Raw genomic sequence first — 57,671 nt, 5'->3', positions numbered from 1 at the left:
CGTCTTCGTTATACGGAGAAAGTACTCTGGAAGCATGGTAAGCATAATCTTGCGGGTTAACTTGATAAAATCCATTGTTGTCCGATACGGAACCGGACATCTTAAATGTCGTATGCAACCAAGGAGCGATATCGCTCGTGATTTTCAACATGGCCGTGTACCGTTCACTATCGGAACCAATAGCTGCCCCTTTACTATTGTTATAACCCAACGAAACATAATACCGTCCATGTTCTCCTCCTCCGGCAATACTTAAACTGTAATCCTGATACAGGGAATTACGGAACAGAATATCAAACCAATCGGTATTACGAGTTTCCAGTACTTTAGCCTGTTTTTCAAATTCCCGAGGAGTAATTTTCTTATCATACAGATCCATCACCAATCCTTCATAGCCCATCCGCCGGGGTACATTATAATACTCTAACCCGTCAGCAAGGATTTCCTGGGATAACCGTACTCTTTCTTGTGAATTCATTAAATTTAACCGACGATAAGAAGGCCTTTGATTTACAGAATAGTTCGCGTTGAAATTAACGGATGGCTTTCCGCTTTTTCCCGCCTTCGTGGTAATAGCGATCACACCATTGGCTGCCTGAACACCATAAATAGCGGTAGCCGAAGCGTCCTTCAACACGTTTATACTTTCAATATCCTGCGGATTCAATCCGGCAATCCCGTTTCCGATCAAATATTCGGCATCAGGACCGTTGATATCGGACACGTTAAAAGGCAAAGCACTTTCCTGAATAACACCGTCGACAACCCAAATCGGAGCCTTCGTTCCGTTGATTGTCGAAGTACCGCGTATACGGATCTTCGGCGTTGCACTCGGCTCTCCCGAAGTCAAGGTCACCGACATTCCCGCAACCTTCCCCTGCAACATCTGGTCGATCGTCATAGCACCGGCAACCACCACATCTTCAGCTTTCAACGTGACTATAGAACTGGCCAACTCCCGCTTACTGAACTTTTGATAACCTGTCGTGACGACCACCTCTTCCATTGTTTGAATATCTTCTTCCATCTTAATCAGATACTCTTCTTTATTTTTCTCCAATTTCACATACTGTGTCTTCATCCCGATAAAAGAAACGACGATGGTGTCCACTTTACCCGTAAATTCCAAGGTAAATAACCCCTTCGTATCCGTTGCCGTTCCCAAGGAGGTTCCTTTCAGACGGATGGTCACGCCGGGTAAGGGAAGTCCTTTCGTATCGACAACCTTCCCCTTGATAACCTCTTTGTTTTCGTCCGAGATCCAGCCTTTCTCCCCTTTACGCTGCAATACAACCACATCGTTAATGATTTTGTATTCCAAATTAAAAGAAGGCAAAACCTTATCCAACACGGCCTTTACTTCTTCGTTCGTAATATCGAGAGAAATCTTTTCTTTCCCTTTCACGACAACCGAATTATAAAGGAATTGCATACCTGTCTGACTCTTCACCGCCGAAATAAACTCCTCCAACGTCGCTTGTTCCAATTTCAAAGACACTTTAGTTTGGGAATATACCCCAGCAGAAAGATTCAAACTAAACAAGAACAGAAAGACAGCACTTAGTTTCATAGTCATCCAAGTCTTTTTTTTACACTTAATAAGGCATGTTAACCTTAACAATGGTACTTTTTCCATACTTTTGCAACATATTAGTTATTAATATACTCTAACACGGATAACAAATTTCCTACGTCTGGTATCCGTGTTTTTTATTGATACAGAATCACCGTATTTCCACTTATCCTATATTTCAACTCACCCGTACCTTCCAGTAATTGGAGAAAAGAATTTATCGTATCGTATCGTTTGAGGTTACCCGTAAAACGCACCTCTTTCAAGTGATGCGATTGATAAAAAACAGTCACATCATACCATCTCTGCAACGTTTTCATAATATCTTCCAATTTCTGATCTTTAAACACGTACAAACCGTCTTTCCACCCTACATACTCGTCTACATTCACTTTTCGACATGCCACCTCTCCCGTCGGAGAAGCCATTACCTGCTCGCCCGGTTCAATCGCGAGTGAATCCCCATATCCGATATAAGCCACTTTTCCGCGAACCAATGTCGTCATCATCTTCTCTTCCGGATAAGCAGTAATCCCGAATGCGGTACCCAAGACCCTCACATCTCCCAACTTGGAATGCACGATAAAAGGCCGTTTATCCTTCTTTATGTCAAAATAAGCCTCTCCTTCTATATATATTTCCCGTTTACCCTCTCCGAAACGAACGGGGTATTTCAGTTTGCTTTCCGCATTAATCCAAATACAAGAACCATCTTCCAACGCCACGTAGCATTCCGCTCCCGCAGGTACGATCAATTCATCGTATTCGATTGCATCCGTAATCGTATCCAATGAAACATAAGTTAATTTCCCGGCTTCATACTGGATTTTCGTTCCTCCCCGCTCCTCTATTTTTCCCTCTTTATCCAACACGATCTCATTCGCCCGCTTCTCTCCCAATTTCAAATAGGCCTTAGCTATTCCCGGGCGGATAACCGTATTTTCAGCATACCGTAGTTGTTTTTCCTCCTGCCTATTTAACCATAGCCCTGTCCCGATTCCCAACAATATGAAGACAGTTGCAGCAACAGAACAGCGTAACAACCGTTTTCGCAACATTAATCTCTTTATCTGCCGTTGCTCGAATTTCCGGAAAGCTTTTTCTGGCGAATATAACCTATACTTTGCCAACTCCTCTTCTACATAAACATCGTCGGATATATCCGTAAATACCCGATATAAAAAAGGATTTTCCATCAACTTATCGAACTCTTCCCGTTCTTTTACAGTTAATTTTCCGGAAAACGCTTTCCGAAACAAAAAAACAATCCGTTGAAATTCATCGCCCATTTTCCTATATTCATTTTATATAGAAAATGCACGAACCGACTTTTGGTATGACAAAAAAGATGATTTTTTACTAATATTTTAGAAAAACGCCCGGTATTATCTTATACATAATAGGTTAGCAGAATAAAAAAAACGGAATCTTTCAATTTTTCCCGCAAAAATTTAAAACTCCTGTTTTTTTGAGTTTTCACCGTGTGTATCGTGATCCCCAACTGGTCAGCGATCTCCTGCCCGGAGAACCCCTTAATACTGAGTAACATAATTTTCCGTCTGTCTTCAGGCAACTCATTAATATAACGATACAATTGCCTGAGTAATTCCTCGCGTACCGTATCGGCAAAAACCTCCTCTGAAAATTCTTCCTGGCATTCCCGTAACATTTGCCGTAAATGCTGTTCTTTACACTTCAAACTTCGAATATGCATCATGGCCTGATTATAAACAGCCCGATACAGATAAAAGGTAAAATCGCCCACCTGTTCAAACTTTCTATCCGATCGCCAAACGTTACACAACACCTCCTGCACCAAATCTTCTGAAACAACTACATCTTTAATCAACCGGTTCGCATAGGCACATAAAGCCGCATAATAAGAGACATAGACACTTTTCCATGCCTTCACGTCTTTCTCATTAACACCTTGAAGAATCTGTTCCGGATTTATAGACATAACACATCATCACAGAGTAAAAACCATGATAAACAAAAGTAAATATTAAATCGGATTACTCCAAACCTTTGCTCGTATCCACCAAAAAATTCCGAACGGCCTCCTGCAGCTCCTTCGGAGTACAAGTATAATGATTAATCAGTACGGTAAAAGCCAGTTCCTGCCCGTTTCTTGTTTTCAAAAATCCGGAAAGGGTGCGCACACCGGTAAAGGAACCGGTTTTTGCTCGCAGGTTATTCCGCAAAACAGGATGATCGGCATAAATAACCAGTCCGCCATCCACTCCCCCTTCAGGCAAAGAAGCCCAGAAAGACTTTCCCAAATGCAGACGGCTCCATAACAAAAGATCGGTAAACACTTCCGCGGGAACAGCATTTTGCATAGAGAGCCCGGAAGCATCTTTTAAAATAATTCCGGCCGTATCAATCGCCATTCCCGCTAAACGCTCCTTTACCTCCTGTTCGAAACGGTCAGAACTGACCAACTTACCTAAAGCTTCCGCAAATAAATTTATGCTCCTCTTATTCGTGTAAAAAACAATCTCTTCTACGGTCGGAGAGATAAAAGTATGCAGAGGATGCACGGAATCTCCGGATACGGACGTATCGCTTATTGCTATTCCCTGTCGTCTCAACCGTCTCTTCAACTCATCACAAAAGGTTTCAGCAGGGCGATGCATGGCTCCCTTCACTTCAAAGGAAGAAGATTTCGCGGTGATACTTCCTTTTAACAATAGTTTCCCCGTGTAAGGACCGCCATAAATCCAAACCTCCTCTTTTTTCAGATCGGAAACCGTTACCCGATTTACAAATTCCACATTTATCGAAGGAACTACAGAAATAATTTTTGCCATTCCCGCAGTTCTTTCCGGTCTCAACGTAACAGTATATAAATTGTCCCGATAATTAAAAGAATGATAAAGCGCCCCGTAATAATTGGCTATATCTTCCCATAACCAAGACCCCGGAATTTCCACTCGAGCCTGTTCACGAATGACAACTGTCCCCTCTATCCGATGGATCCCCAATATCTTTATGGCTTGAATAAGCGTATCCATAAAACGTCGGGCAGGGAAGTAACGGGAATCCAAACAAGGATCTCCTCCCGCCTCAATCACAATATTTCCTTTCAGAATCCCATTCGCTAACTCTCCCGTATAGGTGACGGGGGTAGAAAAAGTATAGGCCGGACCCACCTTTTGCAAACTCAGAGCCGTACAGAACAACTTTGTAACAGAGGCAGGTATTAAGGCTGTTTCCGAACGATATGCACTTATGATTTTTTGATCGCCCACCCGCTTTACAGATATTCCGATAGCAGCATGCTTTAAACCGGGTGTAGAGAGTAATTTTTGCAATGCACTATCGACCTGAGCCGAAAGCGGAAAAACGATCAGCCCGCAAAATAATAAAGTATATAAAATCCGTTTCGGCATCCCAAAAATTCAAACTTCCATTGATTTCAAAATATTCTCTACCTCCTCCTCCGTCTCGTGCAACTTAGCTTTACAAAAAGCAATCAGTTGGGAAACCCGCTTCACCTTCTCTCCCAATTCATCTATATCTAATTTATTATCTTCCAACTTACTGACAATACTTTCAATCTCGGCCATAGCCATTTTATAGTTCAATTTCTCTTCCATACTCTTCTTTTTTATTTTTTATTTCGCTCGTTATTTTACCATGATACAATTCCGTCTCGATCACATCTCCCGCTTGTAAACCGGTAATGTCTCTTACTGATTTTCCATTTATCCGGGTAATCGAAAACCCGCGTTCCAATACATTTTTCGGATTCATATACCTCGTTTGGGCCTCTGCCATCTCCAAACGATGGTTTTGATAAGAAAAGCAATTGCTCACTCGTTGTTCCAACTGCCTACCGTAATTCTCCAGCAACATGGTCTGACGCCCTAAACTCAACCGCACCTTTCCTTCCGCACGTGTTTTCCATTGCTCGAATCCGCCCAGTTGATTCCGGATAAACAACTTTGAACGATGTTCTGCCTTTTGTAACTGAAATACCAGGCTATTTTTCCGGTTATCCAATAGAGCACGGGTAAACTGCCTGAAATTGGAGACCAATACGTATTGTTTATTTTTCTCCTCGGCCAACCGTCGATTTACATTCATCCTCCATCGTTCCCGCAAATCTTCTATTCCAGCTTCCCTTGCCTGAAACTGCTCAATCAAAAAGGCTGCTGCTGCTGTCGGAGTTTTCACGCTCTTAAAAACGACCCTATCTACAATTGTCTCATCCCGTTCGTGACCGATTCCGGCAATAACAGGTAGCGGAAACTGAGCCACGTTTGCCGCCAATTCGTAAGAATCAAAACTCCCCAAATCGGTTTGAGAACCTCCTCCCCGAATAATCACGACCACATCGAACAAAGAGTCGTATTCATATACCCGTTCCAAAGCCGCAATCACAGACGCTGTCGTATTTTCTCCCTGCATCACTGCCGGGAATAACTTTGTATGGAAAGCATAACCGAAAGGATTCCGATGCAACTGATCTACGAAATCTCCATATCCGGCGGCTGTCGGAGAAGATATAACGGCAATAACTTTAGGTAAGGGAGAGAGTTCCAATTCCCGGTTCATATGGATAACTCCTTCCTGTTCCAAGCGATCCAGTATCTCTTTTCGTTTCCGCTCCACATCTCCTATGGTAAAGGTAGGATCTATATCGCGAATGTTCAAAGAATAACCATAAACTTCATGAAACACGACCTCCACACGAACCAACACTTTCATTCCCCGTTGTAAAGATTTTCCCGTGGTCGTTTCAAAATAAGGTTTTAACAAGCGATACGTGAATGCCCAAATCGTCGCCCTGGCCGTGGCAATAATCGCATCATCCTCTTCCCGTTTCTCCACCAACTCGATGTAACAATGTCCCGAACGATTCTCTTTGATATCAGCAATTTCCGCCACAATCAATATCCCCTCGGTGAAACTCTCCTTCAAAGTCTGTTTCACCAAATTATTCAGCTGATATAGCCCTATAGGTTCCATCATCTCTTTATTCCAACTCTACCGTTTTATTCAATTCTTCGATGTAATCCAAAATTTCCATGCGACCGATCCCCTTTTCCGACGAAGTCAAAAAAGCCTTAGGCAGACTCTCCCATTGTTCGGACATGATTTTTCCGTATTCCTCTATGCAAGTTTTCTGACGGGTTACGTTTAATTTATCGGCCTTCGTAAATACCATAACAAAAGGAACCCCATTCTCTCCCAACCAAGCCATAAACTCCAAATCAATCTTTTGAGGTTCATGACGACTGTCGATCAAAACAAACAGACAAACCATATTTTCCCGTTTCAGAATATAGTTTTTAATCATAGGTTCAAATTTGTTCCGTACCGATTTTGCAGCTTTCGCGTAACCGTATCCCGGTAGATCGACCAAGTACCATTCATTATTAATCAGAAAATGATTGATCAACTGTGTTTTCCCGGGAGTACCGGAAGTTTTGGCCAACTTACTATGGTTTGTAAGCATATTGATTAAAGAAGATTTTCCCACATTAGATCGACCGATAAAAGCATATTCATGCTTATCAGGAACGGGGCATTTATCCACCTCCGTATTACTCATTACAAATTTTGCGTTATATACTTCCATAATCTTTTATTTTAGACTTTCAAAAATACAAAAAAAGAGCCGTCCATAAAATAAATTTCCAGCTCTCTCTTTTTCTATATAAAACAAAAACGCTTGTTTTTATTAATTTCCCGCAGAAGAACGTCTGAAATTCCTCGGTTTCTTCGGATTACTCCCCGGTTTCCCTCTCCGTTTCCCCTCTACTTCCTTCTCACGTTTTCCGCTATCCCTACGTTCAAAACGATCTCTTCCGGATCTTCCGCTACGGCCCCCCCGGCTTCCCCCTCTATCCCTATCACCACCTCTCCCACGGCTACTTTGACCGCGATTGGATATCGCTCTGATGGTTAAAGGAATTCCATTGAATATCGCCCTACTGAAATCCGATGCGAAATCCGCAGCACTCTCCTCGTCGATTTCAAACTTCGTATCCGTATCGTAAATCCGGATTCCTCCTACTTCCACTCCTCTACGACGCGAATGCTTATTAATCAAGGCCATCAGATCTTTAGGAGTTAATCCGTCTTCCCGACCAATATTCAACGAAAAAGCACTAAAGACTGTGTCACCGCCACGTCCCCGGCGTTCGCCTCTTCCTTCCCGTCCTCCGCGTTCACTACGCTCTTTTTCCGTCAAGTTAAGATCCTCCGTATTTTTATACTTCTTCAACAATTTACCGAACTCGAAAGAGACCAAATGCTGAATCAACTCCTCCTTCGTATAATCGGCAAATTTATCAAACACGGTCTGCTCGAAATTCTCCAGGTTATCCTGTTGCTCTGCCGCAAGTATCTGATCGGCATAATAGGCTAATTGAGCTTTACAAATCTGATCTCCCCCGGGAACCTGTTGATAAACGAACGTTTTCTTCAACATGTTTTCGATACGACGCAACTTACCCTTCTCCTTGGAGTGAATGATAGCAATAGAGATACCCTCTTTTCCCGCACGCCCCGTTCTACCGCTCCGGTGAGTATAACTTTCGACATCATCGGGCAAATTGTAATTAATAACATGGGTCAGACAATCCACGTCCAATCCCCTGGCAGCCACATCCGTAGCGACTAACACTTTCAGTCTTTTGGAACGAAAAGCGGACATCACGTTATCACGTTGAGCCTGGCTCAGGTCTCCGTGCAAAGCATCGCAATCGATCCCGTCCCGCTGTAAATGTTTGGCTATCTCACTTGCATCATTTTTAGTCCGCGTGAAAATAATGGCATACATATCAGGGGCACAGTCGATTACCCGACGTAATGTTTCATAACAATCCTTCGCCCTCACCATATAATAGTGATGCGATACCGTATCAGCTCCCTGGTTTTTCTTGCCTACGGCTATCTCTTTCGGATTGATCAAATAATTTTTAGCAATCCGTTCTACCTCCTTCGGCATTGTCGCCGAAAACAGATAAGTATTCTTATCCTTAGGAGTCTCCTCCAGAATAAAATTCAGGTCTTCCTGAAAGCCCATATTCAACATCTCGTCCGCCTCATCCAAAACTACGGCAACCACGGATTCGATATCTACAACCTTCCGTTTTAACAAGTCTACCAACCTTCCCGGTGTAGCCACGATAACATGAACGCCCCGTTCAATCTCTTTGATCTGCCTGCGGATATCCGTACCCCCGTAAACGCAAGCGATTCGAATATCCTTACGATATTTGGAGTAGTTTTTTAAATCATTTCCGATCTGCACACACAATTCTCGCGTAGGACTCAAAACCAGGACCTGGGTGTTTTTCCATTCCGGCTCGATTTTTTGCAATAAAGGCAATCCGAATGCTGCTGTTTTCCCCGTTCCAGTCTGGGCTAAAACTACTAAATCATTTTCTTCGCCCAAAATTACAGGGATCGTCTTCTCTTGTACAGGACTCGGTGTTTCAAAACCTAAATCTGCAACTCCCTTAAGAATTTCCCCGTCTAAACCTAATTCTCTAAATTTTTCCATTAATGTAATTAAATTAATTCCATGATGCCACTTGTAATCCTTTGTCCATAATCTCCAATCACAAACAACAAATTACGATTATTTTTCCGCATCATATTCTATCTATTTTTATTTGTCTCCGAGTATACGCCGGAGTCGTTTCCAATTCTTTTATCTTCTCTTGCGGCAGGTCCGGTTGCAAAATCACATCCGATTCCTTCAATATGACCTGCACGTAATCCTTCACGCCATCCTTTATTTTCTTTATCCGTTCCGGATCTTCTTCCGTTTCCGACATTGTTACGGGTATCCCTCCTTTGATAGGTGCGGTAAAGGTATTTTCCACATCAGTGGTAGAAAAACCGGTGGCAATTATCGTTACGGATATGGAATCTCCCAAAGATTCATCCGTACCGACCCCCCAAATGACAGCGGCATTATCTCCTACTTCCTTAATAATATAGGATGTTATCTCGCTCATCTCATCCATTGTAATTTCATCCGTACCGGAAGTAATATTCAACAAGATATTACTGGCTCCCAAAATATCACTCTTATTCAACAAAGGGCTGTTTAAAGCATCGACAATAACCCTTTTGGCCCGGTCTTCTCCCGAAGCATTTGCCGCCCCCATGATAGCGATACCGCTATCGGTCATAACAGTTCTCACATCGGCAAAATCCACGTTTATATACCCCGGCAAAGTGATGATTTCAGCTATACCCTTTACGGCCGTATTCAATACATCATTAGCCTTGGCAAAGGCTGTTGACAAGGTTTGCGAACCATAAATCCGCTGAATCTTTTCATTATCGATAATGATTAACGAATCCACATAGCCCTTCAGCCTCCGTACTCCTTCCCTTGCTTGCTCCAAACGTTTCGGGCCCTCAAAACGGGAAGGGATGGTAACGATCCCCACGGTAAGAATCCCCATCTCCTTGGCAACCTTGGCAATTACCGGAGCTGCTCCAGTTCCGGTTCCCCCCCCCATAGCTGCCGTAATGAACACCATTTTCGTGCTGTTTCGCAATAACTCTTCTATCTCCTTAAAACTTTCATTGGCAGCAGCCTCTCCCACTTCCGGACGGTTTCCAGCCCCACGGCCTTCCGTCAAAGCTCTGCCCAACTGAATCTTTATGGGAACCTGACTATGTTCCAATATCTGATAATCGGTATTACACAACACGAAATCTACATCGCAAATCCCTTGTTTATGCATGTATTCGACGGCATTACCGCCTCCGCCACCTACTCCGATTACCTTAATAATCGTAGGGGAAATTTCGTTCTGGTTAAAATTTATCAATCCATCTACCATGATCATCCGCTATTACAATTCAGTATCTCTACTCATATCTTCACTAAACATTGTTCCGAGTTTACGTTTAAACCAACTGTCCACATCGGGAACCTCGTTTATTCCCCGCTTCCGGTTTCGAGCCGGATGCTGTTTTTCACGAACTTCTTCCTCGAAATCTTTCTCCTCCTCTTTTTCTATAGCTTCCATCTCTTTTCGTTGTCGCTCCCGTTGCAAACGTCGAAGCCGATTCTCCTCCTGCTTCTGCTTACGCTGTCGCTCTTCTTCCTCCAACTTCTTCGGATCTACCACCTTCAACTCAAGGTCTTCTATCTCCTCTACCTTAAAAGAGATAGGCGAACGCTTCGTATCCACAGGAACACCATTAAAACCGGTAGCTATAACCGCCACACGTAATTCGTCTCCTAACGAATCATCCTTTCCGGCTCCCCAAATTACATTAACATCGTAACCGACCAACTCTTTCAGGTAATCGGTTATCAAAGTGATCTCATCCATCGTGATCTCCTTGTCCCCGTATAACATATTCAACAATATATTGGAGGCTCCCCGTATATCATTACTATTCAATAGAGGAGATTCCAAAGCCATTTTGACGGCATCCAATGCCCGATTCTCACCTTCCGCTTCCCCGGCCCCCATCAACGCCACCCCGCTATTTCTCATGACCACTTCCACATCAGCAAAATCGACATTAACAAAACCCTTTAGCGTGATGATTTCAGCTATGCTCTTGGCCGCAATAGTCAAAACATTATCAGCCATTTCAAAAGCTTTGGACAACTTCAAATCCCCATACATATCGCGTAATTTCTCATTACAGATAATCAGTAAGGCGTCCACGTATTCTACCAATTCATCCACCCCGGCCATAGCCTGTTCTACCCTCCTTTTTCCTTCAAAATTAAAAGGTATCGTAACGATTCCAATGGTCAATATCCCTAATTCTTTGGCCTGTCTGGCAATAATGGGAGCTGCTCCCGTTCCGGTACCTCCTCCCATGCCGGCTGTAATAAAAATCATCTTTGTATTACGCTCGAGAATCGTCTTTATGTAATCCAAGCTCTCCTCTGCCGACTGGCGTCCGCGTTCCGGCAAACTTCCGGCTCCCCGGCCTTCTGTCAACTCCTTTCCGATCTGTATCCGGTTCTTGACAGGACTAATCCGCAAGGCTTGTATATCCGTGTTACAAATAACAAATTCGACACCTCGAATTCCTTGTCTGCACATGTGATTCACGGCATTACTCCCGCCTCCTCCCACTCCGAACACCTTGATGATCGACTCCTCCTGTATCGGGGCATTTAACTCCAGCAAAGTACCTTCACTAAACATAACTGAAACCATTAATTCGTTAATCATTAAAAAGTTCTCCGAACCACCTCTTCATCCGACTTCCGGACTTTTTCTGTTCTTTCCGCTCGCATCGCAGCAAACCCAATGCCGTTAAATACTCCGGTGTCTTCAATAAAGCACCTTTTTCCGACGACACATTTACGGCCCGAGCAACTCCCACGCTATGACCCGACAATTTCGATAATAAGGTATCCACACCGACAACACGGCTTCCACCTCCGGTCAATAAGACTCCTTCATCGAGATCTTCGTAACAACCGCTCTGCTGCATTTGGAATATGGCCCCTTCTAAAATCTCTTCCAAACGACACTGTTCCACGTAAGCCAAATTATGACTCTCTATACAATATTTTGTTTCGGGAATAATAACTTTTCGATTCTTGCATTCGGCCCGAAGAGCCATTCCGTATTCATGTTTTAATTTTTTAGCCTTTTCGAGATCCCGAATAGAAAAAGCCACATTCAAATCCGATTCGATCGTACGGCATCCTAACGGCAATTCCGAATAAAACAAAACCATTCCATTCTGGAATACAACGATTTTCGTACTTTCGGCTCCTAAATCGACAAGGGCAAAATTCTGATTCTCTCCTGGCTTGGTCACCAAAGCACTCGTCACGGCCCGAACGACCGAATAAATTTCCAAATGTTCGACACCTATACTCGAGAATAATATTTTCAACTCCTCTAACATCTCCTTCGATAGAATGAAAACCTGATAACGTACGTCCAAACGACGTGCCGAATATCCGACCGGATCGTTTACGACCTCCTTATCTATAAAATAAGCCATCGGAACGACATCCACAACGACCTCGTTTCCATTCTCCAAAGTATTCCTACACCTCTTCTCCAACTCAACCAAATCATGCTGGGTCACCCCCTGCGACTTGGCATATTTTAAACTTTCCCTATCCTCCAACACTTTCACCCAACTCCCCGAAAGCGCAAGGTTCAAAGAATCAATATGCACGGAATGTTCGCTTTCGAATCCATCCAACAATTGCTGTATGCAAGCTTTGGCCCTGAGTTTATCAATTATCTTTCCCCGTTTTATGCCTTGAGACGCAACACTCATGACACCTACAAGACGACAATCATCCCCGGTTTTCTCTGCCAAAGCCATCACCATGGTCTCCGACCCCATATCCAAAGAAGCTACGTATCCCATATCCTTTTATTTTATTTTCTAACACAAACTACCTGATCTTTAAATTTCAAATTTACCTCTTTATAGCGATTCCACCCTTTTTTGGCAATTCCTTGCTTTAAAAAAAGCATCAACTTGTCCATTCTCTCCTCGCAATCATCCACTTTTCCGAGGATAATCTTAAAATCACCTACTTTGGGTATCATTATAATATCTTTATTTTGAAGTACTACAATCTGTTCTATGTAAGCATCCCAAAATGAATGATCCCTCAGTTTTTTCACGAAAGGACATAATTTTTCGCAAGCAAATTTTTTAGTAATGTTACCAGTAGCAACAATAACCCTGGAAGTAAACTTAGAAGACAACGGCATCACTTTTCCGTCCGCATCAACGTAATAACCCTCACCTGTCAATACTCTTAAAACAGGTTCACGTTGTTCTATACCTACATGAAAATAACCATCTAAACTGTAGTAAACCTGAACCGATTTTATCATCGGATTTCTGACAAGTATCCTTTCCAAACTATCTTTATTTACTGTCTTAATACCCTGATTCAGAATTCCTCCATACCCATTCTTTATCATTTTCAAGATATCCTCTTCACCGACGAACACATTCATCGTGGTATCTTTGACAGTAACCCGTACCCCTCTACATGTTACCTCCCCCATTTTTGTCGCTGCAAAGGTAAACACAATTATCAGGTATGCAAGCAATATGATAAATATTATGTAAGGTACGATACGTTTCATGCTACATTTCTCTTTACAACCTAAACACTATACGTCGATTTTCTCCTATCGTTAAAGATTTTCGTAAAAATCGGTATAAAGCGATCGATATCGCCCGCCCCCATTGTCACGAATACTCCTTCTTTCACGTTCTCTTTCACGTATTCCGGAAAATCTTCTTTGGTAACCCTCTTTACGGGTACGGTTACCCGGTCCGCAATCAAAGCCGAGGTCACACCCGGAATCGGCTCTTCCCGCGCCGGATAGATATCCAACAAAATCACCTCATCGGCTAAGCTTAAGCCACGGGCAAAATCAGGATAAAAGTCATTCGTACGAGAATAAAGATGAGGCTGAAAGGCAACCGTCAATCGCTTATCCGGCCACATTTCCCGGATAGAAGAGAGAGCGGCCTCTATCTCCTTCGGATGGTGGGCATAATCATCGATATAGATCATATCCCGATTTTTCACGTGCACGTCAAAACGCCGGGCAACCCCTTTAAAAAGAGGCAAAGCCATCCGAATCTCGTCCGGGGTTACACCCGCCTGCAAAGCCACCGTAATAGCAGCTGTTGCATTTTCTACATTCACCCGTCCCGGAAAACAAAGTCTCAGCTCTTTTATCACACCTTCCGGAAACACGTAATCAAACACATAACTACCGTTTTCCACCCGCAAACGATCCGCATAATAATCCGTCTTTTCTCCTGCCGCGTAAAAACCGGTCACCGCTCGTTGCAAGGTCAGCCCTTTTCTTAAAAACAGAGGACCCTTTGTCTGGAGGGCAAAAGCCTCAAAAGCCTCCAACAGCTTCTCATGCGTTCCATATATATCCAAATGATCCGCATCCATCGCTGTAATAACGGCAACCTCCGGATGAAGGTGCAAAAACGAGCGATCAAATTCATCCGCTTCAATAACCACATAATCCGATTTTCTGTCGATCAGCAAATTCGTTCCGAAATTAGCAGATATTCCTCCTAAAAAAGCATTACACCCCACGTGAGAATGATTTAACAAAAAAGCCACCATCGTCGTCGTCGTCGTTTTCCCATGAGTTCCGGCTATGCACAACGCTTTTTTATCTTTCGATATCAAGCCCAAAACTTCTGCCCGTTTATGCAGAGAATAACCGTTGTCCCGGAAATAAGAAAATATTCGGTTCTCTTCGGGAACCGCTGGTGTATATACCACTAACGTACTCTTTTTATCTTTGAATAAAGAGGTTATTTCCCGAACATCGTCCGTATAGGTAATGGAAAATCCCTCCTCCTCACTCATTTTTCGGGTCAAGGGAGAAGGTGTCTTATCGTAACCTGCAACCGCATAGCCCATAGCCTTAAAATAACGGGCCAATGCACTCATTCCGATTCCTCCGATTCCTACAAAATAAACGTTTTTCATACGCTCGAATTAAAACAATTTTATAATTTCTTTGGCTATGATCTCGTCCGAGTCTTTCACGGCTAATTTCAATATATTGGAAGATAACTCTCTTCTCCGCTCCTCCTGATTCAACAAGTCATATAAAACATTTCCCAGGCGATCCTCGACTTCCGCATCCTTTATCATGACTGCAGCCTCTTTATTCACCAAAGCCATAGCATTCTTGGTCTGGTGATCTTCTGCTACATTAGGAGAAGGCACCAATACGACAGCCTTTCCTAACAAACACAACTCGGATATCGTTCCGGCCCCGGCACGCGCCACTACCAGATCGGCACAAGCATAAGCCAGATCCATCCGTTTCAAAAAGGGTAACAATTTTACATTGGCCGGCCATTTCTCTCCTAATTGTTGTTTCAATGTTTCGTAATAATATCCGCCGCATTGCCACAACACCTGTACGTCTTTCCAATCGGAAATCTCTTTTAAATGTTTCACCACAGCCTTATTGATACTGCCGGCACCCAAACTGCCACCGGTAACAAGAATCGTCGTCCGGCAAGTATCCAAACCATAGAACGTTATCCCCTCGTCCCGTTCTCCCGACGCTTTCAACAGATCCTTACGTACCGGATTTCCAGTGAATACAATCTTGTCTTTTTCAAAAAAACGCTCCATTCCTTCATAAGCGACACATATTTTCTTTGCCTTTTTGGCCAAAATCTTATTCGTAACTCCGGCATAGGAATTTTGCTCTTGCAATACCAAAGGGATTCCGGCATTGGCAGCGACCCGCCCGATGGGACCACTGGCATATCCCCCGACACCGACAACGACATCCGGTTCGAACTCTTTAATTATCTTTTTTGCCTTGCGCAAACTCTTCCAAAGATTCAGCAAAACCTTCACGTTTTCGAAAGTCAGCCGCCTTTGTAAGCCGCGTACCGGTAAACCTACAATTTTATATCCCGCTTCCGGGACCTTTTCCATTTCCATCTTCCCTTCTGCCCCGACAAACAGAATCTCGATCCTGTCATCCAAACGTTTCAACGCATTTGCAATAGAAAGTGCCGGAAATATATGCCCTCCCGTTCCTCCTCCGCTTACGATTACTTTTCTTACCATTTCAAAATCCAATTTAAACTTCTATTTCTATTCATCCTGATAAACAGGCTCCCGTTCCCCGTACTCCTCTTCAATATCCTCCTCTATATCTTTTGCTCTTTTTCTCAGTTTCTCACTTTTCATTCTTTGTTTCTCACGCTCTTCCCGCTCTCCCTCCTCCGAAAACGTATGGCTCACGCTTAAAATCATACCAAAAGCCGCACTCGTAAAGATAAGAGATGTTCCTCCCATACTCATTAAAGGCAAAGGTTGACCGGTAACGGGCATTAAGCCTACGCACACTCCCATATTAACAAGCGCCTGAAACACAATGCTAAGTCCCAAACCTGTTACTAAAATAGCGGGAAATGTCCGGGTACACCGGCGTACAATCACCCCGATCCGATACAGGATGATCAGGTACAAAAGCATAACGACCCCCGCTCCCAATAAACCGTATTCCTCGATAATAATAGCAAAAATGAAATCCGAATACGGATGAGGCAAGAAATTACGCTGTACGCTATTCCCCGGTCCCAAACCGACCAATCCCCCTTTTGCAACGGCAATTTTCGCTTGATCCGACTGATAAGAGTCATCGCTATTAACAGATTCCGGATTAAAAAAATTCACGATACGGCTCTTCACGGTAGCGATACGACCGATTTCTGCCACCTTGGGCACGGTGAAAGCCAATACCAACAGCACTAATATTGTCGCCACAAGAGCTCCGACCGACATCGCTATCAGTTTTAACCGCAATCTACCGACAAACAACATGGCCAAACAGACCAAGCCCATCAACAACGAGGTCGAGAAGTTGTCCAAAAAGATCAGAAAAATGACCGGTCCCGCAACAAACAAAATCTTCTTCAATGCTTCATCGTCACAGCAACGCTCATTCTGATAAAAAGCGATGACCCTGGCACAATACATGATAACCCCCAATTTCGCCATTTCCGAAGGCTGAAAGGTAAAACCTATTCCCGGAATAGTCACCCAACGACCGGCATCATTCAAAGTTGTCCCGGCAAACTTAGCCCATAATAAAAAAATGAACGACATCCCCAGAACAATCTTTGCAAAAGAAAGAAAGTACTTGTAATGAATGGATTGCAAGGTCAGAATAACCACCAAACATCCCGACATCAAAATAACCTGTTTGATCAGGAAATAACTGGTATTACCGCTACGGACACGATAAGCCAAACTACCCGTCGAAGAATAAACGACCATAACGGAAGCAAGCATCAAACCGATAATAACATACCAAAGTATCCTATCACCTTTAAAAGAGAGTTTTTTCCTTAAATCAAACCAGTTCATATCGTTTTATATCACTTTAGGGCTTTTACTTTTTCTTTAAACAATTCTCCCCTATGCTCGTAATTTTTAAACAAATCAAAACTGGCACAACAAGGAGAAAGTAAAACGACATCCCCGGCAACAGCCCTGCTGTAAGCCACGGCAATCGTCTCGTCCAACGAATGCGTATCCACGACCTCACATATACCGGAGAAACTATCTATCAATTTTCTATTATCCATCCCCATACAAATCAACAACTTCACCTTCTCTTTCACTAAATCGTTCAACACGCTGTAATCATTTCCTTTGTCCGTCCCTCCTGCAATCCAAACGACCGGAGCATGCATGCTATCCAAGGCATACCAGGCGGAATCCACATTGGTAGCCTTCGAGTCGTTAATATAAGTCACTCCACCGACTACCGCCACCGTTTCCAAACGGTGTTCCACTTGCGGGAAAGTGGTTAACCCTTTTCTTAAACTCTCGTCGCTCACTCCGGCTTTCAGCGCAGCCAATATTGCAGCCATCGCATTATACACGTTATGACGCCCCTGTATCGTAACAGCTCGTTTCTCTATTCGAAACACCCTGTTTTCCAGGCGAGCGACAATCGCATCGTCTTCTACATAAGCATTTAAACGGGAATCGGAAGAATAAGTGAATCCAACCGCCTCGGGTTCTATTTTCCCTTTTTCCACCCGTTCCCGGACAACGTCACAATCAGATCCGTATATAAACAGATCCGACGGCTTCATATTATTTACAATCCGAAATTTCGAGCCGACATAATTTTCGAATTTATAATCATACCGATCCAGATGATCCGGAGTAATATTGGTCAATATCGCCGTATCGCATTTAAAACAGTACATCCCGTCCAACTGGAAGCTCGACAGTTCGACCACGTATATTTCATGTCGATTTTCCGCTACTTGTGCAGCTAAACTGTTTCCCACGTTACCCGCCAACCCGACATCCATTCCCGCCTGTTTGAGGATATGATACAACAATAAAGTAGTCGTCGTTTTTCCGTTACTCCCCGTAATGCAATACATCTTTGCATCACTGTGACGGCCGGCAAACTCGATTTCCGAGATAATCTCGATTCCTTTCTTTCGAATATTCTGAATTATAGGAATATGATCCGGGATACCAGGACTCTTCACAATCAAATCCGCCGCAAAAATCAACTCTTCCGTATGACGCCCCTCCTCAAAAGGGATCGCTTCTTTTTCCAATATATCTTTATACCTATCCGCCAATTTTCCTTTGTCGGAAAGAAAAACCCTATATCCCAACTTTTTCCCTAACAAGGCAGCACCGACACCGCTCTCTCCTCCTCCCAATACGATTAATTTTGTTTCCATAACTTCCACATTATCTTATTTTCAACGTCACAATAGTTAACACGGCCAAAGCAATCCCCACGATCCAGAATCGGGTAACGATTTTAGGTTCCGGGATGCCTTTCTTCTGAAAATGATGATGTAACGGAGACATCAAAAATACGCGACGTCCCTCTCCGTATTTCTTTTTCGTGTATTTAAAATAACTTACCTGCATAACGACAGAAAGATTCTCCATCAAGAAAATCCCACATAGAATAGGGATCAATAACTCCTTATGGATAATAATGGCAAACACGGCAATGATTCCACCTAATGATAAACTACCCGTATCCCCCATAAACACTTGGGCGGGAAAAGAGTTGTACCATAAAAAACCGATCGTAGCACCAATAAATGCAGCGATGAAAACCACCAGCTCGCCGGAATGCGGTATATACATAATATTCAAATAATCAGCATACACCATATTACCCGACACGTAAGCCAATATTCCCAAGGTGGCCCCGACAATAGCCGATGTGCCCGTCGCCAGACCGTCCAATCCATCGGTCAGATTAGCGCCGTTCGACACGGCCGTCACTATTAAAATGGTAATGACAATAAAAACAATCCATCCCACCTCCTCTGCATATTTGCCCGCGAATACTCCGAACCAGGCGTAATCGAACTCGTTATTTTTAAAAAACGGAATAGTCGTTTTAGTCGATTTAACATCTTTTGCCAATGCTTTAGCCGAATCTTTCGTAGAAAAACCTTCGTCTACCGTACTTACCAACTCGCCGACTTCCGAAAAAGAGACCTTTTCACGAATCACGACACCGTCATTCAGATAAAGGGTTAATCCCACGATTAATCCCAATCCTACCTGACCAATTACCTTAAAACGCCCTTTCAGCCCCTCCTTATGTTTCCGGAAAACTTTGATATAATCATCCAAGAAACCGATTAACCCCAACCAGATCGTTGAAATAATCATCAATTGAATATAAACATTATCCAAGCGGGCAAAAAGAATAACCGGAAGCAAAATAGCCAGCAGAATAATAACCCCTCCCATTGTCGGAGTGCCTTTTTTCTGCATCTGTCCCTCTAATCCCAAATCCCGGATCTCTTCTCCGACTTGTTGACGCTGCAACATACGTATGATACGTTTTCCGACTACCGTGGCTATAAGCAACGATAAAATAATCGCACAGGCAGAACGAAAAGTAATGTAATGAAACATGCCCGCTCCCGGAAAATTTAACTGCTCCAAATAATCAAAAATGTGATAAAACATGGTTATCGATTAAATATTTCTTGTATAACTTCTTTATCGTCAAAATGGTATTTCACCCCTTTTATCTCCTGATAATTCTCGTGTCCCTTTCCGGCTACCAGCACCAGATCTCCTTTTCGGGCCAACATCAAAGCCGTACGGATAGCTTCTTTCCGATCCGAAATAGCCAAGACCTTTACCTCTTCATGCCGGGGTATTCCGGCACGCATCTCTTCAATAATAGCCGAAGGCTCCTCGCTCCTCGGGTTATCCGAAGTCAATATCACCTTATCGCTCAACCGGCAAGCGACCTCAGCCATTTCCGGCCGTTTGGTGCGATCCCGGTCTCCCCCTGCCCCGACAACAGTAATAACCTGATTATTCTTCCCCTTCAGATCCTGTATCGTTGACAACACATTCTCTAACGCATCCGGCGTATGAGCGTAATCCACTATCGCCATGATCCCCGTCGAAGACAACACGGTCTCAAAACGCCCCGATACCGGAACCAACAAACTCATTGCTTGCAAAACCTCCTCATTTTCCAATCCCAACAGACAAGCAGAAGAATAGACTGCCAACAAATTATACGCATTAAAATCCCCCGTGAATTTAGTCCATACCTCCCGGCCGTTCAATGTCAGCAAAGTCCCGTCCAAATGTCGTTCGATGACCTTTGCATTAAAATCAGCCATTCTTTTACACGAATAGGTATATTTCCGGGCAACGGTATTCTGCAACATGACTGTCCCGTTCTTATCGTCTAAATTAGTCAAAGCGAAAGCCCGGGCTGACAATCCGTCGAAAAAGGCCTTTTTAGCTTCTATATATGCTTTGAACGTTTTATGGTAATCCAAATGATCGTGCGTTATATTTGAAAAAATTGCCCCGTCAAAATCCAAACCGCTGATTCGTTTCTGATCAATAGCATGCGAACTCACTTCCATAAAACAATACTCACATCCGGCATCCACCATCCTCCGCATCAAGGCATTAATCTCCAGAGCATCGGGCGTCGTATGCGTAGCCGCCACTTTTTCCTCCCCGATGTAATTACAGACGGTAGACAAAAGCCCGGCCTTTCCTCCTAAAAGGCGGATCAATTCATACAACAAGGTAGCCGTCGTCGTTTTTCCGTTGGTACCGGTCACTCCTACCAGCTTCATCTTTTCCGAAGGATTACCGTAATAATTAGCAGCCATCCGTCCTAAAGCATCAGAAGAATCCTCCGTTACGACATAAGTCACATGCCTTGACAAATTCTCCGGTAATTGCTCGCAAACAACTGCCCCGGCACCAGCGGCAACAGCTTTATCTATAAATACATGCCCATCGATATTCACTCCTCGCTGAGCCACAAAAAGATCATTCCTATCCACCTTTCTGGAGTCGAAATGAATAGCATGAACATCTACGTTCAAATCCCCTTCCACGGACAAACAAGCTACTCCATCCAATAGATCTCCTAATTTCATCTCTTTTATTTTAGTTCTATACTGACATAACTACCCCGTTGTACCCGATTACCCGGTTGTAACGATTGTTTGTTTACGGTTCCCGAACCGATTACCCCCACTTTCAAACCGCTATTCTCCAAAATATATAAAGCATCCCTTAACCCCATACCTTTCACGTTAGGTACCAAAGTTTCGGAAATACTTCTGGGTTTCAGTACAAAACCCTCATCATTCCGGGTCGTCATGACCCATTTCGACTCTTCGGCAGGTTCGTCGTCCACGTGAAATCCGAACTCATCATATATACTCAAAAAATCCGATTTCAATCCGTTTTTACTGATGGGCAGTACAAACTCCTCCGGAACATCTTCCGACTCCTCAAACTCCAAAGAAGCCTTAGCGTATACCTTATCCGCTATTTCGCGAAACACATTTCCGGAAACAACATTCCCGTAATATCCTTTGGATAACGACGGATTTTCCACCACCACGATACAGGAATAGAGAGGATTATCTGCCGGAAAGTATCCGACGAAACTGGCTCGATATTTTCTTACTCCATATCCTTTTGAACGATCGGCGACTCTTGCCGTCCCGGTTTTTCCCGCAATTTTATACGGGGCATGGCTTAAGTTTTTCGCCGTCCCGTTTTCCACGACCCCCTCCATCATGTCCCGTAAAGCAGCCAGCGTTTTATCGCTGCAAATATGTCGATCCATCACCTCCGTACCAAACCGTTTAACAACATCTCCCCGGTTTCGTATCTCCTTGACCAATCGAGGCTTCATTCTTTTCCCATTATTCGCGATGGCATTATAAAACGCCAATACTTGCAAAGGGGTCAATTTCACCTCGTAACCAATACTCATCCACGGCAAAGAGATACCACTCCAATCTTTATCAGTCGGATACTTTATATAAGGTTCTCCCTCTCCTAATAACTCAATCCCTACCTTTTTATTCAATTGCATCGCATACAGGCGATTAATAAATTTTTCTGGTTGATTCTTATAATTTTCATACACCAACCTCGAAATTCCATTTGAGGAACGTTCGAATATCTGCTTCACGGTTATCTTACCTACCGGTTTACCATTCGACTCCCGTAATGTCTTTCCATAATAAGTATAAGTACCGTCACCCAAATCGACTGTATCCTCCGGGTGTACGTAACCGTCTTCCAACATCGCCATCATAACCGCCGCCTTGAACACGGAGCCCGGTTCCGCGGCATCTCCGATCGCGTTATTCAACATCTCCCGATAGCCTTTAGGTGTTTTGGTCAGATTAGCAATCGCCTTAATATCTCCCGTTTTCACTTCCATCAGAACGGCAGTCCCCGCGTCCGCATCGTAAATCTCCATCTGTCTATCCAGCGCATTCTGCACAATATCCTGAAAATCGACATCTATCGTGGTAATTACATCATTTCCATCCACAGGATCTTCAACGGTTACCGACACCCAACGTCCGGACATCATTTGTCGTATACTCCGTCCCAATTCACCCTTCAACTCGTTCTCGTAAGCCTTTTCCAAGCCCACGCGTCCCTCGAACGTTCCATCATTGCTCTCGTTTAAATAACCAATCGTCCGGACGGCTAAATCCCCATGAGGTTGCAATCGAACATTTTCCCGTTCCAGAATCAACCCACTCCTACTCCCCTTTTCCCGAAAAATAGGAAAGGTCTTTAACTCTTTCAACTCGTTATAAGAGACCTTTCGCCGGTTGATCAACAGATACTGGTTCGGCTTAGCTCCGTATTTTCCCTTCCACAACTTGCTTCTATATTCCACGGCAGGCGCATCCTTAAAAAAACGAGATAATTTGAAAGCCAAACTGTCTATCTTCTTTTTAAAAATATCATCCGGAACAGCCTTACAATCGAAACGTAATGAATAATAGGGAATCGAACTGGCCAACACCCTTCCGTCCGCCGCACAAATATCTCCCCGGTTGGGAGCGACAACAAAATCTTTCACGGAAACATCTCGGGACTTACTCCGCCATTTCTCTCCCTCCCAAATCTGGACATGCAAAGCCTTTACCACAATCAATGCGGCTATCCCCATCACGCAGATGTACACAAACCCCAAACGTCCGGCTAACTCATGTTTTATTGACATATCCCTATCGACACCCGTTAATTTTCGTATATCTTTGTCGGCGGCTCCTTACTTTCCACCAAATTCAATCCCTCTTTACGAATCTGTTTTATCACCTCCGATTGCGTACTGATCTTCATCAGTTCCGAAGCCGTTGTTATCGACTCAAACCGCAATTCGCTCAACTCCTTTTCCAACTTCACTTTCTTCATATACAATTTCTCCGTATTATACCCGTTAGCGATATACAATATTCCCAAAGCCGTCAAAAAAAGAATAAACAGAATATTTTTCCGCAACACGGTGTCTGCCAAGATACGTCCATCCAAAAGTTCCTTCATGGACTCTCCCAACACCTCCTTCTTCTCTTCCGAAGGCGAAACAAAATCTTTATATTTCTTTTTCTTAAACCACCTCATATTATAACTTCTCCGCAATCCTTAACTTCGCACTCCGAGCCCTCGGATTACGATCAACTTCTTCCTCCGTCGGCACGATCACTTTCCGATTCACCAACTCAAAACTCTTTTTAACCCGACCATAAAAATCCTTTTCAACTTTTCCCTCAAAATTTCCGGATTTCAAAAAATTCTTTACGATACGATCTTCCAACGAATGATAAGTAATAATTACCAAACGTCCCCCGGGACGCAACGCCATCTCGGCCTGTTGCAACATATCTTCCAAAGCTTCCAATTCTCCATTGACCTCGATACGCAAAGCCTGGAAAACCTGAGCCAAATATTTTTTCTCTTTCAATTTAGGAACGCATGGAGCTATAACCTGCAAAAATTCATCCGAACGAGCGATCTCCTTTTCCTCACGCCCTTTTACGATCAAACTTACCAAGCGCCGAGCGTTCTCCACTTCACCGTAATCCCGGAAGAGGTGTATCAAAGACTCTTCGGTATAAGTATTCAACACATCGGTAGCTTTCAATCGGTTTCTTCTATTCATACGCATATCCAACGCCGCATCAAAACGAAAAGAAAATCCCCGCTCCGCTTCGTCAAATTCATGCGAAGAAACACCCAAATCCGCCAGTATGCCGTCAGCGTGTTCAAAACCGCAATAACGCAAGAAATTGCGTAAATAACGGAAGTTATGATTTACGAAAATAAACCGATCATCTTTCGGCACATTTTCCAATGTATCAGAATCCTGATCAAACCCGATCAAACACCCCTCGGATAGACGTTTCAGGATCTCTCTCGAATGACCTCCCCCTCCAAAAGTCAAATCCAGATAAACGCCGTCAGGATCAATATTCAATCCCGCCACAGACTCTTCCAATAATACAGGTACATGATATTCCATAACTTCTAATTTATGATCCACAATCACTTCCACGCCCGGAAATCACAGCCATGCGGCACGTTTATTTTTCCTGCTTTCCAAAAACCCGGGTCGTCAAATTTACAAAATCCTCCGTATCCATAGCACTTTCTTCATAGTTTATTTTATCCCATATCTCTATTTTTGAATCCTGCCCTACCATCACGATATCCCCCACTACTTCAATACCATCCAACATCTTCCTGGGAATTAAAATTCGACCGTTTCCATCCAACTCGACCTCCAAAACTCCCCGGAAAAATTCCCTTTTAAAACGAGACTCCTCTTGATCAAACGAACTAATCCGATTTCGTAAATCATCAATCAAATTCAACCATTCCCCCTTCGGATAAAGATCAATACATTTTTCGAAAATATTACGACGCAAAACAAAAAAACTCTCCCCCACGGCAGCCGCCCCTTTGCGAAACGCCGACGGTACGACAACCCGTCCCTTGTTGTCCAATTTGCATGTATAATCCCCTATAAATGACAACATATAGTTTTTCTAATTTATGATGTAAAGTTATGAAAATATTTCCCACTTTAAACCACTTTGAACCACTTTTTTCAATATTTTTATTCAAACTGCCAAAATCCACTTGTAATCTATAAGGGGCAAATCGAAAAGTGTATAAATGAGTTTTTGAAGAAAATCACGCCAAAGCCCGCCACAACTAAAAGTTTCAGCGTTTTTATGAAAAGTAGCCGACAAATCGAAAAGTGTAATTTACTATGATTTTGATTAAAATTACAGGAATAATAATTTAAACCTGACTATAAAAACCTATAATTTAAACAGCGATTAAATACCTTATAAATAGTGATTAAACAGGCTTTAAACGAATAACACAACTCTTCTTCGTCATAAGTGACGATTTAAAACCTCTCACATAGGTACATATTTACCTATACATTTACCTATACATTTACCTATACAAAAACAATCAATTACCCGCTCCAAGCTGACGACGAATCATACCTAATTCATTCTTTATGTCCGCAATATCATCCTCGAGCTCCGACACCTTATTATAATAGGATTGATGTATATTTGGCATCTTGGCCGAAATATACCATTCTGCATGCCAAATCGTATTTATCTCATCGTTTGGTAAATTAAAATTTGGATAATAGGCTTTATCCGGATTATCTGACATACAAACGATAAATCCTTTTTTTAATCGGTTTTTCACACGCTTTACATATGATTTGCCTTCCACATCAGAGACTACATATATCTGCTCATCAGGCAAATATTCCCATTCTGCACGGGTTAATAATCGAATAACAAGAAACGAACTATCTAATAATGTCGGAGCCATACTTTCCCCTTTCACTCTTACACAAAGATATTGAACTCCGGTTTTAATCATTGATTCAGGCAACGAAATAGTATCAATCACCTCCATATTATCCAAATTATAATATCCCGTCCCTGCCGCAACGGCGATATCAACTATCGGAATTTGAGTTAAACCGGTATTATACGTTTGTTTACTCTCCGCAACTAACACTCTTTCTTGCGTTTCTTTTTCCGCCAAATAAGTTTCTTGATGGGAATTACTTCCTATCTTTAATTTATCATTTTTCTCAACATTATCATCACACAACATTCTCCCTCGCCCGGTCAGTAGCCAATCATAATTTATCTTGAATTTCATAGCAACAGCAGACAAAAACTCGAATTTAGGCTGCGTACCTGTAATATAATTCCGTATATTAGCCTCACTCGTACCAACTAAAGAAGCAAACTTTGAATTATTACCCTCAGCAAAGTATTGAACTAATATCTCAATCCGTTGAGTAATAGATTCTGTATCTGTTGATTGTTTGCTAATGGATATTATACTTTGAAAATCATTCCGATTTTTCCCTTCATCATGTAATTCTATTAACATCTTCCCTTGGCCAGTCATCAGCCAAATAGGATTTATATCAGGATATTCATTTAGGATTTTTTCTAATTTATCAGTCCCTATTGCACCACTAGTTTTCAATGAGCGGCCAAAAGAAGCATTTGACATCCCTACACTTTTTTCGAAAGCTGAAACAGATATCCCTTTATTATCAATATATTCTTTCAATCTAGAAACTATTTTCGACATAATTAGATTTTTTCCTATTAATTGTTTTGATCTTAGATTATTTCCTAATATATTTGTATCGAATTAATGAAACAAATCTACAAATAAAAATGGAATTACAAGAAATACGCAAAAAATTAAGACCAAAAGACTATGAACTAATAGCCACAAAGTTAAAAGGTCGTTACACGGAAAATACAATCAGAGCGCAACTGAAAGGAAGACGTACCCTAAAACAAGTCGTGAAGGAAGCCGCAGAGGAATTAATTAAAATACGAGAGAATTTCATTAACGCTTAAACAATAAAAATTATGGAATCCATAATCACATCGAAAATAGAAATAACATACAACAGTTATATAGGTGAGTACAAAAAACACGCATGTTTTACACCAATAACACATTTTGAGCGAATCGTTCTAGTTGATGGAAAAGAGATTTATAGGGACAGACAAAAACCAACACAATATTTACGTGATAAATCTATTCTCAGTCAACTAGAAGCATGGTCACATGAATCCTTAACGTCCCAAGAAACCTACAACGGACAGAATATTGTTTGCAATGGTCATTATCGTGGATGCTTTTTCTGCAAGCTTTGGTTCAAGTTCTTTAGAAAGCGATTCAAGTTCAAGACCTAATTTGTTGATATTGGCTTTCAATATTTCCTCTTGGGCAGTAAAACCTCCCCGTGACAGAAAATCATGAGCCTCAACATTAACAACAACCGAGATTGACCTTGAACTTACAACTCCTTTTGACAATAAGCCAAGCCGACAAAATTGATTAAAGATAGCTTGAAGATTATTACGACTTCCCGCTATATCTAATAAAGGCTTTGGATGATCTGAGGATAAATAAGTATTCAATTCACAATCAGCAACAAGTAAAGAAAGAAGTTCATCTTTCATAGCAGGGGTTATTAAATTTTCCACAATGATTACAATTTAGAATTAGCACCTCAAATGTAATCATTTTTCTCGGATGGTCGCCGTGGCGGTTCGACTCCGCCACCGGGAACTAAAAAATAAAAGATTATGCCTTGTATAAGTGAAAATACCATTTGTATTACGATTTTCGAATTAGAAAATTGCGGAATCTCAACTAGTACTATTTGGATGGGATTAAATAGACAACGCCAAAATCTAGTATATTGCTGGGAACATCACAAGATAGGTAATACTATTTATATTCACTTTAATAGTCTAAAAGACAAATACAAGGAATTAATCAAAAAAGAACTTTGTAACGGGTTAAATATTGAAGAATGGCTAAAATTCAACACGATTAGAGACCTACTCCCACCGGTTAGCCAAGATGAAAAAGAAGAATTAACAAATTTCGTCATTACCCGGGAAAAAGTAGACGTCACGAGTGGTGAAATAAGCCCAGAAAAACGAACAAAGCTAAACGATGATTACATCTGTTTATTGTTATATCAATCTCGCTGGTTCCGGTTAATGCGTAAAGATGTTTACAGGTACAATAACAAAATACTAAAGCAGCTTAACGTAAAAAGTATAAAGGAGTTTCGCTCTATCAGCATAGCGATAGCCAATAGCCCGACCATAGAGTTTCCAAACGGGGCCAAGTTACCAAAGAACTACAACGCCTGCCAGCGCCGACTACAAGAATACGAGGAAAACGGTATTCTGGCACTTGTTTCCGGCAAATTCGGAAATACCTCTTCACGGAAAGTTGATGATGAACGCTTGCAAATTCTTATTGATTTATATAGTGATCCTCATAAACCAGACTACACCCGGGTAACGAAACTATACAATGATATCGTGTTGCAAAACGGCTGGACACTTAAAGAAGGGAAACCTGCTATAATTTCAGAATCATGCGTGAAATACAATCTAAATATCCCGGAAGTTATGCAAGTTTGGTATTTAGCTCGCCACGGGGTTCAGGCATGGAAAAATATGTTTAGTTACACGATATTACGGTTTAAACCAAGCGCGCGGGATGCTGTATGGTGCGGTGACGGCACGAAAGTGAATCTTTTCTACATAACCCCGGGCGGCAAGTCTGCAAAACTAAACGTTTACGCCATCGTGGACGCTCATTCCGGCTACTGGCTCGGGTGGGACATATCGGAAGAATCCGACAACATGGGAAGCGTGCAACGTGCCTTCCGCATGGCGGTAGTTCGTTCCGGGTACTGTTTGCCATTCCAAATGCAGTATGATAACGACGGGTCGAACAACTATTTCAAACGGTTGACAACTTTACATTTCCCGGCCATGCCGAACAACGGGCAGAGTAAAATAATAGAGCGTTGTTTCAAGAACTTGCAGGATCAGCACATGAGATACGCTGACGGCTTTACCGGGATGAATATAAAATCGAAAAACATAAACAATCAAATCAACGAGGATTACATCGCGTATCTCGACAAAACCAAGTTTTTAAAAAACAAGAAAGAGACCATTGAATTACAGGAATGGTTCTTCCATGTCGCGAACAACACCCCGGGGAAGGACGGAAAAACACCAAAACAAAAATATTTTGACAGTCAAAATCCAGACACTCAACAGGTCGTTGCCTTGGATTGGATAAACATGTTTTGGGAATGGAACGAGAAAGAGTGCGTTTACGCTAAAGAGGGAATATCATGGGTAGAGAACAAGATAAAAAGAGTATACGAGGTTGCAGAAGGATACGAGTTTGATTTTAAAAACGACGTGATCCCGGAAAGATATACTCCTGATAAAGAATTTGCCTGCAAGTATATCAGGCAAAAGTTTTATATCCGCTTCGACCCGCTTAATCGCTCCCGCGTCGCTCTCTACAAGGAAGAGGCCGACAAATCCCGCCGCTTCGTGGCATGGGCTATTGAAAAAGATCGAATAGCGTACGCTGTTCAGGATTACAAGGAAGACGAAAAGAAAGAGATCAACAAGCGGTTAAATATCAAAAAGGAACAACAAAAACGGGCAAAAGAAAGACACGAGATCGCCGCCTCGTTAATGGAATCCGAGGAAATCATGAAACTTGGTCACAAGTTCTTTAACAAAGACGTGCTCGCCGCCGCCGAGGCCGATATGTATAACGAAAGTTCAGTGAAACGGGAAGAATCAGCTACCCAGACATACCCCAAACAATCACGAAAAGAGTATCTAAAATCTCGCCGGGATAAATTGAATAAAGAATTATAAATTAAATACATACAATCATGAAATTAACAGACGAACAAAAAGGTGTTATCGTGAGCAGAATGCTTGACTACGTCGCTCACATGGACACGACAGGAGATAGTAAAACTTATAGCCGAAACAAGTTAGCAAAAGACACCAAGGTAAACATCGCCTATATAGATGCTATGATATCCGGGATGGCATCCGGGAAATACGTTTTTAACAACACCATAATAAAAGACATGTATTTCAACCGAATAGCGAAATTTGTAGGTTACGAGTTGGATAACAAGTACTGGAAAACATTTGAAACTGAACAATACTTGGATATCGAGAATGATTTTATAGAGGCCAAAACAGGAGCTACTGTAAAATCCGTTATCGGGGCAACTGGAAGCGGTAAAACGTACGCTATTCAGAAAATGCGAGATAAATACCCGGCCAGTACTTATATAATAACTTGTGCTAATGACTTTAACCTGCGAGACTTCATCCGATTTATCGCTGTCGAGATCGGGGTTTCCGTTTCAGACGACATGTCACAAAGTCGTATTCGTCGGGCTATTGAAACGAAGTTGAAAATGATGTACGAGTATGACACGAAACCAATTTTAATTTTTGACGAGGCAGAGAACCTGAAACTTGCCGCTTGGGGCCGAGTTAAAGCCTTGTATGATAACTTAAAGGGAATGTGCGCTTTTATGGTATTAGGTACTCCAAATTGGTATCGAAGGATTAAAAACATGAGTGACACGGAAAAAGGGATCGCCCCTCAAATCTACTCCCGATTTTTAGCCGGGAATAAAACCACGTTTTTAGGAGATATTGACAGTAACGAGATTTCCAACATGTGCAAAGAAGTCGGGGTAATGAATCAATACGTTATTAATCGCATTTGTAAAACGGTTACAAATTACAGGGATTTAAACGATACCCTCGTTAGTCTACAACGTTCGGCAGAGATAGAAGGACGTGAAATTGACTTAGAATTATACAAGCGAGAATACGAGCGTTTAACCGCCATTTGAACGTTGTTTAAATTATCATCATGGAAATAAAAAAGATTCTAGGACTAAGCGATTACGAGTATAACATGATTATACTAGAAATTGGCTGTAAAGCGGCAGAAAACCGTTACCCGGAAGATAAGGCTAATGTTTTAAAATCTAATAAAAAGTATTGGAATTGGGTACGTCAACAAATAAATATTAGAAACATAGATTTTACTTCTACCCTCGAAAAATATCCTTCTGTATGGAACACGAAACAAGTCGTTGAATTGTACAAAGACTACACGTTAGAGAAACTTGATAATACCTCGTTTCCCTCCCGCTTCGCGATGAAACTATTAACAGAAACGATATGAAAAAGGTTATAACAAAAGATATTATAAGCGTAACCCGGTTTCAAATAGGAGTAAACGGGATCGAGGAAGTTTACATGGAGTATGACCGGGTAAAACAAAACACTTTCATGAAAATTAACGGGGTGTTTATTTGGGGCATGAGTGGCAAATGGGCCGAAAAGTTTTTTAATAAATACGGGTTATTAATCAATTAAATGCAAAATTATGAGTTATGAAATTTTAAGAAAAGAGAGTGCCACTTCCGTGTGGAGAAGCGTGAAAATTGACATCTGCCGGAATTGTGGCGGCACGGGCAAAAAAGAGGTTTACACCGGTAAAAATCGAGACAACGAGTATGAAACCGAACCTTGCAAAGTGTGTAACGGGTCGGGGATGGTAAAGAAAGTTTTAACAGTAGATATTTATCCATATAAAAACAACGAGCTATGAATTTAAATGAATTAACGCCGGAAGAAAGGGCACAGTTAGCGAAAGAAGCCCTCGAGGTAGAAAAAGCCATAGAGAGACAAAAAGAAAATGACAGACAAGCATACAAGGAGCTTGTCAGCAATAAAGTAGATGAATTGTTTCCTCTTCTGGATCACCTAAGTATGCAACTAGGAGAGGCAAAAAAACACGTGTACGATGAATTTTCAATTGCTTTAAGCATGAAACGGGAGCTCTACAAGGTAAAAGACAGTCAAAATAGTCACGCCTTCATGAACGCCGAGGGAAACCGTCGGATCACGTTAGGAAATAACACTATTGACAATTACGATGACACGGTAGACGCTGGAATAAGTATCGTGAAAGAGTACATATCAAGTTTAGCAAAAGACGACAACAGCCGTATTCTTGTTGACACGGTAATGCGCCTTCTCGCTAAAGACCAAAAAGGTACACTTAAACCTTCCCGGGTTATGCAACTACGCCAAATGGCTGACAAATCAGGGAATACACGCTTTATCGAGGGTGTTAGAACGATCGAGGCGGCTTACAAGCCAATAACCTCTAAAACTTACGTCCGGGCAGAAGTAAAGGACGAAAATGGAACGTGGAGAAGCATCCCGCTAGGAATGACAGAAGCGTAATCCCGGACGGTCACCGGGGCGGTTCGACTCCGCCCCCGGGAACAAATTAAATAATAAAAACAAAATGAACCACACGAACACGGCACACAAGACCCTATTTTCCACGTTATCCAAGCGTGGGTTAATGGAAATTTGTCACGAAATTTGCGAGAACCTCGTGCAACGCCGCCTTTCCTCTCTCTCTGATCTAACCGATAACGAAGTCGCAATTATTATAAGTGATCTTGGCACGGACGAGGATTACGGACGTGTAGATTTTACTAACAATCGACACAGGTACATTCTTTCCCTCTGTTATCAACTCGGGTGGGTACGTGTGCATCCCCGCCTCGGGCGTGTTGTCGCCGATAATGCCCGCCTCGGGCGTTTTATCAAACAACGTGGTAAATACAAGAAACCTATTCTACAATACACTAATAGCGAATTAGGAGCCTTAATAAAGGCTATGGAATTAATGTTAGAAAACCGAATGAAATAATCTACACATGGCTTATAACAAGAAAGGATATTATTTGAGGGCTCGTGTTATACAGGAGATCACGGCCCAATATTACGAACCAGAAAACCATGCCAAGTGCTATAAAATGGTATGGAAAAAGTATATATATCCCCGGTTCGGAATCTGTTACCGATCGTACTTGAAATACATGAAAGTACAAGAAGTAACATCAACTACAACACAATTAAAAATTCAATTTTAATACTATGAAAAAGACAAATGAGGAAGTATTAAATGATATTCGAAAAACTTCCGAAAAGAAATTTTTACAAGAATGTTTAGAATCTCTCTCTGGAGAGGTAAAAACACGGGTAGAACATGAGATCGTGTTTTGGTGGACGAGTGGTATTGCTGTCCCGTGGGGATTAATTAAGAAACAATGCGCTAAAGAAAGTAAACAACTTAGATGTAAAAATGATTTAAAACATGGAAGCAAGGAAATATAAACGAAGAGCTAATATTCTTTATCGTCTCCGGAAAAAGGGTATTAGATGCGTGACTAGAGAACGGACTATCTTTTATCCGTTCGGTGAAAACCCGTACGACATTCTCCAAATTAGACAATTATTGTCAGAGTTTAATTTCGTCGTACAGACTTATATTCAATAAATTAATTTAGAAAACTATTTGAGATATGAACAAAAAAAATTATAAGAAAATTCAATATGCGGCTGCTATACAGACGCAACTGTCTGAAATGCTACAAGATGAAGAATGTATGAACCATCTGGAAGACTGGGAAGAGCATGTAACCGAATTTTTTACAGCTATAAATATGGCCGCCTGTAACATGTACAATCAAATAACAGGCGATAAAAAAACACTACTAGAATTTAGTTACATCGTTAATCAACTTACAGTTCAACATGTTATAGAACAAAGAGAGGACAAAGAAATAAATAAAAACTAATTAAAAACGATTTGAGCTATGAAAAAAGGAAAATATCCCAGAAAAACTGGGAATTATTGGGTAAAAACCAACGGCTATGAATGGTTTAATGGTATTGCAAAAGTTTATGGAGAATTTCCATTTTATAAAGTAGATGGCTGGGACTGGGCAAATGATAGACGAATTACTGATATAAGCAATATTGATGAATTTGGTAAACAAATAAAACAACCCGAATAATAACGATTTGAAAATGAGAAACACGAAAATACCTTATAACCTAAGCGAAGACTATAAATTGTTACGAAAATTATTAGATAATGGAAAGGAGATAGTCTGTTTTTTTAATGATGAACTATGTAGAGGAAGAATCATTGAAAATAAAAGATATTATTTCTCAGTCCGCGGTACGTGCTATAATGATTTCTCAAAAGATTGTCAGGATAGTTTTTTTTCGGAAATGCTGAGTCAAGATAATGTAAGATTTATTATACCTAATAATGAATTTCAATAAGAAAACAATTTTACAAGAAAATTATATACAACTTTACAAGAAAATTATATATCTTTGTGTCAAAGAAAAATCTCTGTTGCCGCAGAGACTTTTCGGATGAAGATGTGCTGAAAGCACTTAAAGAAAAAGCAAATTTATGAAAAATAATTTCAAACGAAAAGTAATAAGTAAAAAAGAGTGCCTGCATGATTTAGAATCACAGTTGCAGACCATGTTTAAAGCTTTCAGCGAAGCAGTAAAACTCTTTGAGCAAGAGATTATTATAACACCTATTGCATCAAGAGCTAAAAATTTTGAAGCATCATACTTGAATTCAAAAATGATGCAATGCATTCAAAAGTATTTTCCGGCCAATTGGAAATTTGGAAAGTATAAACGATTTATCCTCCGGATAAATGGTTATAATGTACTCTTCAAAAAACTGAATAGTAAAGATATGCCGATGAATGTAAAAACAGTTTTATCAGATGCTATAGCAAACCAACTACAGTATTCATTATTCAATGATTCACCGGAAGTGGCAGACCCTATAGTATTTTTTGGTTATCGTAAAGACAAATTCGGAAACATTATTTCTCCTAAACTTGTATATATTGACGAAAACCACGTAAAATGGGTGATTGACAGTGCTGATATCGAAGCACAAAATATCATTCCTATTACACAGAAAAACTCGGAAAGTCTCTTAAAAATCAAAAAAAGAGATTCAGAAGAAAAAATGGCAAATTAATTATTAACCCCGCTTTCAGCGCATCTTCTTATTTTTATTAAAAATTAAAGGGTTTATCATGGCAACACAAATCAATCCAAAGCAATTAATCATTGCGAGAGAATATCGAGAATATAGCCAAACAGAACTCGCAACAAAAATAAAAGGTCTTTCACAATCCAACCTATCCAAATACGAGAAAGGTGTTGACATTTTATCGGAAGATATCCTTTTAAAAATATTCGAGTTTCTAAATTTCCCTGCAGCCTTTTTTACAAGAAAAATATCAAACTTGGTAGATAATGCAAATTATAGAAAAAGAGCTTGCTTAAACAAGACGAACCGTTCAAAAATAGATATTACTTGTAAATTGATAGGTTATGTTATTGACCAAATGGCTGATGAATTAGAATATCCAGATTTTAACTTACGCATGCTTGATTTGGAAGAGGGATTCTCACCGACTTATGTCGCACAATACATCAGGAAACAGCTAAACATAGAAGGGCCTGTAAAAGAAATATACAAAACTTTAGAAAAAAATGGTATTATAATTGTAGAATTCGATTTCGACAGTTCATTATTTGATGGCGTATCTTTTATTTCTGATAACGGGTATCCTATTATTATCGTAAATAAAAATTTCAGTAATGATAGAAAAAGATTCAGTATTGCTCATGAATTAGGGCATATTATCATGCATTCAGCAATCGCCAATTTATACCCGGAGTATAGGAATAAAGAAGCAGAAGCCAATATATTCGCTTCTGAATTTTTGATGCCAGAGGTAGAGATTAAAAACGATTTAAGAAATTTGAAATTAACTGATTTAGCTGAACTAAAAAGATACTGGTTAACTTCTATGGCTTCACTTATAATGAGGGCCAAAGATTTAGGATGTATTTCTCAAGACAGATACAAATATCTGAATATAGAATTAAGTCGCTATGGTTACAAGAAAAAAGAACCGGTAAATGTTTATATTGATTCTCCCAGTATTTTTATGGCAGCTTACAAAATGTATCGAAATGAATTAGGATACACGAAAAAAGAGTTGGCAGAAGCATTCGCTTTACCTATAGATATTATAGACAGATTGTTTGCAGAATCGAATACTCCTAAATTAAGAGTTTTAATTTGATTAAAAAAAATCTATTACTGAGAAAAACTATCTTAAAAGATAGTTTTTTTTATTCCTTTTGAATATCAATATTTAATCTTGCTTGAATTTTCTGGTAGTTTAGTATTGCAGTTTCATCTGTATAGCCAAATTTATACGTCATTACAAATTCTCTGATAGCATCGTCTCTTTCCAACTTTTTCAAACTCACCCGACACAACCGGGAATATGTTTCACCACCGTGCCCGTGTAGTTTCTTGTTCACGTTCTCGATTAACGAGAATATTTCAAACTCTCGATCCCGTTGTCTCTCGGGTAATTTGGTAGATAACCCGTTATAACGAATATCTGCGATCGTCACGTTAAGTGTCGCGACAACTTGCTGCGTGTGTTTACCCGCTTGTGAAAACTCGGCGTCTCCTAAATCTACCAAAACACAAGGGAAATCAACCGGGGGTTGTTCAAAATTAAGTTGTCCCCAATCCTCCCCGGTATATCTTATTCCCGGTATTGTTTTCAATAATTCTAGAATGTTTATAAATATACTTTTCATGTTTAATAAGTTTTTAAAGCGTGTTTAAATGGCGTTTAAAATCTTGTTTATCTCTCGTTGAATATCCTTATCCGCTATTTTTATAATGTCAGGTGAATAACCTAAAAATTGTCGTTTAGGCATATTAATTCGTCGAACAAAGCCTCTCACCTGCTGTCCCCCCGTTAGAACTCTTCGACGTGTCTTAATGTTAGTTGCTTGTTTTCTTTTCCTCGTGAATGGTCTCACGTGTTGAATAATCCGCCCTCCCTCGTTATGCGCTTTAGCGTAAGGAACCTTTGTCAAATCGACCCCGACAGAGACTCTATCCGCGAGGGCTTTTGACTTAACGCTATTCTGTAACGTTCCCGTGTCGAAAAGAACCCGTTTACCCCGTGACCTCCGGGTTTCCACTCGCCGTTTTTTCCATCTTGGCCGGGCTACACCATTCGTTATAAATCCCCCCGCCGAGAAATTAGCATCCTTCATTTTCTCGGCGGCCCCAGCAATATAAACCGAGATTTTTCTAGGCAACCGGTTAAATTTTGCCGCTTTAGCTTTCATGTCCGATGCAAATTTTTGAATATCTCGCATTGTTTTTCAATTTATTTATTATAATATTGTGATATAAAAGAAGGTAATAAAACCGGAAACCGCGGGGGCCTGAAAAGCCGGGGGTGCAACACGAGGTTTTATTACCTTCTTTGTTTTAATAACCCGGCACGAAACTGCTCAACTTGTTCCACCGTCTTCAACTTGTAAAAACTATCAACACGCCCGTTTAAATCAACGAGCAAAACGATCGGTCTATCCTCGTAATATTTCACGTAGACATTAAAAAACTCTGTCCCGTATCGCTCGCTACTATTATAAGTTCCCCAAACCTCGTCTGGTGAGGTAAAAACTTCTATCATTTCATCGAAATAAGAATACCTTTCACGATCTAAAATTTTAGCTTTTAAATCGTTATCAAACGAAGCGGAAATTTTATTTTTCTGATCTATCAACCTGAATCCCTCGCCGGGTTTACCGTGATGTGACTCGAGAACCTTCCAGTAGTCTATAAAATCAATCTCGTTCTTTATTTCCCCCTTGTAAGCCGAGAGATTCCGGTTATCCATGTAAATCTGTTTTACTGGCTTCATCCCGTAATGTTTAACCGCAGAGAGTTGCATTTCCTTCGCACTCGGGTTCGCCTTGAAGTAAGGATGTCCGTCTCGATCAAATATTTCCGTCGTCCCAACGTTGTGCCTGAACGGTTTAGCAACAACTTTCCCGGCGATTTTTTGGGCTTGTTCAGAATTTGGTAACGCTTCCCGGTTCTGGCTCTCGTATCGCTGTTTCTTCCGCTCGTATTCCCTTTCTGACCGTTTCCGGGTTGAACAACGGCAACGCCAACCATTCGGGGGGTAATAACTATTCCAAAACGGATCATTTACCGGTAATATGATCCCGTGGAGACGGCGGTGTTCTTCTCGCACGTGTTCATCGTTCGCCGTTACATATTCTAAATACGGGTACTCGTTCGCCATTTCCTCTATCTCTAACCATCTACTTCCTTGCGTGCCGGAAGCTATAACAACCTGACGCTCCGCCTCTAAATAGTTTTCATTATACGCCACGTTAATTTTACGGGCCCGACGCTTGTAATCCGTGAAAGAAAGGCGGTTCCCGTTCTCGTGAACGGCATCCCGGAGTTCCTTCATCTCGGCGTAGGACTTTGCCCCTGAAAAAGCGAATATATTATTTTGAACTCTTACAAGCAGGTTATTATCCTTTAGTGTCCAATCCGGGGAAAAGAATTTTTTCCCGTACCCCTTCTCGTACCCGTTTAGTAACACTTTAGCGTTATGAAAATAGACCTTCTCGAGTACCTCATCCTCGTTCCATTCTCCCGAGTAGATACCTTCCAAATAAGGTTCTATCAAAGAATCTATTTTATTATCTTTTTCATCAATGGATAGACTACATCCCGCTAAAGCGTAAAGGTTAACAATCGCCCCGGCCACACTCCCGGGGCTTAATCGAAAAAACCGGACGTGTCGATACTTAATCCCGTGCTCCCGGGCAATTCTCTTTTACCGGTTACATCTATCCCGAATTTTTCCTTTATCCAAGCGGGATTAACATCATTATACGGCAAAACATCCCTTGTCATCCCCCACAATTTTTCTAAATCTTCCTCTTGTTGTAAACAGAAATTTAGCCCGGCAGGTAATATCCCGATTCGTACCAAGGCAGGGATAACAACCCCGTTCCAGTAGCTTTCTAGCATACTTTTATCGGATTGTACAAGTTTATCCAGTAATTTCATGCTGGACTCCTCCTTAGACCTGTTTCCGTTCACCGTGTCCTGTCCGATCACGGCCCCGGTTATCAAAAGTGATATTTCCGAGTTACAAAGTGATATAAGATTATTATAAACGTCCCCGTTCGTGTCTGCACCCTTCGCGAATTGAAATTCCTCGGTACTGTCTATGATAAACCAAGCGGCCGATCCCATGTCACGCAGCATCGTTTCCGCCCGGTCTAGCATCTCCGAGTCCTGCGTGTCTGTTTTAATATACCGGGGAGGAATACCGTATATCTCGCATAACTCGCTCCAGCAACTTTGGGCGAAACGCTTAAACAACACGTGCGGGATCGCTTTATTCAATAACCCGTAATCGTGATCGTTACCAAATTCCAAAATCCAAGTCCCGTATTCCCGGACGTTCCTGTATTCTATACCCCGGTCTGAATCTTCCGATAACAATAATATCCCTTTTTCCGGGATCACGTTATTTGCAGGAAACCCTATAACCTGAATATTATCTTCCTTCGTCTCTATTTCAACAAGAGAATGTCCCCAATAAATTGACTGTAAAATTTGCCTGCTTAATTCCGTTACCCACCGGGCAGACCTTAAACGTCTTGTTTCCTCTTCCGCCTCTTTCCCGTCCTCCCTTTTCAACACGAAAGGAACGCCTAACGTGTGCTGCATCCTCAATTCTATTTGAGAGGTCAGGTGTGCATCCAGTAAAATATCATTATAGAGGTTGTATAGCTTTGCCCGCTTGGGGTTCTCCACGTTATCAGCCGACCGAAGGGCACTTTTCCACGTGCTAATATCGGCACGAGCACGGGAAATTGTTTTAGGCACGATTTTTCGCGCGTATCCATCCCTTTTACCCTGAATTTTTTCATTCTTGCTATTTGAGGCCAAATTAGCCTTATTTTTACCCAGAACGGGTATTTTATCATTGAACTTTTTATTTTTCATTATATCGAAGTTTAAACGGGTTTTAAACGGGTCTTAATCTTCAAAACTATGTTTGAATTTTCTATTACTACCAAAACGCATCTTTAACACGACCTCGCCATCTTTTCTTTTAACCGGTAAATCTGCCGCTATACTTTTCCCGGAAGTTCCCACGCCAGCCACTTGTTTAAACCAGTCAATAGCGTTATCATAGTAAATTTTAGCCTTGTCAAAAAGTAGGTCAGCGTTTGATAACCGTATGATATACCACACGGCCATACTTTTACAATGTTCCAGTACCAAAGCGTTACGATCCTCCCCGGTAGCGTTAAAAATTGCCGCACAATCATAACGCCCGTTCAGGTAGCTCGTCGCTTCCTGTATCGACATTAATATGGCAGAACGAATAACAACATCATCTGTCGTTATCTGGCCAAGGGTATATTCTTGGATAGCCGTTTTCAATTCCTCGGGTTCAATAAACATATCACAGGTTTTTATATTCTTTCTCAGCGTCAAAACAAGGACAAAATTTTATCCATTCGTCCGGCTCTATTATCCCGTTTCCATTAAGATCAGGCGAAAAATCACGATGGCCCCTGATTGTCGCCCGTGGATATCTATCCTTTAATTGTTCCAGCAAGAATACAAGAGAGGCTTTCTGTTCTCCCGTGCGGTTATCAACCGGCTTCTCCCTCTGATCAATACCACCAACATAACACACGTTTATAGAAACAGAATTATAACCTTTTACCCCGTTGCTCGGTTTACCCTCGTCTAGCAAGCAAACAATATCCCCGTCCGGTTTTATCAGGTAATGATATCCCGGGCTTTTCCAGTTCAATTTTTCTTTCCAGTAACGTTTTATACTTTCAACGTTAGCCGTTTGGGCCGTCGCTGAACAATGAATAACAATGTATTTTATGTTTCTCATATTAATGATTTTAAAATTAGTACTTGCGACTTTCACGATGCCCGGAACGATACTTCCCTTTCTGTTTCCGGGTTACTACATTTAACTTGCTAAACGCGCCCTCGGCGGCATCCGGCCCATCTACCGGGGCATCACCTCCTTTTTCAAAAGCTAAGTATTGGTCTACTAGTTCAACCTGATCGGCAGATTCTTTCTCGTCTATATTGAAATAAACATTCCGGCGTTCGAAAAAAGATTGAGAGGCCTCGATACGATCGTACTTGTTATCTTTCGGGCGTTTATCCGCTTTAACCGGGATATAATACCCCCTCTCGTCGCCCTCGGCGTCAAAATCGTTCACGAACTCATCCATGGAAAACAAACCCTCGATCCAGTACCGAACTTTTTTACAGTCCTTTAGTTCCGTGCTTTCATACAAGTCATAAAGCCATCGAGCCAAAATGATCCGGGAGGATTGCCGGAGGAACACGTGTATAACATGAAACTCACGTCCTTTCTTACCTATTAAAATCATTCCCTTGTGACACGCCGCCGCTTTATAAGAAAGGTCACCATAAAACGCTAAAGCATCATACTCCCGTAACGGTAGCATCTTTTTCCATTGCATATCTTCCATTCGAAAAACAACCCCGTCCTCTATATGCTTGTGCATGTATTCCCTCATGAAAGAACGATAAGGGGTATTCCCGAACTTGTTACGCCAGTATTCCGCCGAAGTCTTCTCCGGCCAGTTCGGTTCAAAAGTGTTCAGGTCTTTAACAGCCGGGACGCTTAATATTTTGAATTTCGGCTTTTGCCCGTTTTCCCTAGCCTTGTTTATTTGTACTTTAAACTGCGTTTTGAGACGATTCGTGATACTATTCTTGTGAAAATTGTTATTAGCGAAAACGAAACGTTTAACGGAACCATCCGTTTCATCGAAACACCCCATTAAATCCTCGAATATCCACTCCACGCCTTCCCTCATCAAACGGTCATTATTAACGTGTCGTTTGTTATCAACGTCATCAACAACAATATAATCGGGGCGTTGATCTTCCTCCCGAACACCCCGGGGGTTTTGCCCGAATCCCAAGGCCATGAAACGCGCTCCATCAGCTGTAAGGAACTCCCCAGAAGACCAGTCCCCCAGCTTGAATTTGCAACCATAATCATTTATCAATCGCTTGTTAAACTGTAATTGAGCCTGACAAGCCGATAATAATTTTTGCGCTTTACGTTCGGTTTCACCGATCAGGAGCATGAATTTCATTCTACCGGTAAACATGAGATAAAGCGGTATTCCCATGTCAGCGTGAACCGATTTCGCCCCGGAACGATAAATTTCTAACTGCTCGTATATCTCCGTGTTATTTATAATATCATCAGCAAATTGTCGATGAAACCAAGCACACTTGACCCGGGCGTAATTAGGAAAGTAATATTCAAACCAAGAAATATAATCTTTCTCTAACTCTTTAACACGTCTCACCTTGTCGGCGGCACTTTCATTTATATTTATAAATGTCGCCTTGCTAATCCGTCGGCAATGCTCCTCGTACCGGGCTAATTGTTTTTGAAATTTCTGATCTATCGTTGCCATTGCACGGTTATTTTAATGAATCCCGCTCGGCGCGGTAGTTTATAAACTGTTTATGATAAGCAGTTAATTTCACGGCCTCGGCCGGATCTACATCGGCCATCCAGTTATCAAACTCGATAAACACGGAAATAACAACGGAAAGTGAAACTTTTCCTTCCAAGTAGGCTAAAGCCTTGTTAATCTTTGAAAGAGCGTCAGCGTCAATTTTCGCTTTTTCTCCACCCGCAACCGATTTCATCTCTTCCAAAAGGAGTTCACGGATTTTAACGGGAGTGGATAAAATTTTATCTCGCTTCATATCCCACTCCATCAGGTTACGCCATTTCGATAAGGTCGTCTCCGTTACCCCTATTTTTTCCGCGATAGCGGTACAAGTCATCCCCTGTTCTATGAACAGGGTTTCAGCCACGCTGTAAAGTTTATGTTTCGGTGCTTTTACCATCTTTTTTTTTGCAAAATAAACCTATCATCATGACCTGTTAAAAAATAGTGTAATGCCTTGAAACTCTTTTTGATAAACAATACATAATACCACATTTTTGCACTGAGAAACAAGGAAAAAAAATGGCAACATTTGTATTCAATGACGAAACGAAAAAGAACTCTCACGGATTTTACTTGCAAAATGCCGGCGGAAGATTCGAACGTTTTAACGAAAACCCGGTTATGCTTAACAATCACGATTTAGCGCAATTAACCGGGAAGTGGCTTAATTTACGAGTTGAAGGTTCTAAACTTCTTGCCGATCCAGAATTTGACGAGGGTGACCCGGAAGCGTTAAAAATAAAAGGTAAAGTTGACCGGGGTTACTTACGTGGAGCCTCTCCCGGTATAGTTATACTGGCGGCAGAATGGAGAGAAAACCCGGCCACGGGAGAGCAAGATATTTACGTGACCGATTGGGAGCTATTCGAGTCTTCAACGGTCAGTGTACCCTCCAACGCCGGTGCTATTACATTAAAAATTTATGATACTAATCATTGTATTGTAAATGACAATAACGTGAGATGCCACGTCGAAAACATTATAAAACTATCTCTTTCCGCTAAACCAACAAATTCCATAATTAAAAATGAAAAGATGAACGAAACAAAATTAACACCCGAGGCTCTCGTTGCGCTCGGTATCACGGGAAACACGGACGATGTCGCCATTAGTGCCGCTATCATTAATTTAAAAGCGAAACTAGACACGACCACGGCAAGCCTTCAAAAAATAGAAAACGAGAGGCAAGTCGAAAAAGAAAAACAAGTAAACGAAATGGTAAACCTCGCGATCAAAGAAGGCCGGATAACAGCCGACAAAAAAGATGTCTTTGTAAAACTCGCTCTCGTTGATTTTGAAACGACAAAGGCGACGATCGACGCTATACCGGCAAAACAAAGTTTATCCGTGATGGTCAAGCCGATCCCGGGGCAAGAAACGATCCCGGAGGAACGTAAGAACTGGACGCTTTTGGAATGGATGAAAAAAGACATGGCCGGGCTTAAACAATTGCAAATTGATGCCCCGGATTTGTACGAGCAAATCAAAAAGAAATCATAAACCTTTAACACTCTAAAATATGGCTATTGAAAGAGAGCTCTGGCTCACAATGATTAAAGAAGGACTTGTCCCGGACACATCGTTTTTATCCCGATCCGTTGACATGAGCGAATTTGTAGACGCGAATAAACTGAATCTCGCCGAGGCCGGGGTCGATCCCGAGGTATTGATCGACAACGATGTTTTCCCGGTTCCCTCGGAACAACGTGAAGATATCCCGAAGGAATTATTATTGCACACGTTCGACACGAAAAACACGATCGTGCGGAATATCGAGGAAAAAGAAAGTTCCTATTCCAAGATGGAAAGTGTCGTGCGCTCACACCGGAATGCACTCATCAAGAAAACGTCCGCTTTTGCCGCCCATAACTGGTGTCCGACAAAAGAAGGGGAATTTACTCCCGTTATCGCTAGCAACGGGGCCGTTAACGCCTCCGGGGTAAAAAAAGTAAGTTTTGAAGACTTCCTGCAAATGGAAGCAAAATTCAGGGCGTTAGATGTCGACATGAACTCGCTCGTGGCAGTATTAAACCCCGTGCACCTCGCCGACCTTATGGCCGAGGACATGAAACTTTACAAGGAAGTCTTATCTTCCCGTAAACTGTTTAGTTTCTCGCTATTCTCGTATAGCAGTTTGCCGTTTTTTGACACCACTACCGGGCAGAAAAAAGCGTTAGGAGCGGCCAAGGGCGAGAATGACACGCAAGCATCGCTGTGCTACTGTGACACGGAAGTTTGCCGGGCCTCGGGAAGCATGGATGTTTTCGTGAAATATAAAGACCCGGATCAAAGAGGTGACGTTATCGGCTATCAACAGCGATTTACCGCTTTACCGATTCGGGGAAAATACACCGGGGCAATTTACTCGGGAAAATAGAAATTACAAATTAAAAAGTATGTGGATAGATATTCTACAATGGGCCCTGCCTTCCGGGCTTGCCGGGGCTATAACGTGGATTGTAAACAAGCGACAACGCGAAATTCAATCGGATAAAGCGATAAACGAGGCTTACGAGAATCTATCCACGACTTTAAAAAACCAGAGCGATGACATTAAAAATTTATACAGGGAACTCGGGCTTGTTCGCCGTGCCGTCGAGAGGCGTAATATTTGTCGTTATTACGCTATTTGTCCTGTTGATGCAGAGTTGCGGGGCCAAAAAGGTTCTAAAGGAATACAAGCAAGTGTTAACGGACAGCGTGATCGAGAAAACGGAGATAACCCGGGAACCCGTGATAGTTCCCCCGGCACAAGTAGACCTCCGCCTCGCTATCAAAGACGTGATGAAACTACCACCCGGGGCGGTGTTTCAAAAAAAAGATAAACAAGCAGCCGTTAAAATCGAGTACCGGGACAGCATTGTCTATATCACGTCAACTTGTGACAGCCTAGAATTACTCGTTGAAAGCAAAAACCGGGAAATTGCCCGGCTCCGTTCTACCGCTAGCGAGAAACAAATTATAGAGAAAACACCCGTTTTCCAACGCTTAAAAAATGACTTGTTTTTTATTGTCGTGGGAATAATTCTAACATACATCATACGAATAATCAAAACAACACGTGTACATGAAAGAGAATGAAATAATAGAACCGGGAGAAATTACCACCCCGGTAAACAAAGAGCAAACGGACAAGAATAAAACCGGGAAAACGAAAACGAGAATCGAGATTCTCGTAGAAAAATACGCGAAAGCTTACCCGAGAGAGAAAGTATTTCACGTTACATCCGATATGCAGGTATTCTTGTCAAAAGACAAGAATCTAGCGGAGTTACATCAAAGAAGCCTCGATAAAGAGGAAAATCTACAAACCATTAAAGTGAAGTAAAATGGGATTATCAGACGTGAATATAATGCTGGAAAACGGTAATCTCGGCCGTGGTGCAACAACTACCGACGGGGTTGCCGGGCTTATCTTAACAGGTAAAGCAGTTCCAGATAAAACCGAGTTAAACAAGGTTTATCAACTTTCATCCACTCGAGACCTCGTGACACGTGGCATAACCGAAGAAAATAACCCACTTGTTTACAAGGACATAACGGCTTTTTACTCTAAAGCGGGTGACGGGGCGGAATTATACTTGCTTATCGTCGCCGAGGCAACAACCTTAACACAGGTATGTAGCAGTGAAGCGGATAGTCCATTAAGAAAATTAATAGACCATGCCAAGGGACGAATCCGGCTAGTTGGAATAAATAAAATTCCACCTGCCGAGTATGTATCTGACACGGAAACAACCGGAATTGATAAAGATGTTGTAACAGCGGCAGCGGCAGTACAGGAATTAGCCGAGAGTTACACGAAACAAGTAAACCCGTTCCGGGTATTACTCCCGGCTCTCGCTTGGACGGGTAGCACGGAGAATCTATTCAAACCACGCGAGGGAAGTTATAACCGTGTCGCCTTTGTTATGGCGGCTGACACGGTTGAAAGTGCGGCAATAGGACAAGTTTTAGGACGTGCCGCTTCAATTCCTGTTAATTACTCGATTGCCCGAGTAAAAAGCGGGGCGATTGCCGTTAATGGCTATTTGACAAACGGGAAATCCCCGGAAGAATGTGCCGGAACACTCGAGGCGTTAAATGATGCCGGTTATATAATTTATCGCACGTTTACCGGGAAAAATGGATATTACCTGAATGACGATTGCATGGCCGCTCCCCTCTCGGATGATTACAGTAACCTGAATTTGGGGCGCGTAATTGATAAAGCAATCTTGTTAGCTTACTCGGCGTATATTGACGAGATACAGGATAATGTACTAGTAGATGAAGCCGGGCAATTACCGGGGTACTTGTGTACCTATTTCGAGGGAAATATAAACAATGCCATAGCGACAAAAATGCAGGGAGAAATAAGCGACTTCGAATCATACATCGATCCGGATCAGAATATTCTTTCCACGTCTCGCATGAATGTAGCGTGCAAAATAGTGCCAAACGGCATTTTACGTGAGATTAATGTTACACTCGGGTTTAACAATCCCGCTATAAAACAATAACATCATGGTTAGAATTAATAACAAAGAATACGCTTGGGGAGACATTATCGTAACGTTATTCGGGCGTCCTGTTACTGGAATAACGGGAATCGAGTACAAAACAAAAAAAGCGAAAGAAGCTAAATTCGGGTCTGGCCGTCACGCAAAAAGTATTCAACACGGGAAACGGGAGATCGAGGGAACAATAACCTTGATGCAAAGTGAAATTATCGCTTTAAATCAGGCTGCCCGGCAAAAAGGATACAAGGACATTTTAGATGTTGACTTCGATATTCTTGTTTCCTACATGGATGGCGTGGCCATAACAACGGACAAAATTGTTTGCGTGTCTATTTCCGAGCTACCCGCAGGCATGAAAGAAGGCGACACGCAATCAGAACACGCGCTACCGTTTCTGGCACTTGACATCGATTACGATGTCACCGCTACCGTTTAAATACCATTTAATTACTCTTTAAAAACGAATTAAACAATGGAAAAACTAACACGAAAACAAGTTGAAGAATTAAAAGCGAAACACGGTGAAATTTTCGAAGTAAAGATTGAAGATAAAATTTGCTACTTGAAAAAACCAACTCGAAAAGTGTTATCGGCAGCCGCCACGGTCGGACAAAAAGACCCGTTAAAATATAACGAGATAATTTTAACCAACTGTTGGATTACCGGCGACGAGGAAATAAAAACAGATGATGCTTTATTTTTGGGTGTTTCTGGTGTTCTCTCAGAAATTATAGAGATAAAGGAGGCCACCCTAAAAAAGCTATAAGCGAGGCCGGGTTAGGAAAAAACAGTTGGCTAATAGAAGCGAACGCCCTGATCCGGGCTCATCTTCATCTAAACCCGGACGAGCTATCCGACGAGGAATGGAGCGAATATGTCTACATGTCAATCTGGATAGAAAACAGGTATTTTGAAAAAATTTCCAAAATTTTAGGCGGGTAAAATGGCAGCAACTTACGAGTATATCATCAGTTTACAAGATAAAGTTTCCGGCACGATGAAACGTGTTGCCGGAACCTCCGAGGTTACGATCACTCGCCTAAACTCCCTCGCAAACAAGGCGAAAACCTTAAACGAGACTACCTCCGATCTTGGAAATAATATCTTTAACCTTAAACAAAAGATAGACCTTTTAAAGCAAGAAAAAGAACTTATTGACCCTTCTAATCTAAAACTAATAAAACAATATAACAGGGAAATAAGCGGGTTAGAAAAACAGGTTTCCCGGTTAGATAATGCCGGGAAAAGTGGCAAACTGAAAAAGTATTTAAACGATGTCGGGGGAATGCTTAAAGGTATTATCGCTCCCGTGTTAGGGGCTGCCGCTTTCACTTTCACGGGAAAAGAGGCAATGAATTTCTCGGAAGGCATGGCTAAAGTAAATATAACCGCCCAGCTTGACGAGAAAGGTTTAAACGGTTTAAAAAGTAAACTAAAACAAATCGCCAAGGAGAACAAAGCGGATATAACGGTTGTACCAAACGGTTTCGAGAAGATTATTTCTCAAACAGGCGAAGTCGAATCTTCCCTGCAAATCCTAAACGCTTCACTAAAAGGAAGCAAGGCCGGGTTTGTTGACTTGGACACGGTAACGGGAGCTCTAGCACAAACCCTCTCAATCGTCGGGACAAAAAACGCCACGGCTCAGGAAATTTTAGACACGTTCTTTGCCGCTAAACGTGTCGGGGCGGGAGAATTTAAAAACTTCGCGCAATACATGCCGGGACTTATCGCCGGGGCCGATGCCCTCGGGGTTAATTACAAAAATGTTGCCGGGATTTTTGCCTACATGACGGGAAAAGGTCAGGATGCAGCTAGAGCATCCGTGTTAATGTCTAACATGTTCGCCTCCATGAGTAAAACGGACATAACTAAAAACTTAGCAAAAGCGGGAGTAAAAATATTCGATGCACAAGGCAAAATGCGAGGAATCGTCTCTATTTTTAGAGACCTCGGCGGGGTAATGGCCGGGATGAATGACGAGCAAAAAACCACTTTTCTCGAAAAAATTGGGATCGTGGATAAAGAAGCGAAATCTGCATTTGCCATCATGGGAGCCGATATCGAAAAACTATCCACGGCGATGGACGCCACGGCGAACGCTACCGGGGAAACGGTAGCGGCTTTGGAATTTTCCAAAAACCCGGTACAAAAAGCCACGGAATTATGTAACCAGTTTAAAGCTATCGGTTTACAGGTTGGGGAAATTGTCCTCCCGGTAATTTGCGTCGGTATTGATTTGCTTGGAACTATATTAAATAGAATAGGTGCTATCATAAACGGGATAATCTCGTTTTTTTCCGGGTGGATAGGTTACTTGCAAGAAGGCAACCCGCTAGCGTGGGGATTAACGTCAGCTCTAGGGGCTTTAACAATAGCTCTTGCCGCTTACGAGCTATGGACTGCTCGGGCCATCTTAATAACGAAAGCAAAAGTTTTGTGGGACGGGATCGTGGCGGTGGCTACCGGGGGATGGACAACAATGCAATGGGCGTTGAATGCCGCCCTTTACGCTTGTCCCCTCGCGTGGATAGTTGCCCTCGTGATCGGCCTTATTGCCGCTATCGTGGCCTGCTGCTCCAAGGTGCAAGGTTGGGGCAAACAATGGGATGTTATCGTCAATTTCATGAAAAACATTTGGGAACTTTTCGTTGAAACTTTCAAATTTCAATGGAACACCCTCGCGAACGGTTTCATGCTCGGTTTAGACACGATCAAACTAGGCTGGTACAAGTTTAAAGAAGCCGTCGGTTTAGGCAATTCAAACGAGAATCAAAAGATGATCCAAAAAATTAACGGGGACATGGAAAACCGAAAACAGGCGATCATTGACGGGGCAAAACGGGTAAAAGAATTAACAGAGAAAACAAAAAATTCTCTAATATGGGAGTTATCCCTGCAAAAGCAAGATAAAGACACGAAACCGGGAAAAGAAGGAACTTTTTCTCCCTCTATACCGGGTAAACAACCCGCTATAAATTTTGACAACTTGATCGGGAAATTAAACGGGAAAACAGGAAAAGGAAAAACTATCGACCTGAACAAAATTAACACGGATTATAAAGGCTCAACGTCATACGCCGCTATCACGGAACGCCTATCCCCCGTGAAATTGCAGGGTATCAAAACAGACAACAAAATGAATAAAGCGACTGAATTATCAAAAGCCGCTACCGGGAAAACACTTGTTGACAACACGAATTACGAGGAAAAAGAGAATTTATTGAAATCAATTAATTTAAATGTCTCTAGTATTTCAAACGCCATGGCTTCAACATTATCAGGGATAACGAAGATCGCTGTTTCCGTGGCCAGTATCGCCTTATTATGTGGAACTTTCACGAAAACAGAAAACTCAAAATTAGCACCGGAATTCCCGTCTATCTCGGGTTCTTTTTCACGTGAAGAGAAATTCCACGAGACAAGAAATTCCCGGAACATTTATTTTGATAAATACTGCGATCAGGTCGTTATTAACATTCAAAATACCGATCAACAAGGTATAAACGAGATCGAGGAAAAAATACAACAAACTCTAACAAGCATTTTTGACAATTACGAGGTATGAGACACAAGTACAATATTCCAGACCTACTAACAAGTATAATCGGGCACAGGGGACTCCCTTTTCCCGGTTCTTTCCTCCCCTCTCGTTCCAGAACTGGAAAAAGAGAAGAATATGAACTTAGCCCGGAAGCCTCGACCCGTGAAGAATACGTTAAAGGTACTCGTTTATACGCCAAAGACTCGCTCGGGAGGTGGTATTTTATGCCCGTGTCACTTAAACACCCGTCTATTCAATCTGAAAATAACATGTTTGAATTGGACTATGCCGTTATATCCGTGACCGGAAAAAAGAATATTATTGAAACCCCACTAACCGGGAGAAAAGGTTCTGTTAAAGAACTTATCAGCATGGGAGACTATAAAATATCAATAGCGGCTTTCATACAAGGAGAAAACGGAAAATACCCGGAAGAAAAAATAACACGGTTAAGAGATATAATAAATATTAACGAAACGATAGAGCTAATCTCCGCTTTTACCGATTTATTACTTGATCTCGAGGACAAGGTTGTCATAACAGATTTTAGTTTTCCTTCAACTCCCGGTGTCGAAGACGGGCAAGCGGTAAAAATTGAACTAGTCACGGATAGGGCTTTTGAACTAACATTACAATAAAACGATCATGTACACGTTTTGCAGCAAAATAGAGATAGGAGGAAAGATTTTCGGGGGTGTAAACAACGTCCGAATAAAACGATCGATACATGAACTCGGGGCAACTGCCACGATTAAAGTACCGGTTACGGCCGTGTTAAAGCAACAAGGAAAACCGGTTGCCGCCATAGAAACGGCAAAGGTAATAAAAACGGGAGACATCGTATTAATTAAACTCGGGTATAATAATAATTATAACGTTGAATTTAAAGGATATGTAAAACAATTAAATTTAAAAACACCACTTGAAATCATCTGCGAGGACTCTTTTTACTTGTGTCGGAAAAAGAGTGTTACTTTCTCGGGCAAAACAACCCTTGCCAAAGTTCTACAAACTTGCGGGCTAGAAATCGGGCATGTCGTAACTTTAACCCTAGATAGTTTTCAGGTTCCGAACAAACCCGTTTCTTGGGTCTTAGGCAAGTTAAAAACTGCCTATGGATTATCTATATTCTTCGATTTATCCGGGAAGATATACGCCTCTGAACCTTTTAAAGTACAAGGAGAAACTGTAAAATACAAACTTCGGGAAAACGTCATTAAGGATGACGATTTAAAGTTTCAAAAAGCCGAAGACGTCAAATTAAAGATTAAGGCTACTTGTATATACCGGGATGGGACAAAAGTAGAGGCAACCGCCGGAAACGAGGAGGGAACTGAAAAGAAACTATATTTCTATGATGTTAAAGATCAAAACGAATTAGCGGCTTTAGCTAAAGCAGAATTGAAAAGGCATAGTTATGATGGTTACACGGGGAAAATACAAACGTTTCTGTTCCCGTATGCAGCACCTACCATGATAGCGGAAATAAACGACGAGCAATACAAGGAACGAGACGGGCGTTATTATATAGAAAGCGTTGAGACAACTTTCGGCACGAACGGGGCACGTCGAGTTGTCGAAATCGGGATAAAAGTTTAAAAGATGAGTAAAGAAATTGATAACCTAAGACAATTATTTAACGAGCGTCTCCGGCAATCTGGAACAATAAATTTCTACGGGGAAGTGATTGCCGTGAACGAAACTACTCGAACTTGTACAGTAGAAATGAATAACATTCATTACGAAAATATTTTATTATACTCCATTGAAAAATCTGATTTAAAAGGTTTCGTGATGATCCCGGAGATTGGAAGTATTGTTCTGGTTAGCAAAATCATGGACGAACGTTATTTCGTTTCCATGTTTTCAGAAATAAGTAAAATCATCTATACCGTTTCAAATATTATTATCCAAACTTCTGAAGAAGGGTGCACTATAAAAGCTAATGATTCTATAATTAAAACAACCCCGGGAGGGATAACTATCGACAAAGGAAAATCTGGATTAAAAAAGACGCTAAACGATCTTTTAGACGCTATAATGAAATTAACAGTCTCAACGGCCGTGGGCCCATCATCCGTGCCAATTAATAATCCAGAATTTTTAAAAATAAAACAGGATTTGGTAAACTATTTAGAATAAACAATATGGCACTTGAAAAAGCAACTATAAAAAAAGAAATAAAAACAGCTTTTGTCACGGTAATGAACCAACAAGAAGACAGAGAGGACGCAATTGACAAGGTTGCAGACAAAATAGCGGATGCGGTTATAAATGCCATTAAAAGCGTGCAAATCGATTATGTAACTGGCCTAGTTGCCCCCCCAACCGGTGGGACGGTGACCGGAAAATTTAACTATATTATTTCATGATGGTTACAGATATTACACAAACCCAAGATGGGGATATAGAATTCAATTCTGGCGATCTGATTTATTCAGAATCCACCGGGCAACATCAACGAGATATTCTTCTTGCCGATAAAGGACATTATAAAGAATTTCCAACGTTGGGAGTTGGAACAATAAACTATCTAAACGACACGGAACCGGAAAACTTTTTACGAACCGTTCGGAAAGAATACACGGCAGACGGCATGAAAGTAAAGAATATCAAAATCATTAACAATGAATTAACGATTGAAGCTGAATATGAAAGTAATAATAGTTAAACAGAATCAGACAATCTTCGATCTCGCTATCGAAAATTACGGTTCTTGCGAGGCAATATCAGAAATTTTAAATAATAATCCAAATATCCGTAACGACAAAACGGCTCTAACAGCTTTAGGTATAAACTACCTGACAGATGGAGCGTTTTATCTCGACGCCCCGGTAGAACCCGGGTTTGAATTACAAGTAAACCCTGATAGCCAATTTATAAAAACGAGTGTAACTAAAGAGATTACTAACGAGGTAACAACTTTTAATTTATAACAATGGCACGTGCGATTTTACAGATACAGAACGACATTATAACAGACTTGCAAAAATCTGGTTTAAAATTATCAGCCTCAAAAGTAGCCGAATGGAGGCTGTGGACGTATGTCGAGGCCTCCGCCATACACGCTTTCGAGGTCATCCTCGATTTATTTCGTAAAGAGGTAAACGAGGCAACAAATAAAATAACCCCCGGAACCGTGCGTTGGTACGCTGAAATGTGTTACAGGTTTCAAAATGAACACGAGTTACTTTTCGATAAAAAAACTGCGATGCTTTATTATGCAACCGAAGATGAATCTGCACGAATTATCAAGATTGTCGCGATATCAGAAAAGCAAAATAAATTAACAATCAAGGCCGCAAAAATTGATTCAAGCGGTAAAATCATTCCCCTGTCTCTATCCGAAAAATATAATTTCTCGGGATATATTGACGCGATAAAATTCGCTGGAGTAACCACGGAGATAATATCTACAAGCGAGGATAAAGTACGATATAATATATCAGTCTGGTTTGACCCGGCAATACCTAATACTCTCGTTCGTTCAAACGTCCTAGCGGCTCTCGACGATTTTAAAAAAAATCTTGGATTCGATAGTATGATATATTCACAAAAACTTGTTGATGCTGTAATGTCCGCGGAAGGTGTTATCACTTGCGAGCTGGTTTCCATTGAACGACAAGGAGTATCAGATTCAATATTCAAAACAATAAAAGTGGTAGCGGAGTTAGAAAGTGGATATTTTGAATACTCGAGTGATTCTGAACTCAATCTCTACTCAATTAAAGAACTTCAACAATGACACCAAATATAAATATATACAATCTGGTTAGGCAACTTCTACCTCCCCATAAACGGCAAATAGTCCGATTAACACTATTACGCTCGTTCTTAAACCCGTTAAAATACCTGTTTGATGACTTTTACAAATGGAGAGACAACACGAGAATGATGTTAAATGTAAACAGTCAGGTAAAAATTTTTGAAGGTTATTTGCGGAAAAAATATAACCAACCGATAGCGATTAAAATTATAACATTCGCGGATGGATTGCTGTTAGTTGGGTTAGAACGTGAGGGGATCACGATGATGCCTCAGATCGGCAATCAGTATGAATTTTTTACAAGTATTCCCCTGACCGGAGAGATTAGGGAACAATTCGGAAATGCTGACTTTATTGTTTATATCCCTCCCGAGGTCGATATCAATCTGGTTCAGGCTGAAATAGAGAATTACAAGCAGGCATTAGTTAAATATAAAATCATTCAAAACTAAATGATATGAAAAGACATATTCAAGTACCGGGAGTCAGGAAGTGGGCAGGGGAAGATTTTATCGATCTCCAAAAAGAACCCCTGAACGTAATTGATTCGTTTTTTGAAAAATACGGGAATTGCGTGATAAAAGGGTGTGAAGTTTCAGTAGCGAATAATGGCATGTATAATGTATCACCCGGGTATGTTGCTTTATCCGGGATAGATCAAGACGGAAATAACACTTTTAAAGTTGTACCATTTTCCGGAAAAAATGAAGTTACTTTACCGTTATATCTAACATTAGCTTATAATGTTATAGACCGGGAATACGCAGATAATAAAGTCAAACCTATCGCATATAACTTCTACGCTCAGGCTTCCGTGATTCAACCGTCAGAGGGCAAATTTTTAGAAATAGGAACATCCGAAGTAAGACAATTTGTTGATGCTATTCATCTAACAGAAAAATTAGACAAAACAGGGAATGGCCGGGATGTTACGGTGACATTTTCTCAGGAAACAGAACGAAATAATATAGAATCAGGAGAAAAATTGTCTATATTATGGGGAAAGGTATGTAAATGGTTTGTTGATTTAAAAAAGATCGCTTTTACCGGGGCTGCTTCGGATATTATCGAAGACGCAACACATCGATTCGTTACAGACACGGAAAAAACAACGTGGAACGGGAAAGCGGCGAGTAGTCACACTCATCCCGCTTCACAAGTAACAGAGGAAACGAATAAACGCTTCATGACAGATGCCGAACGTTCAAAATTATCTGGTATTGCAGCCGGGGCAAACGCCTACACTCACCCGGCCAGCCATCCCGCATCAATGATCACGCCAGACGCAACGCATCGATTCGTTACAGACACGGAAAAAACAACGTGGAACGGGAAAGCGGCGAGTAGTCACACTCATCCCGCTTCACAAGTAACAGAGACCACGGATAAACGTTTCATGACAGATGCTGAACGTTCAAAATTATCTGGTATTGCAGCCGGGGCAAACGCCTACACTCACCCGGCCAGCCATCCCGCATCAATGATCACGCCAGACGCAACACATCGATTCGTTACAGACACGGAAAAAACAACGTGGAACGCAAAGGCGAACAATACTCTTTCAAATGTAACTCTCGTAAAATCACTAGGTTCTAACGGGTATTATAAAGCTCCAGACGGCCTGATAATCCAGTGGGGAGTTTTCTCTATTAAAGCCGTTCCGCATACGTTGTCAACATCATTCAGCAATACAAATTATAAAATAGCTGTTGCATTTCAATACTATAATAACAATGTAACGTCTGTAAAACCGTATTCGGCTTCTAAAATTACAGTAGAGGGAGGGCCTACTGCTGATGTTAACATAATGTATATCGCTGTCGGTTATTAACTTATAAATTTATATTATGAAATATTGGAAAGAAGGATTCTACGACACGCCAATTGAGGGGTGCATTGAAATCTCTGAAGAGCATTATTATGCACTTCTTGCCGGGCAGGAGGAAGGAAAGATAATAATTTCAGACCAGAATGATTATCCGGTATTGGTATACCCTCCAGCACACGAAAAAGATAAAAAATTGGCTCAACTCACCGAGTTTGACAGATCAACAGAAATAAACTCTTTCACTATACAAGGTGTTCAGATGTGGATTGATAAAGAAACTCGCACGGGTCTAAAGTTAAGATTCGACGCTGAAATTGCGGCCGGTAAAACAACAACAACGCTGTGGTATGGTACAACGCAAATACAATTACCTCTTAATGTAGCACAACAAATGTTGTTTTCGCTCGAGGTATACGCTTCCGAATGTTTCGATCGTACACAAGCCCATAGAGCCGCCATTTTAACTCTCGAAACTGACGAGGCCATAAAAGCTTATGATTTTAAAACCGGCTACCCTGATAAATTAGTATTATAATTCTATTATTTAAATGCAGAAACCCTTTCGATTTCTGCATTTAAAATTTGTACAAATCGTTTTTTAAAAATGTACTTTTCGATTTGTCGATTATAATCGACAAATCGAAAAGTGCATTTTTTAATCGAAAAGTATAAATTTTAAACGTAGAAAGCTTCTCGACTACCGCATAATAAATAATAAAGTTATAATTCCAATTGTTCGGGATGCCGTTATATAAAAAATCCGCAAGTATTTCTTGCGGATTCTATTTTCCACGCTCTAAGCGTCATTATTTTATAAAACAACGGATCGTTGTGTTAACAACGTCAAAATCGAGTATGTCAAATGATTTGATTTTTTCTTTCTCCAATGTATTTCATCCTCCTTTTCTCCGGGTTCAAAACATTACTTCGAACTGTGGCGAACCACGGGTAATTAACCGATATTACATGTTAAAACAATCCTCATAGGCACTCCTTTCCGCTATGGGTTCGTAACTGAAAGAACTGTACGTCGACGACTTTCCGTTTTTTATCAAAACATCGATGAATGCACCGATCACATAGCATCAACGGACACTATAAAATTACGAATTTTTTTCCACAAAAACAAGTATTCGAGCCTCACTTTGATCTTCTGCTATGCTTCCGTCTCTCTAACAACCCTTTTTCCTGTTCTCCTCTTACGTATCCGACGCAAATAGGTCGGAAGCATACATACGATTAAATGAGATTTCGGCCATTTATAGCATTTCAGAAAGAGTAACATGGCAACAGTTATAAACAAAGCTGCCCCCAAAGCCACCTGTAAAGGAAACCACCACAAATCTTCCGGTGGAATA

At 41.4% G+C, this 57,671-nt stretch carries 64 protein-coding genes (2 of these 64 cut by a window edge); 31 read left to right on the top strand and 33 right to left on the bottom strand.

What is annotated here, in order from left to right:
• From DMB45_RS00520 to DMB45_RS00410, 23 genes are all read right to left on the bottom strand, one after another.
• On the bottom strand, window positions 1-1,576 hold the 5' end (the start) of the coding sequence (locus DMB45_RS00520; RefSeq protein ID WP_041503971.1) for a SusC/RagA family TonB-linked outer membrane protein. Its footprint begins 1,898 nt before the window's first position; 1,576 of the gene's 3,474 nt are visible here — the first part of the coding sequence; the start codon lies at window positions 1,574-1,576; the stop codon falls past the left edge of the window.
• Window positions 1,577-1,710: 134 nt separating this feature from the next.
• Window positions 1,711-2,862: a FecR family protein gene (locus DMB45_RS00515; RefSeq protein ID WP_041503972.1), complete on the bottom strand. Its 1,152-nt coding sequence runs from the start codon at window positions 2,860-2,862 to the stop codon at window positions 1,711-1,713.
• Window positions 2,863-2,963: 101 nt separating this feature from the next.
• Window positions 2,964-3,533, bottom strand: a complete 570-nt coding sequence (locus DMB45_RS00510; RefSeq protein WP_041503973.1) for an RNA polymerase sigma-70 factor — start codon at window positions 3,531-3,533, stop codon at window positions 2,964-2,966.
• Between the two features lie 55 nt (window positions 3,534-3,588).
• The gene (gene dacB / locus DMB45_RS00505) at window positions 3,589-4,968 is read right to left on the bottom strand and encodes a D-alanyl-D-alanine carboxypeptidase/D-alanyl-D-alanine endopeptidase (protein ID WP_110688358.1); all 1,380 of its coding nucleotides are present in this window, start codon (window positions 4,966-4,968) and stop codon (window positions 3,589-3,591) included.
• 9 nt (window positions 4,969-4,977) lie between these two features.
• Window positions 4,978-5,175, bottom strand: coding sequence for an exodeoxyribonuclease VII small subunit (gene xseB, locus DMB45_RS00500; protein WP_041503975.1), 198 nt, complete (start codon window positions 5,173-5,175; stop codon window positions 4,978-4,980).
• Window positions 5,153-6,553: an exodeoxyribonuclease VII large subunit gene (gene xseA, locus DMB45_RS00495; protein ID WP_236684958.1), complete on the bottom strand. Its 1,401-nt coding sequence runs from the start codon at window positions 6,551-6,553 to the stop codon at window positions 5,153-5,155. Before xseA ends, xseB begins: the two co-directional genes overlap by 23 nt.
• Window positions 6,554-6,557: 4 nt before the next feature.
• Window positions 6,558-7,163 (bottom strand): ribosome biogenesis GTP-binding protein YihA/YsxC, encoded by a 606-nt coding sequence (gene yihA / locus DMB45_RS00490; RefSeq protein ID WP_041503976.1) that lies wholly within the window; start codon window positions 7,161-7,163, stop codon window positions 6,558-6,560.
• A gap of 102 nt (window positions 7,164-7,265) precedes the next feature.
• Entirely contained in the window at window positions 7,266-9,095 is a 1,830-nt protein-coding gene (locus tag DMB45_RS00485) for a DEAD/DEAH box helicase (RefSeq protein WP_041503977.1), read from the bottom strand.
• Between the two features lie 91 nt (window positions 9,096-9,186).
• Complete coding sequence (gene ftsZ, locus DMB45_RS00480) at window positions 9,187-10,395, bottom strand: cell division protein FtsZ (protein WP_110688419.1); 1,209 nt, start codon at window positions 10,393-10,395, stop codon at window positions 9,187-9,189.
• Between the two features lie 12 nt (window positions 10,396-10,407).
• Window positions 10,408-11,730 (bottom strand): cell division protein FtsZ, encoded by a 1,323-nt coding sequence (gene ftsZ / locus DMB45_RS00475; protein ID WP_052634764.1) that lies wholly within the window; start codon window positions 11,728-11,730, stop codon window positions 10,408-10,410.
• 19 nt (window positions 11,731-11,749) lie between these two features.
• On the bottom strand, window positions 11,750-12,922 hold the full coding sequence (ftsA, locus tag DMB45_RS00470) for a cell division protein FtsA (protein WP_041504990.1): 1,173 nt from the start codon (window positions 12,920-12,922) through the stop codon (window positions 11,750-11,752).
• A gap of 11 nt (window positions 12,923-12,933) precedes the next feature.
• Entirely contained in the window at window positions 12,934-13,659 is a 726-nt protein-coding gene (locus DMB45_RS00465) for a cell division protein FtsQ/DivIB (protein WP_041503979.1), read from the bottom strand.
• A gap of 20 nt (window positions 13,660-13,679) precedes the next feature.
• Window positions 13,680-15,044: a UDP-N-acetylmuramate--L-alanine ligase gene (gene murC, locus DMB45_RS00460; RefSeq protein ID WP_041503980.1), complete on the bottom strand. Its 1,365-nt coding sequence runs from the start codon at window positions 15,042-15,044 to the stop codon at window positions 13,680-13,682.
• A gap of 9 nt (window positions 15,045-15,053) precedes the next feature.
• Window positions 15,054-16,151: an undecaprenyldiphospho-muramoylpentapeptide beta-N-acetylglucosaminyltransferase gene (gene murG / locus DMB45_RS00455; protein ID WP_041503981.1), complete on the bottom strand. Its 1,098-nt coding sequence runs from the start codon at window positions 16,149-16,151 to the stop codon at window positions 15,054-15,056.
• Window positions 16,152-16,178: 27 nt separating this feature from the next.
• The gene (locus DMB45_RS00450) at window positions 16,179-17,456 is read right to left on the bottom strand and encodes an FtsW/RodA/SpoVE family cell cycle protein (protein ID WP_052634736.1); all 1,278 of its coding nucleotides are present in this window, start codon (window positions 17,454-17,456) and stop codon (window positions 16,179-16,181) included.
• A gap of 11 nt (window positions 17,457-17,467) precedes the next feature.
• Complete coding sequence (gene murD / locus DMB45_RS00445; protein ID WP_041503982.1) at window positions 17,468-18,805, bottom strand: UDP-N-acetylmuramoyl-L-alanine--D-glutamate ligase; 1,338 nt, start codon at window positions 18,803-18,805, stop codon at window positions 17,468-17,470.
• A 10-nt stretch (window positions 18,806-18,815) separates the two neighbouring features.
• Window positions 18,816-20,066, bottom strand: a complete 1,251-nt coding sequence (gene mraY / locus DMB45_RS00440; protein WP_041503983.1) for a phospho-N-acetylmuramoyl-pentapeptide-transferase — start codon at window positions 20,064-20,066, stop codon at window positions 18,816-18,818.
• 2 nt (window positions 20,067-20,068) lie between these two features.
• Complete coding sequence (locus tag DMB45_RS00435) at window positions 20,069-21,520, bottom strand: UDP-N-acetylmuramoyl-L-alanyl-D-glutamate--2,6-diaminopimelate ligase (protein WP_041503984.1); 1,452 nt, start codon at window positions 21,518-21,520, stop codon at window positions 20,069-20,071.
• A gap of 5 nt (window positions 21,521-21,525) precedes the next feature.
• Window positions 21,526-23,628 (bottom strand): penicillin-binding protein, encoded by a 2,103-nt coding sequence (locus DMB45_RS00430; protein WP_041503985.1) that lies wholly within the window; start codon window positions 23,626-23,628, stop codon window positions 21,526-21,528.
• Between the two features lie 17 nt (window positions 23,629-23,645).
• Complete coding sequence (locus DMB45_RS00425; protein ID WP_041503986.1) at window positions 23,646-24,026, bottom strand: FtsL-like putative cell division protein; 381 nt, start codon at window positions 24,024-24,026, stop codon at window positions 23,646-23,648.
• Between the two features lies 1 nt (window position 24,027).
• A complete protein-coding gene (gene rsmH / locus DMB45_RS00420; RefSeq protein WP_110688357.1) occupies window positions 24,028-24,924 on the bottom strand; it encodes a 16S rRNA (cytosine(1402)-N(4))-methyltransferase RsmH in 897 nt (298 codons plus the stop codon).
• A 61-nt stretch (window positions 24,925-24,985) separates the two neighbouring features.
• Window positions 24,986-25,441, bottom strand: a complete 456-nt coding sequence (locus DMB45_RS00415) for a division/cell wall cluster transcriptional repressor MraZ (protein ID WP_041504995.1) — start codon at window positions 25,439-25,441, stop codon at window positions 24,986-24,988.
• 448 nt (window positions 25,442-25,889) lie between these two features.
• Window positions 25,890-27,050, bottom strand: a complete 1,161-nt coding sequence (locus tag DMB45_RS00410) for a S24 family peptidase (RefSeq protein WP_237143265.1) — start codon at window positions 27,048-27,050, stop codon at window positions 25,890-25,892.
• 89 nt (window positions 27,051-27,139) lie between these two features.
• Here DMB45_RS00410 and DMB45_RS00405 point away from each other — a divergent pair, with 89 nt between their 5' ends.
• A complete protein-coding gene (locus DMB45_RS00405) occupies window positions 27,140-27,328 on the top strand; it encodes a hypothetical protein (protein WP_110688356.1) in 189 nt (62 codons plus the stop codon).
• A 222-nt stretch (window positions 27,329-27,550) separates the two neighbouring features.
• Here DMB45_RS00405 and DMB45_RS00400 read toward each other — a convergent pair whose 3' ends face one another.
• Window positions 27,551-27,940, bottom strand: a complete 390-nt coding sequence (locus DMB45_RS00400) for a hypothetical protein (protein WP_110688355.1) — start codon at window positions 27,938-27,940, stop codon at window positions 27,551-27,553.
• A 207-nt stretch (window positions 27,941-28,147) separates the two neighbouring features.
• Between DMB45_RS00400 and DMB45_RS00395 the strand changes: the two genes are divergently transcribed.
• From DMB45_RS00395 to DMB45_RS00325, 12 genes are all read left to right on the top strand, one after another.
• Window positions 28,148-30,193 carry a hypothetical protein gene (locus DMB45_RS00395; protein ID WP_110688354.1) on the top strand — a complete coding sequence of 682 codons (2,046 nt, stop codon included), beginning with the start codon at window positions 28,148-28,150 and terminating at the stop codon, window positions 30,191-30,193.
• A gap of 17 nt (window positions 30,194-30,210) precedes the next feature.
• Window positions 30,211-31,200, top strand: coding sequence for an ATP-binding protein (locus DMB45_RS00390; protein ID WP_110688353.1), 990 nt, complete (start codon window positions 30,211-30,213; stop codon window positions 31,198-31,200).
• A 65-nt stretch (window positions 31,201-31,265) separates the two neighbouring features.
• Window positions 31,266-31,538 (top strand): hypothetical protein, encoded by a 273-nt coding sequence (locus DMB45_RS00385; RefSeq protein ID WP_146216403.1) that lies wholly within the window; start codon window positions 31,266-31,268, stop codon window positions 31,536-31,538.
• Window positions 31,535-31,732, top strand: a complete 198-nt coding sequence (locus DMB45_RS00380; protein ID WP_110688351.1) for a hypothetical protein — start codon at window positions 31,535-31,537, stop codon at window positions 31,730-31,732. Before DMB45_RS00385 ends, DMB45_RS00380 begins: the two co-directional genes overlap by 4 nt.
• A 10-nt stretch (window positions 31,733-31,742) precedes the next feature.
• Window positions 31,743-31,967, top strand: a complete 225-nt coding sequence (locus DMB45_RS00375; RefSeq protein WP_110688350.1) for a molecular chaperone DnaJ — start codon at window positions 31,743-31,745, stop codon at window positions 31,965-31,967.
• Entirely contained in the window at window positions 31,964-32,608 is a 645-nt protein-coding gene (locus DMB45_RS00370) for a DUF3164 family protein (protein ID WP_110688349.1), read from the top strand. Before DMB45_RS00375 ends, DMB45_RS00370 begins: the two co-directional genes overlap by 4 nt.
• 64 nt (window positions 32,609-32,672) lie before the next feature.
• Entirely contained in the window at window positions 32,673-33,086 is a 414-nt protein-coding gene (locus DMB45_RS00365) for a hypothetical protein (RefSeq protein WP_146216402.1), read from the top strand.
• 227 nt (window positions 33,087-33,313) lie between these two features.
• Complete coding sequence (locus DMB45_RS00355; protein ID WP_110688346.1) at window positions 33,314-33,553, top strand: hypothetical protein; 240 nt, start codon at window positions 33,314-33,316, stop codon at window positions 33,551-33,553.
• Window positions 33,554-33,741: 188 nt separating this feature from the next.
• Complete coding sequence (locus DMB45_RS00345; protein ID WP_110688344.1) at window positions 33,742-34,017, top strand: hypothetical protein; 276 nt, start codon at window positions 33,742-33,744, stop codon at window positions 34,015-34,017.
• 18 nt (window positions 34,018-34,035) lie between these two features.
• Window positions 34,036-34,236, top strand: coding sequence for a hypothetical protein (locus DMB45_RS00340; protein WP_110688343.1), 201 nt, complete (start codon window positions 34,036-34,038; stop codon window positions 34,234-34,236).
• 410 nt (window positions 34,237-34,646) lie between these two features.
• Complete coding sequence (locus DMB45_RS00330) at window positions 34,647-35,240, top strand: hypothetical protein (RefSeq protein WP_110688341.1); 594 nt, start codon at window positions 34,647-34,649, stop codon at window positions 35,238-35,240.
• A gap of 58 nt (window positions 35,241-35,298) precedes the next feature.
• A complete protein-coding gene (locus DMB45_RS00325) occupies window positions 35,299-36,360 on the top strand; it encodes a helix-turn-helix domain-containing protein (protein WP_110688340.1) in 1,062 nt (353 codons plus the stop codon).
• A gap of 49 nt (window positions 36,361-36,409) precedes the next feature.
• On the opposite strand, the gene DMB45_RS00320 is transcribed toward DMB45_RS00325, so the two are convergent.
• The 8 genes from DMB45_RS00320 to DMB45_RS00285 form a co-directional block, all read right to left on the bottom strand.
• Window positions 36,410-36,892 (bottom strand): hypothetical protein, encoded by a 483-nt coding sequence (locus DMB45_RS00320; RefSeq protein ID WP_110688339.1) that lies wholly within the window; start codon window positions 36,890-36,892, stop codon window positions 36,410-36,412.
• A gap of 24 nt (window positions 36,893-36,916) precedes the next feature.
• Window positions 36,917-37,465, bottom strand: coding sequence for a phage virion morphogenesis protein (locus DMB45_RS00315; RefSeq protein ID WP_110688338.1), 549 nt, complete (start codon window positions 37,463-37,465; stop codon window positions 36,917-36,919).
• A 101-nt stretch (window positions 37,466-37,566) separates the two neighbouring features.
• Entirely contained in the window at window positions 37,567-38,880 is a 1,314-nt protein-coding gene (locus DMB45_RS00310; RefSeq protein WP_110688337.1) for a phage head morphogenesis protein, read from the bottom strand.
• Window positions 38,881-38,891: 11 nt separating this feature from the next.
• Entirely contained in the window at window positions 38,892-40,133 is a 1,242-nt protein-coding gene (locus DMB45_RS00305) for a phage portal protein family protein (RefSeq protein ID WP_110688336.1), read from the bottom strand.
• 33 nt (window positions 40,134-40,166) lie between these two features.
• Window positions 40,167-40,598: a phage protein Gp36 family protein gene (locus tag DMB45_RS00300; RefSeq protein ID WP_110688335.1), complete on the bottom strand. Its 432-nt coding sequence runs from the start codon at window positions 40,596-40,598 to the stop codon at window positions 40,167-40,169.
• Window position 40,599: 1 nt separating this feature from the next.
• On the bottom strand, window positions 40,600-41,046 hold the full coding sequence (locus DMB45_RS00295) for an N-acetylmuramoyl-L-alanine amidase (RefSeq protein ID WP_110688334.1): 447 nt from the start codon (window positions 41,044-41,046) through the stop codon (window positions 40,600-40,602).
• Between the two features lie 16 nt (window positions 41,047-41,062).
• Entirely contained in the window at window positions 41,063-42,628 is a 1,566-nt protein-coding gene (locus DMB45_RS00290; protein WP_110688333.1) for a hypothetical protein, read from the bottom strand.
• Window positions 42,629-42,635: 7 nt separating this feature from the next.
• Complete coding sequence (locus DMB45_RS00285; RefSeq protein WP_110688332.1) at window positions 42,636-43,070, bottom strand: helix-turn-helix domain-containing protein; 435 nt, start codon at window positions 43,068-43,070, stop codon at window positions 42,636-42,638.
• A gap of 122 nt (window positions 43,071-43,192) precedes the next feature.
• Between DMB45_RS00285 and DMB45_RS00280 the strand changes: the two genes are divergently transcribed.
• The 18 genes from DMB45_RS00280 to DMB45_RS00195 all read left to right on the top strand — a co-directional run bounded on the left by DMB45_RS00280 (window position 43,193) and on the right by DMB45_RS00195 (window position 56,848).
• The gene (locus tag DMB45_RS00280) at window positions 43,193-44,173 is read left to right on the top strand and encodes a phage protease (RefSeq protein ID WP_110688331.1); all 981 of its coding nucleotides are present in this window, start codon (window positions 43,193-43,195) and stop codon (window positions 44,171-44,173) included.
• A 19-nt stretch (window positions 44,174-44,192) separates the two neighbouring features.
• Window positions 44,193-45,050 carry a hypothetical protein gene (locus DMB45_RS00275; RefSeq protein ID WP_146216401.1) on the top strand — a complete coding sequence of 286 codons (858 nt, stop codon included), beginning with the start codon at window positions 44,193-44,195 and terminating at the stop codon, window positions 45,048-45,050.
• Window positions 45,051-45,069: 19 nt separating this feature from the next.
• Complete coding sequence (locus tag DMB45_RS14620) at window positions 45,070-45,498, top strand: hypothetical protein (protein ID WP_146216400.1); 429 nt, start codon at window positions 45,070-45,072, stop codon at window positions 45,496-45,498.
• Between the two features lie 242 nt (window positions 45,499-45,740).
• Window positions 45,741-46,001: a hypothetical protein gene (locus DMB45_RS00265; RefSeq protein WP_110688328.1), complete on the top strand. Its 261-nt coding sequence runs from the start codon at window positions 45,741-45,743 to the stop codon at window positions 45,999-46,001.
• Between the two features lies 1 nt (window position 46,002).
• Window positions 46,003-47,175, top strand: coding sequence for a DUF2586 family protein (locus tag DMB45_RS00260; RefSeq protein WP_110688327.1), 1,173 nt, complete (start codon window positions 46,003-46,005; stop codon window positions 47,173-47,175).
• A gap of 4 nt (window positions 47,176-47,179) precedes the next feature.
• Window positions 47,180-47,611, top strand: a complete 432-nt coding sequence (locus DMB45_RS00255) for a hypothetical protein (protein WP_237143264.1) — start codon at window positions 47,180-47,182, stop codon at window positions 47,609-47,611.
• 36 nt (window positions 47,612-47,647) lie between these two features.
• Window positions 47,648-47,941, top strand: coding sequence for a hypothetical protein (locus tag DMB45_RS00250; RefSeq protein WP_110688325.1), 294 nt, complete (start codon window positions 47,648-47,650; stop codon window positions 47,939-47,941).
• 177 nt (window positions 47,942-48,118) lie between these two features.
• Entirely contained in the window at window positions 48,119-50,743 is a 2,625-nt protein-coding gene (locus DMB45_RS00245; RefSeq protein WP_110688324.1) for a phage tail tape measure protein, read from the top strand.
• Window positions 50,740-51,357 (top strand): DUF6046 domain-containing protein, encoded by a 618-nt coding sequence (locus tag DMB45_RS00240; protein WP_110688323.1) that lies wholly within the window; start codon window positions 50,740-50,742, stop codon window positions 51,355-51,357. The genes DMB45_RS00245 and DMB45_RS00240 overlap by 4 nt, the downstream gene beginning before the upstream one ends.
• Before the next feature lie 7 nt (window positions 51,358-51,364).
• Window positions 51,365-52,318 carry a hypothetical protein gene (locus tag DMB45_RS00235; RefSeq protein ID WP_110688322.1) on the top strand — a complete coding sequence of 318 codons (954 nt, stop codon included), beginning with the start codon at window positions 51,365-51,367 and terminating at the stop codon, window positions 52,316-52,318.
• A gap of 3 nt (window positions 52,319-52,321) precedes the next feature.
• Entirely contained in the window at window positions 52,322-52,861 is a 540-nt protein-coding gene (locus DMB45_RS00230) for a hypothetical protein (protein WP_110688321.1), read from the top strand.
• A gap of 5 nt (window positions 52,862-52,866) precedes the next feature.
• The gene (locus DMB45_RS00225; RefSeq protein WP_110688320.1) at window positions 52,867-53,091 is read left to right on the top strand and encodes a hypothetical protein; all 225 of its coding nucleotides are present in this window, start codon (window positions 52,867-52,869) and stop codon (window positions 53,089-53,091) included.
• A complete protein-coding gene (locus DMB45_RS00220) occupies window positions 53,088-53,390 on the top strand; it encodes a hypothetical protein (RefSeq protein WP_110688319.1) in 303 nt (100 codons plus the stop codon). The genes DMB45_RS00225 and DMB45_RS00220 overlap by 4 nt, the downstream gene beginning before the upstream one ends.
• Complete coding sequence (locus DMB45_RS00215) at window positions 53,371-53,655, top strand: hypothetical protein (protein WP_110688318.1); 285 nt, start codon at window positions 53,371-53,373, stop codon at window positions 53,653-53,655. Before DMB45_RS00220 ends, DMB45_RS00215 begins: the two co-directional genes overlap by 20 nt.
• A 2-nt stretch (window positions 53,656-53,657) precedes the next feature.
• Complete coding sequence (locus tag DMB45_RS00210) at window positions 53,658-54,464, top strand: hypothetical protein (protein ID WP_110688317.1); 807 nt, start codon at window positions 53,658-53,660, stop codon at window positions 54,462-54,464.
• Window positions 54,461-54,937: a hypothetical protein gene (locus tag DMB45_RS00205; protein WP_110688316.1), complete on the top strand. Its 477-nt coding sequence runs from the start codon at window positions 54,461-54,463 to the stop codon at window positions 54,935-54,937. Before DMB45_RS00210 ends, DMB45_RS00205 begins: the two co-directional genes overlap by 4 nt.
• A gap of 5 nt (window positions 54,938-54,942) precedes the next feature.
• Complete coding sequence (locus DMB45_RS00200) at window positions 54,943-56,316, top strand: gp53-like domain-containing protein (RefSeq protein ID WP_110688315.1); 1,374 nt, start codon at window positions 54,943-54,945, stop codon at window positions 56,314-56,316.
• Between the two features lie 16 nt (window positions 56,317-56,332).
• Complete coding sequence (locus DMB45_RS00195; RefSeq protein ID WP_110688314.1) at window positions 56,333-56,848, top strand: DUF4376 domain-containing protein; 516 nt, start codon at window positions 56,333-56,335, stop codon at window positions 56,846-56,848.
• A 621-nt stretch (window positions 56,849-57,469) separates the two neighbouring features.
• On the opposite strand, the gene DMB45_RS00190 is transcribed toward DMB45_RS00195, so the two are convergent.
• Window positions 57,470-57,671, bottom strand: partial view of an HPP family protein gene (locus tag DMB45_RS00190; protein ID WP_237143263.1) — the final stretch only. The gene runs 869 nt beyond the window's last position; 202 of the gene's 1,071 nt are visible here — the last part of the coding sequence; its start codon lies beyond the right edge, outside the window — the gene reads right to left on this strand; its stop codon occupies window positions 57,470-57,472.

The sequence above is a fragment of the Sanguibacteroides justesenii genome (assembly GCF_003204205.1).
In the GTDB taxonomy this organism is placed as follows: Bacteria; Bacteroidota; Bacteroidia; order Bacteroidales; family Marinifilaceae; genus Gabonibacter; species Gabonibacter massiliensis.
The sequence above is the reverse complement of the archived record's forward strand: the minus strand, read 5'-3'. Positions and strand labels throughout refer to the sequence as shown.

Excerpts from the sequence above, each read along its gene's own strand:
- DMB45_RS00515 (WP_041503972.1), bottom strand. The coding sequence starts at position 2,862 with ATGGGCGATGAATTTCAACGGATTGTTTTTTTGTTTCGGAAAGCGTTT.
- DMB45_RS00510 (WP_041503973.1), bottom strand. The coding sequence starts at position 3,533 with ATGTCTATAAATCCGGAACAGATTCTTCAAGGTGTTAATGAGAAAGAC.
- dacB (WP_110688358.1), bottom strand. The coding sequence starts at position 4,968 with ATGCCGAAACGGATTTTATATACTTTATTATTTTGCGGGCTGATCGTT.
- xseB (WP_041503975.1), bottom strand. The coding sequence starts at position 5,175 with ATGGAAGAGAAATTGAACTATAAAATGGCTATGGCCGAGATTGAAAGT.
- xseA (WP_236684958.1), bottom strand. The coding sequence starts at position 6,553 with ATGATGGAACCTATAGGGCTATATCAGCTGAATAATTTGGTGAAACAG.
- yihA (WP_041503976.1), bottom strand. The coding sequence starts at position 7,163 with ATGGAAGTATATAACGCAAAATTTGTAATGAGTAATACGGAGGTGGAT.
- DMB45_RS00485 (WP_041503977.1), bottom strand. The coding sequence starts at position 9,095 with ATGGAAAAATTTAGAGAATTAGGTTTAGACGGGGAAATTCTTAAGGGA.
- ftsZ (WP_110688419.1), bottom strand. The coding sequence starts at position 10,395 with ATGGTAGATGGATTGATAAATTTTAACCAGAACGAAATTTCCCCTACG.
- ftsZ (WP_052634764.1), bottom strand. The coding sequence starts at position 11,730 with ATGTTTAGTGAAGGTACTTTGCTGGAGTTAAATGCCCCGATACAGGAG.
- ftsA (WP_041504990.1), bottom strand. The coding sequence starts at position 12,922 with ATGGGATACGTAGCTTCTTTGGATATGGGGTCGGAGACCATGGTGATG.
- DMB45_RS00465 (WP_041503979.1), bottom strand. The coding sequence starts at position 13,659 with ATGAAACGTATCGTACCTTACATAATATTTATCATATTGCTTGCATAC.
- murC (WP_041503980.1), bottom strand. The coding sequence starts at position 15,044 with ATGAAAAACGTTTATTTTGTAGGAATCGGAGGAATCGGAATGAGTGCA.
- murG (WP_041503981.1), bottom strand. The coding sequence starts at position 16,151 with ATGGTAAGAAAAGTAATCGTAAGCGGAGGAGGAACGGGAGGGCATATA.
- DMB45_RS00450 (WP_052634736.1), bottom strand. The coding sequence starts at position 17,456 with ATGAACTGGTTTGATTTAAGGAAAAAACTCTCTTTTAAAGGTGATAGG.
- murD (WP_041503982.1), bottom strand. The coding sequence starts at position 18,805 with ATGGAAACAAAATTAATCGTATTGGGAGGAGGAGAGAGCGGTGTCGGT.
- mraY (WP_041503983.1), bottom strand. The coding sequence starts at position 20,066 with ATGTTTTATCACATTTTTGATTATTTGGAGCAGTTAAATTTTCCGGGA.
- DMB45_RS00435 (WP_041503984.1), bottom strand. The coding sequence starts at position 21,520 with ATGAAATTAGGAGATCTATTGGATGGAGTAGCTTGTTTGTCCGTGGAA.
- DMB45_RS00430 (WP_041503985.1), bottom strand. The coding sequence starts at position 23,628 with ATGTCAATAAAACATGAGTTAGCCGGACGTTTGGGGTTTGTGTACATC.
- DMB45_RS00425 (WP_041503986.1), bottom strand. The coding sequence starts at position 24,026 with ATGAGGTGGTTTAAGAAAAAGAAATATAAAGATTTTGTTTCGCCTTCG.
- rsmH (WP_110688357.1), bottom strand. The coding sequence starts at position 24,924 with ATGGAATATCATGTACCTGTATTATTGGAAGAGTCTGTGGCGGGATTG.
- DMB45_RS00415 (WP_041504995.1), bottom strand. The coding sequence starts at position 25,441 with ATGTTGTCATTTATAGGGGATTATACATGCAAATTGGACAACAAGGGA.
- DMB45_RS00410 (WP_237143265.1), bottom strand. The coding sequence starts at position 27,050 with ATGTCGAAAATAGTTTCTAGATTGAAAGAATATATTGATAATAAAGGG.
- DMB45_RS00405 (WP_110688356.1), top strand. The coding sequence starts at position 27,140 with ATGGAATTACAAGAAATACGCAAAAAATTAAGACCAAAAGACTATGAA.
- DMB45_RS00400 (WP_110688355.1), bottom strand. The coding sequence starts at position 27,940 with ATGAAAGATGAACTTCTTTCTTTACTTGTTGCTGATTGTGAATTGAAT.
- DMB45_RS00395 (WP_110688354.1), top strand. The coding sequence starts at position 28,148 with ATGGGATTAAATAGACAACGCCAAAATCTAGTATATTGCTGGGAACAT.
- DMB45_RS00390 (WP_110688353.1), top strand. The coding sequence starts at position 30,211 with ATGAAATTAACAGACGAACAAAAAGGTGTTATCGTGAGCAGAATGCTT.
- DMB45_RS00385 (WP_146216403.1), top strand. The coding sequence starts at position 31,266 with ATGATTATACTAGAAATTGGCTGTAAAGCGGCAGAAAACCGTTACCCG.
- DMB45_RS00380 (WP_110688351.1), top strand. The coding sequence starts at position 31,535 with ATGAAAAAGGTTATAACAAAAGATATTATAAGCGTAACCCGGTTTCAA.
- DMB45_RS00375 (WP_110688350.1), top strand. The coding sequence starts at position 31,743 with ATGAGTTATGAAATTTTAAGAAAAGAGAGTGCCACTTCCGTGTGGAGA.
- DMB45_RS00370 (WP_110688349.1), top strand. The coding sequence starts at position 31,964 with ATGAATTTAAATGAATTAACGCCGGAAGAAAGGGCACAGTTAGCGAAA.
- DMB45_RS00365 (WP_146216402.1), top strand. The coding sequence starts at position 32,673 with ATGAACCACACGAACACGGCACACAAGACCCTATTTTCCACGTTATCC.
- DMB45_RS00355 (WP_110688346.1), top strand. The coding sequence starts at position 33,314 with ATGAAAAAGACAAATGAGGAAGTATTAAATGATATTCGAAAAACTTCC.
- DMB45_RS00345 (WP_110688344.1), top strand. The coding sequence starts at position 33,742 with ATGAACAAAAAAAATTATAAGAAAATTCAATATGCGGCTGCTATACAG.
- DMB45_RS00340 (WP_110688343.1), top strand. The coding sequence starts at position 34,036 with ATGAAAAAAGGAAAATATCCCAGAAAAACTGGGAATTATTGGGTAAAA.
- DMB45_RS00330 (WP_110688341.1), top strand. The coding sequence starts at position 34,647 with ATGAAAAATAATTTCAAACGAAAAGTAATAAGTAAAAAAGAGTGCCTG.
- DMB45_RS00325 (WP_110688340.1), top strand. The coding sequence starts at position 35,299 with ATGGCAACACAAATCAATCCAAAGCAATTAATCATTGCGAGAGAATAT.
- DMB45_RS00320 (WP_110688339.1), bottom strand. The coding sequence starts at position 36,892 with ATGAAAAGTATATTTATAAACATTCTAGAATTATTGAAAACAATACCG.
- DMB45_RS00315 (WP_110688338.1), bottom strand. The coding sequence starts at position 37,465 with ATGCGAGATATTCAAAAATTTGCATCGGACATGAAAGCTAAAGCGGCA.
- DMB45_RS00305 (WP_110688336.1), bottom strand. The coding sequence starts at position 40,133 with ATGAAAAATAAAAAGTTCAATGATAAAATACCCGTTCTGGGTAAAAAT.
- DMB45_RS00300 (WP_110688335.1), bottom strand. The coding sequence starts at position 40,598 with ATGTTTATTGAACCCGAGGAATTGAAAACGGCTATCCAAGAATATACC.
- DMB45_RS00295 (WP_110688334.1), bottom strand. The coding sequence starts at position 41,046 with ATGAGAAACATAAAATACATTGTTATTCATTGTTCAGCGACGGCCCAA.
- DMB45_RS00290 (WP_110688333.1), bottom strand. The coding sequence starts at position 42,628 with ATGGCAACGATAGATCAGAAATTTCAAAAACAATTAGCCCGGTACGAG.
- DMB45_RS00285 (WP_110688332.1), bottom strand. The coding sequence starts at position 43,070 with ATGGTAAAAGCACCGAAACATAAACTTTACAGCGTGGCTGAAACCCTG.
- DMB45_RS00280 (WP_110688331.1), top strand. The coding sequence starts at position 43,193 with ATGGCAACATTTGTATTCAATGACGAAACGAAAAAGAACTCTCACGGA.
- DMB45_RS00275 (WP_146216401.1), top strand. The coding sequence starts at position 44,193 with ATGGCTATTGAAAGAGAGCTCTGGCTCACAATGATTAAAGAAGGACTT.
- DMB45_RS14620 (WP_146216400.1), top strand. The coding sequence starts at position 45,070 with ATGTGGATAGATATTCTACAATGGGCCCTGCCTTCCGGGCTTGCCGGG.
- DMB45_RS00265 (WP_110688328.1), top strand. The coding sequence starts at position 45,741 with ATGAAAGAGAATGAAATAATAGAACCGGGAGAAATTACCACCCCGGTA.
- DMB45_RS00260 (WP_110688327.1), top strand. The coding sequence starts at position 46,003 with ATGGGATTATCAGACGTGAATATAATGCTGGAAAACGGTAATCTCGGC.
- DMB45_RS00255 (WP_237143264.1), top strand. The coding sequence starts at position 47,180 with ATGGTTAGAATTAATAACAAAGAATACGCTTGGGGAGACATTATCGTA.
- DMB45_RS00250 (WP_110688325.1), top strand. The coding sequence starts at position 47,648 with ATGGAAAAACTAACACGAAAACAAGTTGAAGAATTAAAAGCGAAACAC.
- DMB45_RS00245 (WP_110688324.1), top strand. The coding sequence starts at position 48,119 with ATGGCAGCAACTTACGAGTATATCATCAGTTTACAAGATAAAGTTTCC.
- DMB45_RS00240 (WP_110688323.1), top strand. The coding sequence starts at position 50,740 with ATGAGACACAAGTACAATATTCCAGACCTACTAACAAGTATAATCGGG.
- DMB45_RS00235 (WP_110688322.1), top strand. The coding sequence starts at position 51,365 with ATGTACACGTTTTGCAGCAAAATAGAGATAGGAGGAAAGATTTTCGGG.
- DMB45_RS00230 (WP_110688321.1), top strand. The coding sequence starts at position 52,322 with ATGAGTAAAGAAATTGATAACCTAAGACAATTATTTAACGAGCGTCTC.
- DMB45_RS00225 (WP_110688320.1), top strand. The coding sequence starts at position 52,867 with ATGGCACTTGAAAAAGCAACTATAAAAAAAGAAATAAAAACAGCTTTT.
- DMB45_RS00220 (WP_110688319.1), top strand. The coding sequence starts at position 53,088 with ATGATGGTTACAGATATTACACAAACCCAAGATGGGGATATAGAATTC.
- DMB45_RS00215 (WP_110688318.1), top strand. The coding sequence starts at position 53,371 with ATGAAAGTAATAATAGTTAAACAGAATCAGACAATCTTCGATCTCGCT.
- DMB45_RS00210 (WP_110688317.1), top strand. The coding sequence starts at position 53,658 with ATGGCACGTGCGATTTTACAGATACAGAACGACATTATAACAGACTTG.
- DMB45_RS00205 (WP_110688316.1), top strand. The coding sequence starts at position 54,461 with ATGACACCAAATATAAATATATACAATCTGGTTAGGCAACTTCTACCT.
- DMB45_RS00200 (WP_110688315.1), top strand. The coding sequence starts at position 54,943 with ATGAAAAGACATATTCAAGTACCGGGAGTCAGGAAGTGGGCAGGGGAA.
- DMB45_RS00195 (WP_110688314.1), top strand. The coding sequence starts at position 56,333 with ATGAAATATTGGAAAGAAGGATTCTACGACACGCCAATTGAGGGGTGC.